The 56,843-nt window shown below is 69.3% G+C and carries 47 protein-coding genes, 2 tRNA genes and 1 other RNA gene (2 of these 50 only partly in view); 30 read left to right on the plus strand and 20 right to left on the minus strand.

Annotated elements, in window-relative coordinates:
• The 3 genes in view from CKO33_RS00825 to CKO33_RS00835 are tightly spaced (at most 28 nt apart) and all read left to right on the plus strand, a layout consistent with a single transcriptional unit that may run on beyond the window.
• Window positions 1-144, plus strand: the 3' end of a protein-coding gene (locus CKO33_RS00825) for a chemotaxis protein CheW (protein ID WP_200178283.1). The gene continues 333 nt to the left of window position 1, outside the view; the window shows 144 of its 477 coding nt (coding positions 334-477); the start codon falls outside the window, past its left edge; its stop codon occupies window positions 142-144.
• A 28-nt stretch (window positions 145-172) separates the two neighbouring features.
• A complete protein-coding gene (locus CKO33_RS00830) occupies window positions 173-415 on the plus strand; it encodes a hypothetical protein (RefSeq protein WP_200178285.1) in 243 nt (80 codons plus the stop codon).
• Between the two features lie 14 nt (window positions 416-429).
• Window positions 430-807: a DUF2802 domain-containing protein gene (locus tag CKO33_RS00835; RefSeq protein ID WP_242472395.1), complete on the plus strand. Its 378-nt coding sequence runs from the start codon at window positions 430-432 to the stop codon at window positions 805-807.
• A gap of 16 nt (window positions 808-823) precedes the next feature.
• On the opposite strand, the gene CKO33_RS00840 is transcribed toward CKO33_RS00835, so the two are convergent.
• Together CKO33_RS00840 and fliK are read right to left on the minus strand one after the other, a co-directional pair.
• On the minus strand, window positions 824-1,153 hold the full coding sequence (locus CKO33_RS00840) for an EscU/YscU/HrcU family type III secretion system export apparatus switch protein (RefSeq protein ID WP_200178293.1): 330 nt from the start codon (window positions 1,151-1,153) through the stop codon (window positions 824-826).
• The gene (gene fliK / locus CKO33_RS00845; RefSeq protein ID WP_200178305.1) at window positions 1,150-2,472 is read right to left on the minus strand and encodes a flagellar hook-length control protein FliK; all 1,323 of its coding nucleotides are present in this window, start codon (window positions 2,470-2,472) and stop codon (window positions 1,150-1,152) included. Before fliK ends, CKO33_RS00840 begins: the two co-directional genes overlap by 4 nt.
• A gap of 116 nt (window positions 2,473-2,588) precedes the next feature.
• On the opposite strand from fliK, the gene CKO33_RS00850 reads away from it, so the two are divergent.
• Window positions 2,589-3,119 carry a low molecular weight protein-tyrosine-phosphatase gene (locus tag CKO33_RS00850; RefSeq protein ID WP_242472396.1) on the plus strand — a complete coding sequence of 177 codons (531 nt, stop codon included), beginning with the start codon at window positions 2,589-2,591 and terminating at the stop codon, window positions 3,117-3,119.
• Window positions 3,120-3,194: 75 nt separating this feature from the next.
• Here the strand turns inward: CKO33_RS00850 and CKO33_RS00855 are convergent, their stop codons facing one another.
• Complete coding sequence (locus CKO33_RS00855; protein WP_200178306.1) at window positions 3,195-6,152, minus strand: ribonuclease E/G; 2,958 nt, start codon at window positions 6,150-6,152, stop codon at window positions 3,195-3,197.
• A 420-nt stretch (window positions 6,153-6,572) separates the two neighbouring features.
• On the opposite strand from CKO33_RS00855, the gene CKO33_RS00860 reads away from it, so the two are divergent.
• From CKO33_RS00860 to CKO33_RS00870, 3 genes are read left to right on the plus strand one after another with little or no spacing between them, the layout of a single operon-like run.
• A complete protein-coding gene (locus CKO33_RS00860) occupies window positions 6,573-7,547 on the plus strand; it encodes an RluA family pseudouridine synthase (protein ID WP_200178307.1) in 975 nt (324 codons plus the stop codon).
• 19 nt (window positions 7,548-7,566) lie between these two features.
• A complete protein-coding gene (locus CKO33_RS00865) occupies window positions 7,567-8,256 on the plus strand; it encodes an HAD family hydrolase (RefSeq protein ID WP_200178308.1) in 690 nt (229 codons plus the stop codon).
• A 36-nt stretch (window positions 8,257-8,292) separates the two neighbouring features.
• Window positions 8,293-9,267, plus strand: a complete 975-nt coding sequence (locus CKO33_RS00870; RefSeq protein WP_200178309.1) for a S49 family peptidase — start codon at window positions 8,293-8,295, stop codon at window positions 9,265-9,267.
• 13 nt (window positions 9,268-9,280) lie between these two features.
• Here CKO33_RS00870 and CKO33_RS00875 read toward each other — a convergent pair whose 3' ends face one another.
• A complete protein-coding gene (locus CKO33_RS00875; RefSeq protein WP_439099406.1) occupies window positions 9,281-9,847 on the minus strand; it encodes a DUF502 domain-containing protein in 567 nt (188 codons plus the stop codon).
• 251 nt (window positions 9,848-10,098) lie between these two features.
• On the opposite strand from CKO33_RS00875, the gene CKO33_RS00880 reads away from it, so the two are divergent.
• Window positions 10,099-13,881 (plus strand): magnesium chelatase subunit H, encoded by a 3,783-nt coding sequence (locus CKO33_RS00880; RefSeq protein ID WP_200178315.1) that lies wholly within the window; start codon window positions 10,099-10,101, stop codon window positions 13,879-13,881.
• Window positions 13,882-13,944: 63 nt separating this feature from the next.
• Here CKO33_RS00880 and nspC read toward each other — a convergent pair whose 3' ends face one another.
• The 3 genes from nspC to CKO33_RS00895 all read right to left on the minus strand — a co-directional run bounded on the left by nspC (window position 13,945) and on the right by CKO33_RS00895 (window position 17,155).
• Window positions 13,945-15,105: a carboxynorspermidine decarboxylase gene (gene nspC, locus CKO33_RS00885; RefSeq protein WP_200178317.1), complete on the minus strand. Its 1,161-nt coding sequence runs from the start codon at window positions 15,103-15,105 to the stop codon at window positions 13,945-13,947.
• Between the two features lie 7 nt (window positions 15,106-15,112).
• Window positions 15,113-16,312 (minus strand): saccharopine dehydrogenase family protein, encoded by a 1,200-nt coding sequence (locus tag CKO33_RS00890; protein ID WP_200178318.1) that lies wholly within the window; start codon window positions 16,310-16,312, stop codon window positions 15,113-15,115.
• Window positions 16,313-16,462: 150 nt separating this feature from the next.
• A complete protein-coding gene (locus tag CKO33_RS00895; RefSeq protein ID WP_200178320.1) occupies window positions 16,463-17,155 on the minus strand; it encodes a hypothetical protein in 693 nt (230 codons plus the stop codon).
• A gap of 231 nt (window positions 17,156-17,386) precedes the next feature.
• On the opposite strand from CKO33_RS00895, the gene CKO33_RS00900 reads away from it, so the two are divergent.
• From CKO33_RS00900 to CKO33_RS00910, 3 genes are all read left to right on the plus strand, one after another.
• The gene (locus CKO33_RS00900) at window positions 17,387-18,226 is read left to right on the plus strand and encodes an HDOD domain-containing protein (RefSeq protein WP_200178322.1); all 840 of its coding nucleotides are present in this window, start codon (window positions 17,387-17,389) and stop codon (window positions 18,224-18,226) included.
• Window positions 18,227-18,363: 137 nt separating this feature from the next.
• Window positions 18,364-20,889 (plus strand): PAS domain-containing hybrid sensor histidine kinase/response regulator, encoded by a 2,526-nt coding sequence (locus tag CKO33_RS00905; protein ID WP_200178324.1) that lies wholly within the window; start codon window positions 18,364-18,366, stop codon window positions 20,887-20,889.
• Window positions 20,889-22,112, plus strand: coding sequence for an EAL domain-containing response regulator (locus CKO33_RS00910; RefSeq protein WP_200178325.1), 1,224 nt, complete (start codon window positions 20,889-20,891; stop codon window positions 22,110-22,112). The genes CKO33_RS00905 and CKO33_RS00910 overlap by 1 nt, the downstream gene beginning before the upstream one ends.
• 15 nt (window positions 22,113-22,127) lie before the next feature.
• On the opposite strand, the gene CKO33_RS00915 is transcribed toward CKO33_RS00910, so the two are convergent.
• On the minus strand, window positions 22,128-23,066 hold the full coding sequence (locus CKO33_RS00915; protein ID WP_200178326.1) for a 1-phosphofructokinase family hexose kinase: 939 nt from the start codon (window positions 23,064-23,066) through the stop codon (window positions 22,128-22,130).
• An 89-nt stretch (window positions 23,067-23,155) separates the two neighbouring features.
• Window positions 23,156-24,730: an alpha/beta hydrolase gene (locus tag CKO33_RS00920; protein WP_200178328.1), complete on the minus strand. Its 1,575-nt coding sequence runs from the start codon at window positions 24,728-24,730 to the stop codon at window positions 23,156-23,158.
• A 68-nt stretch (window positions 24,731-24,798) separates the two neighbouring features.
• Between CKO33_RS00920 and thpR the strand changes: the two genes are divergently transcribed.
• Window positions 24,799-25,383 (plus strand): RNA 2',3'-cyclic phosphodiesterase, encoded by a 585-nt coding sequence (gene thpR, locus CKO33_RS00925; protein ID WP_200178331.1) that lies wholly within the window; start codon window positions 24,799-24,801, stop codon window positions 25,381-25,383.
• On the opposite strand, the gene putP is transcribed toward thpR, so the two are convergent.
• The 3 genes from putP to CKO33_RS00940 all read right to left on the minus strand — a co-directional run bounded on the left by putP (window position 25,378) and on the right by CKO33_RS00940 (window position 30,520).
• On the minus strand, window positions 25,378-26,850 hold the full coding sequence (putP, locus tag CKO33_RS00930) for a sodium/proline symporter PutP (RefSeq protein WP_338081714.1): 1,473 nt from the start codon (window positions 26,848-26,850) through the stop codon (window positions 25,378-25,380). The two genes, thpR and putP, sit on opposite strands and share 6 nt — an antisense overlap.
• A 548-nt stretch (window positions 26,851-27,398) precedes the next feature.
• Window positions 27,399-28,970, minus strand: a complete 1,572-nt coding sequence (locus CKO33_RS00935; protein WP_200178333.1) for an ATP-binding protein — start codon at window positions 28,968-28,970, stop codon at window positions 27,399-27,401.
• An 86-nt stretch (window positions 28,971-29,056) separates the two neighbouring features.
• A complete protein-coding gene (locus tag CKO33_RS00940) occupies window positions 29,057-30,520 on the minus strand; it encodes a penicillin-binding protein activator (protein WP_200178335.1) in 1,464 nt (487 codons plus the stop codon).
• Between the two features lie 167 nt (window positions 30,521-30,687).
• Between CKO33_RS00940 and CKO33_RS00945 the strand changes: the two genes are divergently transcribed.
• The 10 genes from CKO33_RS00945 to CKO33_RS00990 all read left to right on the plus strand — a co-directional run bounded on the left by CKO33_RS00945 (window position 30,688) and on the right by CKO33_RS00990 (window position 38,629).
• On the plus strand, window positions 30,688-31,428 hold the full coding sequence (locus CKO33_RS00945; protein WP_200178337.1) for an LPP20 family lipoprotein: 741 nt from the start codon (window positions 30,688-30,690) through the stop codon (window positions 31,426-31,428).
• Window positions 31,429-31,443: 15 nt separating this feature from the next.
• The gene (locus CKO33_RS00950) at window positions 31,444-32,340 is read left to right on the plus strand and encodes a flagella assembly protein FlgT middle domain-containing protein (RefSeq protein ID WP_200178339.1); all 897 of its coding nucleotides are present in this window, start codon (window positions 31,444-31,446) and stop codon (window positions 32,338-32,340) included.
• A 146-nt stretch (window positions 32,341-32,486) separates the two neighbouring features.
• The gene (locus tag CKO33_RS00955) at window positions 32,487-32,738 is read left to right on the plus strand and encodes a WGR domain-containing protein (protein ID WP_200178341.1); all 252 of its coding nucleotides are present in this window, start codon (window positions 32,487-32,489) and stop codon (window positions 32,736-32,738) included.
• Entirely contained in the window at window positions 32,732-33,481 is a 750-nt protein-coding gene (locus CKO33_RS00960; RefSeq protein WP_200178342.1) for a DUF429 domain-containing protein, read from the plus strand. Before CKO33_RS00955 ends, CKO33_RS00960 begins: the two co-directional genes overlap by 7 nt.
• 806 nt (window positions 33,482-34,287) lie before the next feature.
• Complete coding sequence (hcp, locus tag CKO33_RS00965; protein WP_200178343.1) at window positions 34,288-35,583, plus strand: hydroxylamine reductase; 1,296 nt, start codon at window positions 34,288-34,290, stop codon at window positions 35,581-35,583.
• 349 nt (window positions 35,584-35,932) lie between these two features.
• Window positions 35,933-36,598 (plus strand): Crp/Fnr family transcriptional regulator, encoded by a 666-nt coding sequence (locus CKO33_RS00970; RefSeq protein ID WP_200178344.1) that lies wholly within the window; start codon window positions 35,933-35,935, stop codon window positions 36,596-36,598.
• Window positions 36,599-36,671: 73 nt separating this feature from the next.
• The gene (locus tag CKO33_RS00975; RefSeq protein ID WP_200178345.1) at window positions 36,672-37,226 is read left to right on the plus strand and encodes a hypothetical protein; all 555 of its coding nucleotides are present in this window, start codon (window positions 36,672-36,674) and stop codon (window positions 37,224-37,226) included.
• A 73-nt stretch (window positions 37,227-37,299) separates the two neighbouring features.
• On the plus strand, window positions 37,300-37,647 hold the full coding sequence (locus tag CKO33_RS00980; protein ID WP_200178346.1) for a carboxymuconolactone decarboxylase family protein: 348 nt from the start codon (window positions 37,300-37,302) through the stop codon (window positions 37,645-37,647).
• Between the two features lie 33 nt (window positions 37,648-37,680).
• Window positions 37,681-37,947, plus strand: coding sequence for a PIN domain-containing protein (locus tag CKO33_RS00985; RefSeq protein WP_200178347.1), 267 nt, complete (start codon window positions 37,681-37,683; stop codon window positions 37,945-37,947).
• A 94-nt stretch (window positions 37,948-38,041) separates the two neighbouring features.
• Entirely contained in the window at window positions 38,042-38,629 is a 588-nt protein-coding gene (locus CKO33_RS00990) for a class I SAM-dependent methyltransferase (RefSeq protein ID WP_338081712.1), read from the plus strand.
• A gap of 155 nt (window positions 38,630-38,784) precedes the next feature.
• Here CKO33_RS00990 and CKO33_RS00995 read toward each other — a convergent pair.
• Both CKO33_RS00995 and CKO33_RS01000 read right to left on the minus strand, forming a co-directional pair.
• A tRNA-Asn gene (locus tag CKO33_RS00995) sits at window positions 38,785-38,860 on the minus strand.
• A 55-nt stretch (window positions 38,861-38,915) separates the two neighbouring features.
• Window positions 38,916-40,100, minus strand: a complete 1,185-nt coding sequence (locus tag CKO33_RS01000) for a pyridoxal phosphate-dependent aminotransferase (RefSeq protein WP_200178348.1) — start codon at window positions 40,098-40,100, stop codon at window positions 38,916-38,918.
• 126 nt (window positions 40,101-40,226) lie between these two features.
• On the opposite strand from CKO33_RS01000, the gene uvrB reads away from it, so the two are divergent.
• Together uvrB and CKO33_RS01010 are read left to right on the plus strand one after the other, a co-directional pair.
• Window positions 40,227-42,245: an excinuclease ABC subunit UvrB gene (gene uvrB, locus CKO33_RS01005; protein ID WP_200178349.1), complete on the plus strand. Its 2,019-nt coding sequence runs from the start codon at window positions 40,227-40,229 to the stop codon at window positions 42,243-42,245.
• A 2-nt stretch (window positions 42,246-42,247) separates the two neighbouring features.
• Window positions 42,248-43,576: a L,D-transpeptidase family protein gene (locus CKO33_RS01010; RefSeq protein WP_338081713.1), complete on the plus strand. Its 1,329-nt coding sequence runs from the start codon at window positions 42,248-42,250 to the stop codon at window positions 43,574-43,576.
• A 13-nt stretch (window positions 43,577-43,589) separates the two neighbouring features.
• Here the strand turns inward: CKO33_RS01010 and CKO33_RS01015 are convergent, their stop codons facing one another.
• Window positions 43,590-44,306 carry a superoxide dismutase gene (locus CKO33_RS01015; protein ID WP_200178353.1) on the minus strand — a complete coding sequence of 239 codons (717 nt, stop codon included), beginning with the start codon at window positions 44,304-44,306 and terminating at the stop codon, window positions 43,590-43,592.
• 278 nt (window positions 44,307-44,584) lie between these two features.
• Here CKO33_RS01015 and CKO33_RS01020 point away from each other — a divergent pair, with 278 nt between their 5' ends.
• Window positions 44,585-45,988: an esterase/lipase family protein gene (locus tag CKO33_RS01020; protein WP_200178355.1), complete on the plus strand. Its 1,404-nt coding sequence runs from the start codon at window positions 44,585-44,587 to the stop codon at window positions 45,986-45,988.
• Window positions 45,989-46,031: 43 nt separating this feature from the next.
• Here the strand turns inward: CKO33_RS01020 and CKO33_RS01025 are convergent.
• The 4 genes from CKO33_RS01025 to motA form a co-directional block, all read right to left on the minus strand.
• Window positions 46,032-46,106, minus strand: a tRNA-Val gene (locus CKO33_RS01025).
• A gap of 42 nt (window positions 46,107-46,148) precedes the next feature.
• The gene (locus CKO33_RS01030; protein ID WP_200178357.1) at window positions 46,149-47,066 is read right to left on the minus strand and encodes a LysR family transcriptional regulator; all 918 of its coding nucleotides are present in this window, start codon (window positions 47,064-47,066) and stop codon (window positions 46,149-46,151) included.
• On the minus strand, window positions 47,063-47,929 hold the full coding sequence (motB, locus tag CKO33_RS01035; RefSeq protein ID WP_200178359.1) for a flagellar motor protein MotB: 867 nt from the start codon (window positions 47,927-47,929) through the stop codon (window positions 47,063-47,065). The genes CKO33_RS01030 and motB overlap by 4 nt, the downstream gene beginning before the upstream one ends.
• A gap of 6 nt (window positions 47,930-47,935) precedes the next feature.
• On the minus strand, window positions 47,936-48,793 hold the full coding sequence (gene motA, locus CKO33_RS01040) for a flagellar motor stator protein MotA (protein WP_200178365.1): 858 nt from the start codon (window positions 48,791-48,793) through the stop codon (window positions 47,936-47,938).
• A gap of 123 nt (window positions 48,794-48,916) precedes the next feature.
• Between motA and CKO33_RS01045 the strand changes: the two genes are divergently transcribed.
• Complete coding sequence (locus CKO33_RS01045; protein ID WP_200178366.1) at window positions 48,917-50,341, plus strand: HDOD domain-containing protein; 1,425 nt, start codon at window positions 48,917-48,919, stop codon at window positions 50,339-50,341.
• A gap of 13 nt (window positions 50,342-50,354) precedes the next feature.
• Here the strand turns inward: CKO33_RS01045 and ispG are convergent, their stop codons facing one another.
• Window positions 50,355-51,590 carry a flavodoxin-dependent (E)-4-hydroxy-3-methylbut-2-enyl-diphosphate synthase gene (gene ispG, locus CKO33_RS01050; RefSeq protein WP_200178367.1) on the minus strand — a complete coding sequence of 412 codons (1,236 nt, stop codon included), beginning with the start codon at window positions 51,588-51,590 and terminating at the stop codon, window positions 50,355-50,357.
• Window positions 51,591-51,701: 111 nt separating this feature from the next.
• Here ispG and CKO33_RS13785 point away from each other — a divergent pair, with 111 nt between their 5' ends.
• The 4 genes from CKO33_RS13785 to dnaX form a co-directional block, all read left to right on the plus strand.
• A complete protein-coding gene (locus CKO33_RS13785; RefSeq protein WP_200178369.1) occupies window positions 51,702-52,967 on the plus strand; it encodes a metallophosphoesterase family protein in 1,266 nt (421 codons plus the stop codon).
• Window positions 52,964-56,485, plus strand: coding sequence for an ATP-binding protein (locus tag CKO33_RS13790; protein WP_200178371.1), 3,522 nt, complete (start codon window positions 52,964-52,966; stop codon window positions 56,483-56,485). Before CKO33_RS13785 ends, CKO33_RS13790 begins: the two co-directional genes overlap by 4 nt.
• 78 nt (window positions 56,486-56,563) lie before the next feature.
• Window positions 56,564-56,660: signal recognition particle sRNA small type (ffs, locus tag CKO33_RS01065), an RNA gene on the plus strand.
• A 61-nt stretch (window positions 56,661-56,721) separates the two neighbouring features.
• Window positions 56,722-56,843, plus strand: the 5' end (the start) of a protein-coding gene (gene dnaX / locus CKO33_RS01070; protein ID WP_200178372.1) for a DNA polymerase III subunit gamma/tau. It continues 1,582 nt past the right edge of the window; 122 of the gene's 1,704 nt are visible here — the first part of the coding sequence; the start codon lies at window positions 56,722-56,724; the stop codon falls past the right edge of the window.

Genomic DNA, 56,843 nt, shown 5'->3' on the forward strand with positions numbered 1-56,843 from the left:
GTGGATCCGGCCCCCAACGTAGGCAACGACGAGAGTTCCAAGTACATTCAGGGTGTGGCCAGCCGCGACGGCGAACTGACCATCGTCGTGGACCTGAACAAGCTTCTCACGGATGAGGAATGGGCCGAGGTGGCCAATCTCTAGGCCAGGGCCCGGAGACAGGAGGATGAAGATGGCGGCCGATCTTCCCATCCCACCGACCCACCCTTCCATCCCCGGCCGCCCCGTGCCCGAGGAGGGCGATGACGCGCGACGTTTCCCCCGGGGGCCACGGCGCCGCGAGGAGCGGAAACCGGAGAAGGACCGGGAGGAGGGGGAGAACGGGCCCGCCTCCGGGGACTCGCCCCAGGACCAGGGCCCCGGAGAGCGGCCGGGTCCGACGGACGACCCGGATCACATCGACGAGTACGCATGATCATTGATATCGGCTTGGCAATCGCATCGGTGGCGGGGCTGGTGGCCCTGGCCGCCTGCATCGGGCTGCTGCGCCAGGTGCGGCGGCTGCGGGCGACGCTGCAGGAACAGGAGGCGGAGCTGCTGTCCCTGCGTGGTGCACTGAGCGCCCTGCACGCCCAGGCCCAGCAGGCGGAGGAGGAGCGGGAGCAGTTGCAGCGCCAGCTGCGCCGCCTGACGGAGCAGCAGGAGCGCATGGCCCTGCAAGCGCCGGAGGAGGGCGCCTACAACCACGCCATGCGCATGCTGCAACAAGGGGCGGGCCGGGAAGAGCTCATGGAGCACTGTGGTCTCTCCCGGGGGGAGGCGGATCTGCTTCTGGCCATGCACCGGCGCAACCCCCCGGCCAATTGAGGCCGTACCCCGGTTTTCATTCCCCCGGCCGCGCTGCTCCTCCCGGTTCATCCTCACGCCCTGGATCTCTCTCGTCCCCGGGGTGGCGTCCGCCGAGCCAGTAGACGAAGGCCAGCACCTCCGCCACGGCCACGTACAGATTCTCGGGGATCTCCTCCCCCAGGGGGACCTGGGAGAGGGCCTGGGTCAGGGCCGCGTCCTCGTGGATGGCCACCCCGTGGGTCCGGGCCAGGGCCTCGATCTGTTCGGCCACCTCACCGCGGCCCTTGGCGGTGAGCCGTGGCGCGCCGCGGCCCGTGTACTGCAGGGCGATGGCGCTGCGCGGTGGTCTTCGGTCCTCACTCATGCCCGCCCGTCCACGATGGGGCCATCCTCCCGTGTGGGGGGTTCCGGCGGGGGCGGGGCGTTGCGGCACTGCAGGTTCACCACCTCCAGGTTGCGGGATTGCAGGCGCTCCCGTAGCCGGGGCAGGGCCTGCTGCAGGCGCTCACTTCCCGTCGCCTCCTCTGCCCAGAACTGGCTGGTCACCTGATCTCCACGCACCACCACCCGCACATGGAGGGGCCCGAGTCCCGGCAGATCCAGGGCCAGGTCCGCACGCCAGGGACAATCCGGGTCCTCCCGCCTCCCACGATGCCCCCCCTCCCGTTCCAGACACATGTGTACCACGTCCACTCCGTCCTCCCCCTTCAAAGGGAGTTCCAGGAACCAGCGCGGCGACTGCCCCGGTTCCTCCGGCTGGTCCGCACTGGCCAGCTGGTGCATCACCAGACGCGCCAGGCTGCCCTCCACCTGGCGCTGCAGGGTGGCGAGCCACTGGTCCGCCTGCAGCGGAGCACTCTGGGGGCGTCCCTGGGGCACGGGCTGCGCCTCCCGGAAGGGGGGTGGCGGTTCCTGCCGTGCCGGAGGGGGGGCATCCGCATCCCCGCGGGCGGTCGGGGGCAGGCTGCGCAGCTGCTGCGCCAGGGAAAGGAGCCGCCCCTTCAGGTCCCGGCTCACGGGGGAGGCATCCCCGCCCTGGGCGGCCCGCGCCAGGCGCGCCTCCAGAAAGAGGCCCGAATCCAGCAGGGCACGGCGCAGTCCCGGCCCCGTGGTGACGCCCTCCGCCCGGGGCAGGTCCCTCCACAGGGCCTCCATTGCCTGGCGCACCGCCGGGGGCAGCCCCTGGCGCACCGGGGCCGCCTCCTGGCTCTGGAGCCGGGTCAGGCTGGCCATGAGCGGGGCCTGGGAGGCCTGGGCCGGGGCCCACTGACGCAACAGGGGGGCCCGGGCCGCACTGGGACCGCCTGCCGGGCCGGCGGGGGGGAGGGAAGCGCTCCCGGGAGCCTGTGTGCTGGGGGAGGGAGGAGGTGTCGTGGCTGCGGTCCCGGCCTGAGCACCGCCCGTGCGGACCTGGCCCGTGGAGGCGGGCAGGAGGGTCAACTGGAGTCGGGGCTGGACGGCGGTCACCTGCAGGGTGAGGGATTGTCCGGCCTGCACGGGCACCGGCAGGCGCGCCTCCACCCCCGTACCTCCCAGGCGCAGCAAGGTATTGCCGCCGGGCTGGGCGCTGGTCAGCACCCGGGCCTGGAGGATCTGCCCCGGCTGCAGGTCCCGCAGGGCACTCTGACCGCCTCGGGTCAACTGGATGTGCAGATCACCACTGCGCAGGGGGGGGAGACTCATGGGGCGCCCGTCTTGGATCGGTTTCTGCCGATGGTACCCGCTCATGCCCGCCCGGGGACATGCCTGTCAGGCACTGTGGGCTCGTGTATCATGCCACGGCACCGGGGGCCCCCGGGATGTCCAACCCAGAATGCGATGGTCGTTTCATGATGCAGGAAGACAAGGTCTCGGTCCTCATGGTCTGCCTGGGGAACATCTGCCGTTCCCCCACGGCCCAGGGCGTGCTGCAATGGCTATTGGCCAATGAAGGTCTCGGGCAGCGGGTCCTGGTGGATTCCGCCGGCACCCATGCCTACCACGTGGGCGAGCCGCCGGATCCCCGTGCCCGCCGGGCCGCGCTGCAGCGGGGCATCGATCTCAGTGGGCAGCGGGCCCGGCGGGTGGAACGGCAGGACCTGGAGCATTTCGACTATGTCCTGGCCATGGACCGGGAGAACCTGGCCCATCTGCAGGCCCTGGCCCCGGGGCAAGCCATGCAGGGGCATCTGGGGCTGTTCATGGCCTTTGCCCACAACTGGGAGGAGCAGGAGGTGCCGGATCCGTATTATGGCGGGGACCGGGGGTTCGAACGCGTGCTGGATATGGTGGAGGATGCCTCCCGGGGGCTCTTGCAGCACATCCGCGAACGCCAGGGCGTCCGCGGGTAGGGGATTCCCAAAGAAAAGGCCCCCGTCCGTCTCCCGATCGGGGGCCTTGGCTTTCAGGTGCGGCGGCCGCGGGGGTCAATCCCCGCCGCGCTGATCCGTTTTGTCGCCGCCGGCCGGTTCCGTCGTCTCTTCAGCCGTATCCTGGGCCTTTGCAGGACCCGGCGTCTTCGCCGTTGCGTCCGCCGTGTCCGGCTCCTCTCGTGCCTGGCGGGTGACCGCCTGCAGTTTCTCCATCTCTTCCCGGGAGAGGCTGCGGCTGCCCGCGGCGGGGGCCCCGCCGGAGCGTCGGCGGGCGCCTCCCCCGGACTTCGCTCCGGAGGAGGTGCGAGCCTCGGATGCCGGGGTTGCATTCCCCGGAGCGTCCTCCGGGGGCTGCCCTGTCTTTTCCGCGGCGGGCTTTTCAGGGGCGGCCTGCTCATCCTGGCCCGCGGGGGAGGGGGCCGGTGCCTGTGATTTCTGATCCGCCTGCCGGTCTTCCCGGGGTCCACGGCGGGCGCTCTGCTGCGGGCCGTCGCCGGCATCGCCCCCTGCATCCCCCCCCTGGTCACGCGGGGTGTTTGCCTGGCCTTCCTCCCTGGAGTCGGCGGAGGGGCCGCCGCCGCGTTTGCGGGAACCCCCACGGGTTTCCGGTTCCTTGGCGGGGGCCTTGGCCCCGTCCCGGCTGGAGGAGTCTGCGTCCGATCCGGGGGCGGTCTCTTCCCTGGGAGCGGGACGGGACGGTGCCCTGGCCGCCTTGTCCTGGTCGGCGGCCTCCTGGGATGGCCCGCCCTCCGGGGTTTCGGGTTGAGTCTCAGCGGAACGGCCCTCACCGCCGTTGCTGGAGGGGGTACGCCGGCGGCGGCGTCCGCCCCGGCGTCCCCGGCTGCGGCCGGTGGTCTTGCCGTTGCCACCCTCGGGCTTGCCGCCACCGTTGCCACTGCCCTCGCTGGCCGCGGCTTCCCCGCCTTCCTCGCCGGGAGTGCTGTCCTTTGCGGCTGTGCCCGGGGCAGGGGAGGCCTTGCCGGCCCTGGTGCGTTCCTCGGGGGCCTTCTGGCCGGTATCGGTGTTCTCGCCGCGTGCGGTGGAGGAGCGCTCCCGGGTCTCCTGCTTCTCGGCGCCGCCATCGCCGTTTTGCGTGCCGCGGCCACTGCCCCGCCGGCCACGGCTGCTGCTGCGGCGGGAACGGCTGCGGCCATTCCCCTTGTCCTTGTCCTCCTGTTCCTCGCCACCGGGGCGGGTGTTACCGCCCCTGCGGGTCGGGGCGCGCCCCTTCGAAGTCTCCGTGCGGTCCTCTCCCTGCCGGGTGCCGCCATCCCCGCCCTGGGCCGTGGCCGGGTGGGGGAAGAGGCTGTTCCAGATGCGGCTGAACAGGCCGGGCAGGGACACGGGCGAGGCGGTGCGCACGGAGGCATGGTCGTTGCGGGCCGTCTGTTCCGGCTCGCGGGATGCGCCGGGGGCCGGGGTGGCCGGGGTGATGGTCTGCACCAGGGCCTTTTCCAGGCGCATCTTGCGGGGCTGGTCCACCAGCTCCGGCTCTTCCTCGCTGAGCAGCTGGTAGCTGCTGCGTTCGCCGATCTCCTCCTCGGTCTCGTCGCTGCGCAGCCGCCGCACGGTGAAGTGGGGGGTGAGCAGGGACGGGCTGGGTACCAGGGTGATCTCCACGCCATAGCGGGATTCGATGCTGGCGATCACCGGGCGCTTTTCGTTGAGCAGGAAGGTGGAGACGTCCACCGGCAGGTGGGCCAGCACGCGCCCAGTCTTGTCCTTCATGGCCTCTTCTTCCAGCAGGCGCAGGACGGAAAGGGACAGGGATTCCACGCTGCGGATGTGGCCGCTGCCGTTGCAACGGGGGCAGACGATCTGGCTGGATTCCCCCAGGGAGGGGCGCAGGCGCTGGCGGGACATCTCCAGCAGGCCGAAGCGGGAGATGCGTCCCACCTGGACCCGCGCCCGGTCCATCTCCAGGGCGGTGCGCAGGCGGTTCTCCACTTCGCGCTGGTTGCGGTTGGGGGCCATGTCGATGAAGTCGATGACGATCAGGCCCCCCAGGTCCCGCAGGCGCAGCTGGCGGGCGATCTCGTCGGCGGCCTCCAGGTTGGTGTTGAGGGCCGTCTCCTCGATGTCACTGCCCTTGGTGGCGCGGGCGGAGTTGACGTCGATGGAGATCAGGGCCTCGGTGTGGTCGATGACGATGGCCCCGCCGGAGGGCAGGGTCACCTCCCGCTGGAAGGCCGCCTCGATCTGGCTCTCGATCTGATAGCGGTTGAACAGGGGGACGGGGTCCTCATACCGCTTGAGCTTGCGCAGGTTGTTGGGCATCACCTGCTGCATGAAGTCCTGGGCCTGCTGGAAGACCTTGGCATCGTCGATGAGGATCTCGGCGATGTCGTTGCGCATGTGATCCCGCAGGGTGCGGATGATCACATTGCTCTCCTGGTAGATGAGGAAGGGGGCCTTGTGGGTCTCGGCGGCGTCGGCGATGGCCTGCCACAGGGTCTTGAGGTATTCCAGGTCCCACTGCAGCTCCTCCACGCTGCGGCCCACCCCGGCGGTGCGGGCGATCAGGCCCATGCCCTGGGGCACCTCCAGCTGGGCCAGGGCCTCGCGGATCTCGCTGCGCTCCTCCCCCTCGATGCGCCGGGAGACGCCGCCGGCGCGGGGATTATTGGGCATGAGCACCAGATAGCGCCCCGCCAGGCTGACGAAGGTGGTGAGGGCGGCCCCCTTGGTGCCGCGTTCCTCCTTCTCCACCTGGACGATGAGCTCCATGCCCTCCTTCAGCCCGGTCTTGGGGGAGAGATCGCCGTTTTCGTCGGGTGTGAGATAGCTGCGGGCGATCTCCTTGAAGGGCAGGAACCCGTGGCGGTCGGCGCCATAGTTGATAAAGGCCGCCTCGAGGCTGGGTTCAACCCGGGTGACCACCCCCTTGTAGACGTTGGCCTTCTTCTGTTCGCGGGAGGGCAGCTCGATGTCGAGATCGTAGAGCTTCTGGCCATCGACCATGGCCACGCGCAGCTCTTCGGGCTGCGTCGCGTTGATGAGGATGCGTTTCATGAATGCGGTCTCGAATGCAGGGCCCAGCCACGCCCGGGCGTTTCACGGGCGTCTGCGGTGTCGCAGGCCAGGGGCGCGCGGCGCTCAGGAGCAGCGCACAGGCGCACAGCCATGGAAGCACGACGCCCTCGGTTTCCGCTTGCCGGAGCGTGGGGGCGGGGTTGGGCAGTAATCCGCTCAGAATCATCAAAACCGGTGTGGTGCTTCTGGAGCGAGGGTCCATGACGGGGAACGGACGCTGCCCTGAGGCAGGCATTCCCCGGTGGTGTTCGTTTCGGTCGCGGGGTCCGGGCGCTGGGGTGGGCCGGAACGGGTGGTTCCGGTTTTCACCGGCGGCCCGCTTCTACCGAGCGCGACACGTCATCATAGCAATGTTGTAAAAGCCCATCAAATACTTGAATGAACTGGTATGATGCGGCCATGTCGCAGAGCCCTTCCACATCCAAGGCCGGCGTCGAACATCGGGAAATCGCCTCTGGCGAGGCCGGACAGCGCCTGGATAACTACCTGATGCGCCAGCTCAAGGGGGTGCCCCGCAGCCGCATCTACCGCCTGCTGCGCAAGGGGGAGGTGCGGGTGAACGGGCGGCGCAGCAAGCCGGACCAACGCCTGGAGCCGGGGGACCGCGTGCGTCTCCCCCCCGTGGCCCGGGGGACCCCCCGGCCGCTGGAGGAGCAGCCCCTGCCCCAGGGCCTGGCGCAGACGCTGTCCGGGGCCGTGCTCCTGGAGGATCAGGACCTGCTGGTGCTGAACAAGCCTGCAGGCCTGCCGGTCCATGGCGGCAGCGGCGTGGCGGTGGGGGTCATCGAGGCCATGCGCCGCCTGCGCCCGCAGGAGCCCTTCCTGGAGCTGGCCCATCGCCTGGACCGGGAGACCAGTGGCTGCCTGGTGCTGGCCCGCAATCGTCCGGCCCTGAAGGCCTTTCATGCCTGCCTGCGCGAGGGTGGGGTGGACAAGACCTACCTGGCCCTGGTGGCCGGGGCATGGCGCGGCGGCCCCCGCCGGGTGCAGCAGGGGCTGACCCGCAATGCCCGCTGCGGCCAGATGCGTCTGGTACAGGTGGACGAGGAGGGGCGGGACGCGGACAGCCTGTTCACGCCCCTGGCCCACTACGGCGGGGCCACCTGGATGGAGGTGAAGATCGGCACCGGCCGCACCCACCAGATCCGGGTGCACGCCGCCCATGAGGGCCATCCGGTGGCAGGGGACCGGCACTATGGCGATTTTGCCTTCAACCGGCGCCTGCGGCGGCTGGGGCTGCGGCGGCTCTTCCTGCATGCCCGTTCCCTGTCCTTCACCCTGCCGTCCAGCGGCCGCAGCTACGATGTGGAGGCCCCCCTGGACCCTGATCTCGCCCGGGTGCTGGAGCGCCTGGACGGCCCCGAACACCCGTGATCCCCGCTTTGCCCACGACATGAAACAGACCCGGAATTATCAACTCCTCGTATTCGATTGGGACGGCACGCTGATGGATTCCATCGGCCGCATCGTCCACTGCCTGCAGGGGGCCATCCGTGCCCTTGAACTGGAGGAACGCCCGCGGCAGGCCCTGCAGGATGTCATCGGCCTGGGACTGCGGGATGCCATCCTGCAGCTCTATCCCGAGGCCGATGAGACCCTGTGCGAGGCCTTCACCCAGGCCTACCGGCAACGGTACCTGGGGGATGATCCCACCCCTTCACCCCTGTTTCCGGGGGTACCCCGGGTGCTGGCGGAACTGGAGGCGGCGGGCTACTGGCTGGGGGTGGCCACGGGCATGTCCCGCAAGGGGCTGGATCGCAAGCTGTCCTCTACGGGCCTGGGTTCCCGGTTTCTGGTCACCCGCTGCGCCGAGGAGGCCTTCTCCAAGCCGCATCCTGCCCTGCTGGAGGCGGTGATGGAGTATGCCGGGGTGCCCCCGGAGGAGACCCTCATGATCGGCGACAGTGTCCTGGACCTGCAGATGGCCGCCAACGCCAGCACCGACGGCGTGGGGGTCACCACCGGGGTGCATGATGCCGGCCGGTTGGCCCCCCATGCCCCCCGGATCCTGCTGGACGACCTGCGTCAACTGCCCCACTGGCTGGCCACGGGCGGCGTCCGCGCCCTGTCCGACGCCTCCTGATCCCGTTATCCGCCCCGCCAAGGAGAACGACAGACCATGACCGACACACCTGATCCGCAATCCGAATCCGGCAACGCCCGCACCCCGGAGCCCTGGGAGCGCGAGGCCCTGCGGGACATCGCCCTGGCGGGGCTCCGGGAGCGCCGCACGGCCCGGCGCTGGGGGATCTTCTTCAAGCTCCTGGGCTTTGGTTATCTGGTGTTCCTGCTGCTGGTGCTCATAGACGCCCTGCCCACGGGGAAAGGCCAGGCCCCGGGTCCCCATACCGCCCTGGTGGATCTCAGGGGCATGATCGCCGATGAGACCCCGGCCAGCGCCGACCGGGTGGTGGCCGGGCTGGAGGCGGCCTTCGAGGACGACAACACACGGGCCGTCCTTTTGCGCATCAACAGCCCCGGGGGCAGCCCGGTGCAGGCCGCCTACATCCACGATGCCGTGCAGCGCCTGCGTGAGGCACACCCGGAGGTGCCGCTGTATGCCGTCATCTCGGACATGGGGGCCTCCGGCGGCTACTACGCCGCCGTGGCCGCCGACCGCATCTACGCCAGTCCCGCCAGCATCGTCGGCTCCATCGGCGTGCGCATGGACAGTTTCGGCTTCACCGAGGCCATGGAACGCCTGGGCATCGAGCGGCGCCTGCTCACCGCCGGGGAGCACAAGGGGCTGCTGGATCCCTTCCAGCCGGTGGATCCCGTGGAGCAGGGCCATATCCAGCGCATGCTGGATGGCATCCACCGCCAGTTCGTGGAGGCGGTGCGCGCGGGGCGTGGTGAACGTCTGAAGGAGGATCCGGAGCTGTTCACCGGCCTGGTATGGACCGGTGAGGCGGCCCTGGAACTGGGGCTGGTGGATGGCCTGGCCAGCGTCGGTGAGGTGGCCCGGGAGGTGGTGGGCGAGCCGGAGGTGGTGGACTTCACCCCCCGGCAGGACCTGCTCTCCCGCCTGACCCGCGGGGTGGGGGCCGCTGTAGCCACGACCCTGGAGGCCCTGGAACAGGGCCGGGTGCGCTGATCGCGGCCCCGCCTCAGGGGCGCTGTGCGGAATCGTCCCGGTCTTCCTTGCGCGCCGAGACCCCGGCGGTGAGGGTGTAGCGCATGGCGTCCTCCAGGGACAGGTCCAGGGGCTGCACCCGCTCCCGGGGCAGCATCAGGGTGTAGCCCCCGATCTGGTAGCTCATGGGCAGGTAGACGGCGATGGTGTCGCGGTCGCCGAGGGCAGCGGGCAGCCCGGCAAAGTCCTCCCGGGTGACAAAGCCCACCACGCGGGCGTCCAGACCGGGGAGGGTGACCAGTACCGCCTCGCCGAAACGCTCGTGGATCTCGCCGGAGAAGAGCCGGGTCACGTCCCGCACCGTGCCGTGGATGGTCTTGACCACCGGGATGCGCTGCATCCAGCCCTCCACCCATTGCAGCAGACCCTGGACCACATAGGCCCGCATGAGCAGGCCCAGGGCGAAGATCAGGCCCACGCCCGTCACCAGCCCCAGCCCCGGCAGGTAGAGGGCGTCCGGGAGCAGGAGCTTGAGCAGGCCCCCGAGCCCAGCCTCCAGGGTGTTGCCCAGCCAGAGGACAAGGGCTAGGGTGACCACCATCGGCAGGATGGCCGCGAGACCGGTAAGAAATGTGCGCGTCAATCCTTTCAATCCCACCTCCAGAGGGGTGTGCGTGATTTTCCGGGCCCATGGCCAGGAGGTCCTGCGCCGGGATGCGCGGGGGGTTCCGTTGCCCCCGGCGGGGCCTGTCCAGCTTGGTTGACACCCGGCCCGGGCCGAACTAATTTGACACGGATCCCGGGGAGGCGCCAGCCGGCCGTTCCGGAAACCCCATCACAGGCACGAATCCTATGGCATCCAAGCCCACGTCTGCAGTCGATACAACCCCCATCCGGGTGGTCATCGTCACCATGGACACCCATCTGGCCAGTGCCACGGAGCGGGCTCGGGCCACGCTCCAGCGCCAGCTGCCGGGGCTGGAGCTCTCGCTCCACGCCGCATCGGAATGGGCCGGGGACGCCGAGGCCCTGGAGCGATGCCGCGCCGACGTGGCGGCCGCCGACATCCTCGTGGTCACCATGCTCTTCCTGGAGGACCAGTATCAGCAGATCCTCGAGGACCTGAAGGCGCGCCGGGACGACTGCGACGCCCTCATCTGCGCCATGTCCGCCGGCGACGTCACCAAGCTGACGCGCATGGGCCAGTTCGACATGTCCAAGCCCAGCAGCGGTCCCATGGCCCTGCTCAAGAAGCTTCGTGGCCAGCAGAAGGAGGGGGACAGCCCCGCCAGCGCCGGCGCCCAGCAGATGAAGATGCTGCGCCGCATCCCCCAGCTGCTGCGCTTCATCCCGGGTACCGCCCAGGACGTGCGCGCCTACTTCCTCACCCTCCAGTACTGGCTCGGCGGGTCCGAGGAGAACATGACCAACATGATCCGCTTCCTGGTGGACCGCTATGCCGACGGCCCCCGCCGCGGCCTGCGGGGAAGTCTGGAGGTGGCCCCGCCGGTGGAGTATCCCGAGGTGGGGGTCTACCACCCGGACATGACGCCGCGGCTCTCGGCGGATCTGCAGGATCTGCCGCGCCGTGGCAAGGGGGGGCAGGGACGCGTCGGCCTGCTGCTGCTGCGCTCCTACGTCCTTGCGGGCAACGCCGGTCACTACGATCCGGTGATCCGCGGCCTGGAGGAGGCCGGGCTTGAGGTGATCCCCGCCTTCGCCGCCGGCCTGGACGCCCGCCCCGCCATCGAGGCCTTCTTCATGGAGGACGGTCGCCCCACGGTGGACGCCGTGGTCTCCCTCACCGGCTTCTCCCTGGTGGGCGGACCGGCCTATAACGACGCCCGCGCCGCCGAGGAGATCCTGACCCGCCTCGATGTGCCCTATATCGCGGCCCACCCGGTGGAATTCCAGACCCTGGACCAGTGGGGGCGGTCCGAGCGGGGTCTGTTGCCGGTGGAGAGCACCATCATGGTGGCCATCCCGGAACTGGACGGCAGCATCGCCCCCATGGTCTTCGGTGGACGCCCGGGGCCGGCCGGCAGCGTCTGCGAGGGCTGCGAACTGGGCTGTACCTTCAGCGGCAGCGACAACACCCAGGACATGTTCACCTGCCGCGAGCGGGCGCGGATGCTGGTCTCCCGGGTGCGCCGTCTGGTGGAACTGCGCCGGGCCGAGCGGGCCGAGCGCAAGGTGGCGGTGGTGCTGTTCAACTACCCGCCCAATGCCGGCAACACCGGTACGGCCGCCTATCTGGGGGTCTTCGAGTCCCTGTACAACACCCTGCGGGAGATGCAGGCCGCGGGCTACCATGTGGAGCTGCCCGAAAGCGCCGATGCCCTGCGGGAGGAGATCATCAACGGTAACCGGGAGCAGTACGGCGCCGATGCCAACGTGCATACCCTCATCCCCGCCGAGGACCACGTGCGCCGCGAGAAGCACCTCAAGGAGATCGAGGCCCAGTGGGGCCCGGCCCCGGGCAAGGTGCTCACCAACGGCAGTTCCCTCTTCGTCATGGGGCGGCAGTACGGCAATGTCCTGGTGGCGGTGCAGCCCTCCTTCGGCTATGAGGGCGATCCCATGCGCCTGCTCTTCGAGCACGGCTTTGCCCCCACCCATGCCTTCTCCGCCTTCTACCGCTATCTGCGGGAGGACTTCGCCGCCCATGCCGTGCTCCATTTCGGCACCCATGGGGCCCTGGAGTTCATGCCGGGCAAGCAGGTGGGCATGTCCGGCGCCTGCTGGCCCGACCGCCTCATCGGCGATCTGCCCAACCTGTACCTCTATGCCTCCAACAACCCCTCGGAGGGGGCCCTGGCCAAGCGCCGTTCCGCCGCCACGCTCGTCAGCTACCTGACCCCGCCGGTGGCCCATGCCGGGCTCTATCGCGGCCTGGTGGATCTCAAGAGCTCCATCGACCGCTGGCGCGGGCTGGAACCGGATCGCGAGCACGAGCGCGCCGAACTGGCGGAGCTGATCCAGTCCCAGGCGGCGGAGCTGGAACTGGCCCCCGCCGAACCCCTATGGGACGTGGACAGCGGCGAGGCCGAGGAGCAGGTGCGCCGCCTGGGTGAGTCCGTGCTGGAGCTGGAATACACCCTCATCCCCCATGGCCTGCATGTGGTGGGCACCCCGCCGGACGAGGAGGAGCGCGTCGACATGCTGGTGGCCATGGCCGATGCCGGCCAGTCCATGCGTCTGGAGCGGGAGGTGGTGCAGACCCTGGTGCAGACCGGAGAGCTGGAACCGGCCCTGGAACAGGCAGGGCTGGAGGACACCGAGGAGAACCGGGAGCGCCTGCAGCAACTGCTGCGGGCCAACGAACTCATGTCCCGGGACCACGAGATCGACGGCGTCCTGCGGGCCCTGGACGGGCGCTTCATCCGTCCCGCGCCGGGGGGGGATGTCATGCGCCAGCCGGACGTGCTGCCCACCGGGCGCAACCTGCACGGCTTCGATCCCTTCCGCATCCCCAGCGCCTTCGCCCTCAAGGATGGCGCGCAGCAGGCGGAGCGGCTCATCGCCCGCCATCAGCAGGAGGGCAACGGCCTGCCCGAGTCGGTGGCCATGGTCCTCTGGGGCAGTGACAACCTCAAGACCGAGGGCAGCCAGATCGGCCAGGCCCTGGCCCTGGTGGGGGCCCGCCCGCGGTTTGACAACTACGGCCGTCTGGCCGGCGCGGAGCTCATCCCCCTGGAGGAGCTGGGCCGCCCCCGCATCGACGTGGTGCTCACCCTCTCGGGCATCTTCCGCGACCTGCTGCCGCTGCAGATCAAGCTCCTGGCGGAGGCCACCTACCTGGCGGCGGCCGCCGAGGACGAGCCCCTGGAGCAGAACTTCGTGCGCGCCCACGCCCTGGCCTATCAGAAGGCCCACGGCTGCGACCTGGAAACGGCGGCGCTGCGGGTCTATGGCAATGCCGACGGGGCCTACGGCTCCAACGTCAACAGCCTGGTGGAGAACGGGCGCTGGGACGACGAGGACGAACTGGGCAACACCTACACCCAGCGCAAGGGGTTTGCCTACGGCCGCAACGGCCGGCCCAGCAAACAGGATGCCCTGCTCAAGACCATGCTGGCGGACGTGCAGCTCACCTACCAGAACCTGGACTCCGTGGAGCTGGGGGTGACCACCATCGACAACTACTTCGACACCCTCGGGGGCATCAGCCGCGCCGTGCGCCAGGCCCGGGGCGGCAAGGACACCCCGGTGTACATCGGCGACCAGACCAAGGGCGACGGCACCGTGCGCACCCTGTCGGAACAGGTGTCCCTGGAGACCCGCACCCGCATGCTCAACCCCAAGTGGTACGAGGGGGCCCTGAAGCACGGCTACGAGGGGGTGCGGCAGATCGAGGTGCACATCACCAACACCATGGGCTGGTCCGCCACCACCGGCCAGGTGCAGCCCTGGGTCTACCAGAAGCTCTCCGAGACCTTCGTGCTGGACCCGGAGATGCGCGAGCGGCTGGCCAAGCTCAACCCCACGGCCTCGGCCAAGATGGCCAACCGCCTGCTGGAGGCCTCCGACCGCAACTACTGGCATCCGGACGAGGAGACCCTGGAGGCCCTGCGCCGGGCCGGCGAGGAGCTGGAGGACCGTCTGGAGGGTATCGAGGAGTCCCCGGCGGCCTGAGGGCCGCCCCGGGGAAAGGGAGAGGTATCCGGCGGGTGGACCCGGGCGAGGCGCCCGGGTGCCCTAGCTCAGCCGGTGCATGTAGTCCTCGTAGCCGAAGGTCTTCACCACCCGTACCCGCCGCTCTTCGGCGTCCACCCGGCAGAGGGCCGGCAGGGGCATGCCGTTGAAGGTGGTGGTCTTCACCATGGTGTAGTGGGCCATGTCGGTGAACACCAGCCGTTGCCCGATGGAGAGGGGCTCGTCGAAGGCATAGGCCCCGATCATGTCCCCCGCCAGACAGGTCTGTCCCCCCAGGCGGTAGGTGTGGGGCTTCTCCCCGGGCCGGCCCGCGCCCACCACCTCCGGCCGGTAGGGCATCTCCAGCACGTCCGGCATGTGGGCGGTGGCCGAGGTGTCCAGGATGGCGATGGGCCCCTCGTTGTCCACGATGTCCAGCACCGTGCACACGAGAAAGCCCGCGTTCAGGGCGATGGCCTCCCCGGGCTCCAGGTAGACCGTCAGGTGCGGGTGGCGGGCGCGGAACCCGCGCACGATGCGCACCAGACGGTCCACGTCGTAGTCCTCCCGCGTGATGTGGTGCCCGCCGCCGAAGTTCACCCAGCCCATGGCCGGAAGCAGGTGGCCGAACCGGGTCTCGAAGGCCGCCAGGGTGCGTTCCAGGGCGTCGCTGTTCTGCTCACACAGGGTGTGGAAATGCAGCCCCTCCAGTCCCGTGAGGTCCACCCCCTCCAGGTCCCGGATGCGGGTGCCCAGGCGCGAACCCGGGGTGCAGGGGTCATAGAGGGGCACCGCCCCTTCGGAATGCTCCGGGTTCACCCGCAGCCCCGGGGAGACCCGGCGGGCCGCCCCGGCCACCCGCTCGCGAAAGCGCAGCCACTGCCCGGGGGAGTTGAAACTGATGTGGTCGGCGTGGCGCAGCACCTCCGTCATCTCCGCGTCGGAGAAGGCGGGGTTGAAGCAGTGCACCTCGCCGCCGAACTGCTCGGCCCCCAGCCGGGCCTCGTGCTGGCCGCTGGCGGTGGTGCCGTCCAGATAGCGGCGCAGCAGCGGGAAGGTGTCCCACATGGCGAACCCCTTCAGGGCCAGCAGGATGCGCGCCCCGCTGTCCTGGCGCACCCGGGCGAGGCGCTCCAGGTTGCGGATCAGCAGGGCATCATCCACCACGAAGGCGGGGGAGGGGCAGTCCTGGATCGCGAAATCCGGTGTGGCGGGCATGGCCATGATGGCTTTAGCCCAGGGGATCGCTGTCCGGGTCCAGCTCCTTCACCTGCCAGGGCAGGCCCAGGTCGCCGATGCGCTCCATGAACGGGTCCGGATCCAGCTGCTCCACGTTGAACACCCCTTCCCCCTTCCAGAGCCCCTGAGCCATGAGCATGGCCCCCAGGGTGGCGGGCACGCCGGTGGTGTAGGACACCGCCTGGGACTGCACCTCGCGGTAGCAGGCCTGGTGGTCGCACATGTTGTAGATGTGCACCTTGCGCCGCCGGCCGTCCTTGATGCCGTCCAGGATCACGCCGATATTGGTCCTGCCCTTGGTGCGCGGCCCCAGGGTGGCCGGGTCCGGCAGCAGCTTGCGCAAAAACTGCAGGGGGATGATCTCCCTGCCCTCGTATTCCACCGGCTCGATGCCGGTCATGCCCACGTTCTCCAGCACCTTCAGGTGGGTGAGGTACTGCTCCGAGAAGGTCATCCAGAAACGGATGCGCTTGAGCCCGCGGATGTTCTGCACCAGGGACTCCAGCTCCTCGTGATACAGCAGGTAGATGTCCTTGGGGCCGATGCCGTCGAAGTCGAACACCCGCTTCTCCCCCAGGGGCGGGGTCTCTTTCCATTGGCCGTTCTCCCAGTAGCGGCCGTTGGCGGTCACCTCGCGGATGTTGATCTCGGGATTGAAGTTGGTGGCGAAGGGGTAGCCGTGGTCCCCGCCGTTGGCATCCAGGATGTCGATCTGGTGGATCTCGTCGAACAGGTGCTTCTGCCCCCAGGCGCAGTAGATGTTGGTCATGCCCGGGTCAAAACCGCAGCCCAGGGTGGCCATGAGGCCCGCATCGCGGTAGCGGTCCTGGAAGGCCCACTGCTCCCGGTATTCGAATTTGGCCTCGTCCGGGTGCTCGTAGTTGGCGGTGTCCAGGTAGGGGGTGCCGGTGCGCAGGCAGGCCTCCATGATGGTCAGGTCCTGGTAGGGCAGGGCCACGTGCACCAGCACGTCGGGCCGCTCCGCCTCGATGAGGCGCACCAGCTCCTCCACGTTGTCCGCGTCCACCCGGGCCGTGCGGATGGGCCGGTCCAGCTGGGCGGCGATGGCCCGGCACTTGTCCTCGTTGCGGCTGGCCAGGCAGATCTCGGAGAAGACCTCCGGATGCTGGGCGCACTTGTGGGTGACGACTCCGCCGACGCCGCCGGCGCCGATGATCAGGACTTTGCTCATAGGCCTCGATACTGGGGTTTGGGGTCAGTGATGATCCGTGGGCGGCTCCGGGGATGCCCCATTGTGCGCATCAGGGTGCACCCGGGAGATGAAAAAATCATGAAACAGGGCTGCCCGCGGCGGGGATGATGCCCCCTGAGAGGTCCGGTATCAAGCCCTCTCCACACTGAAGGTGATGGCGTAGCGCCGGCTCTTGCCAAAGACCAGGGCCATGCGGCCCTGGCCGCCGGTATCCAGGCCCAGGTCCGCGGCCCGGTGCAGGCCCCGGGCCCGGTGCAGCCGCCTCAGGGAGGTCTCGATGCTGCCCTTGTGGCGGCGGATGTACAGGGCCAGGTCCGGGCGGACCACGGCCTGGATGTCGTGCTCCTGCTGGCGTACCGCCAGCTGCGTGCAGGCCGGTCCCAGTTCCTTCTGCGGAAGTCCGAACAGGCGCTCCAGGATGCGCTGCATGCCGTCCTCCGGGGGTTCCCCCAGATAGAGGTTCCACAGGAAGCGGCCGATGCCGTAGTCATCGCTCCACCACCCGGTCTCCGGGTTGCGCACATGCAATCCCACGGGCACCAGACGGTAGGCGCCCAGTCCCGGATCGTCGGTCAGGATGTCAAAGCTCACCTGTCGACATCCCAGGTGCCTTCGGGCACCCTTCACCATGAGCGCCGCGTTCCTGGGGGTGAGCAGTTTGAGGGCCATGCGGTCCCGGGGCTGCATGGCCCGCCCGCGCTGGTGCTGGATGTCCTGGATCACCTCCAGGGCGCAGCGGGTGATGAGACGCTGATCGCGCACCACCCGATCCCGGGCGGTGCCGTGCGGCGGGTGTTCGTCCTCGGTGTCGTGGGGATGCATGCTGTCCATCATGACTCAAGGGGGTGCGGGCGGTCCAAAGGGCATGCCGGGGAAAGGTCCCGCGATGCAGTTCCGGGGACATACAAGCAGGAACCGGGCCATCGATCCCTTGGGCGTCCCCCCCGGTGCCGCGCGGGCAGGACGGGATGGTAGTGACGGATCCTTGACGCCCCCGGGGAGGTTTCCCCCGGTTTTCCGGCACTGCCCGTCCACGGCCCGAGAGGAAGGCCCATGCACGCAACGCAGCCCACACCACAGGAGAGCGCCGTTCTTGAGCGGCTCGCCATCCCGCCGCAACCGGAAGTGCTGCGCCGTATCGCACAGGAGGCCCGCCGCGAGGAGGTGGATCTGTCCCGGGTGGCGGAGTGGATCGCCGCTGATGCCGGCCTGGCGGGCGGTCTGCTGTGGGTGGTCAATTCCCCGCTGTTCCGCCGCCGCCGGGAGATCAGTGCCATACGGGACGCGGTCCTGCTCCTGGGGTTTGAGCGTACCCGGGCGGTGGTGCGCACCGTGGCCCTGCGCAATGCCCTGTCCCATCTCCCGGAGATGGGGGGCTTCTGGAAGACCGGCGTGCGCGTGGGGGAGACCTGCGCCAGGGCCGTGCGCAGCCTGCGCCGCCCGGAGCTGGTGGACGATGCCTATCTGCTGGGGCTCTTCCATCTGGTGGGGGTGCCGGCCCTGCGGGGGGTCTTCGGGGAGGCCTACGGGCCCCTGCTGCGGGAGGCGGCGGTACACGGCTGGTCCGGTGTACTGCAAAAGGAGCAGGCGGCCTTCGGGGTTCACCATGCCCGCATCGCCGCCCTGGTGACGCGGCAATGGCATGTCCCGGCGGCGGTGAGTACGGCCATCGAGGGACAGTACCGGGTGGCTCACCTGGAGACCCTGGGCCATACCGATGCCCCCGATCTGGTGGTGGCCCTGAAGCTGGCCCTGCGGGCCCTGGCGGCGGAGGACAATACCCGCCTCACCTGTAGCGAGTGGGAACGGCTCACCGAACCCCTGGCGGATTACCTGGGCCTGGCGGATGCATCGGCCCTGGAGGCCCAGGTGGACGGGATCGCCGTGGATTGATCCGGCTCCCGGCGGATGGTGGATCCGTGCGGGGGGTTGTCTCCCGGGGGTGGCTTTGATCATGATCAAGGCGCGGGGTGGTTGCCGCCAATGGATACATGCCGTCCCGGGTCCTGGGTCCCGGGGCAGGGGATGAGATGGAAAGCTCGCGCACAGCGCAATTGTGGGAGGAGCTCCGGGACCGCTTCCCGGACCTGGCCGCCCACCTGGCCCGGACGGGGGGGCTGGATACTGGGCAGGTCCTGTCCCTGTGGGAGGCAGTGCGTCATCAGCGGGAGGGCCTGGAGCCGCTGCTGGCCCATATGCCCGGGGTCACCTACCGCTGTGTCCTGGACCCCCACTGGACCATGCGCCTGATGACGGCCAACGCCAGGGAGCTCACCGGCCATCCGGCGAAGGACTTCATCGACAACCGCGTGCTCAGCTACGCCAGTATCATCCACGAGGCGGATCGGACCCGGGTGCAGGAGGCGATTCAGGCGGCGGTGGCATCGGGACAGGGCTGGGATCTGGAATACCGCATCCGCCACCGGGATGGCGGCATCCGCTGGGTTCAGGAACGGGGTACCGCTGCGGGCATGGAGGAGGACGGCCTGCCCCTCCTGGACGGTTACGTGCTGGACATCACCCGCCACAAGGAGGCGGAGGCACAACTGGAACAGGCCCGCGCCGGGGCGGAGTCGGCGGACCGGGCTAAGAGCGCCTTCCTGGCCACCATGAGCCACGAGATCCGCACCCCCATGAACGGGGTCATCGGCATGCTGGACGTGCTGGCGGCGGACCGCCTGGACGAGGACCAGCGGGAGGTGGTGGCCACCGCCCGGGAATCCGCCTTTTCCCTGTTGCGTCTCATCGACGACATCCTGGATTTCTCCCGGGTGGAGTCCGGTCGCCTGGAACTGGAACACGTTCCGGTGGCGGTGGTGGAACTGACCGAAGGGGTCTGCGTCTCCATGGCCGCGGTGGCGGCCAAGCAGGCCGTGGATCTGGAACTGACGGTGGCCCCGGAGGTGCCCGACCGGATCTGGTCCGATCCCGTGCGTCTGCGCCAGGTCCTGTACAACCTAGTGGGCAATGCCGTGAAGTTCAGTGCCCGCCGGGAAGGGGAACGGGGGCGGGTGAAGGTGACCCTGGAAACGGACCAGGGCGGGGACGGCGGGCCCCGGCTGGTGCTCTCGGTGCGGGATGACGGCATCGGCATGGACCCCGAGGGGGTGCGCCGCCTGTTCTCCATGTTCACCCAGGCCGATGCCTCCACCACCCGCCGCTATGGGGGCTCGGGTCTGGGGCTGGCCATCTGCGAACGGCTGGTGCGGCTCATGGACGGGGAGATCCAGGTGAAGACCGCCCCGGGGGCGGGGGCCGAGTTCCGGGTGGGGCTGCCCCTGGAGGTGGTGACCCGGGATGGCGACGCCCATGGCAGCGCACCGCTGCAGGGCGTGGAATGCCTGCTCCATTTCCCCGGCGAAACCGCCCTGGCGGAGAAGCGTGCGGTCCTGGCCCGGGCCGGGGCGACGGTGCGGGTGATCCCCGATCTGGCCGCCCTGGAGACCCTGCCGCCTCCGGGCGGGGTGCGTGTCCTGGTGCAGCACCTGGATCCGGGCGGGTCCTGTGCACCCCATCCCCCCATGCCCGCAGCGGGGGGGATCGGGGGGCGGGTCCTGATCGTGCCCGGCAGGGGCCTGTACGTGCAGGGTGTGGGGGTGAGGCTGACCCTGAAGGAGGGGGCCATCCCACGGCGCAGGACCCTGCTGCGGGCGGTGACCCTGCTGGCGGGGCGCTCGGCGGAGGGTCAGGGTTTCAGCGATGCCCTGGAGATGCGCCGGCCGGTGATCCCCGACCGGGCCCAGGCCCGCCGCGAGGGACGCCTGGTGCTGGTGGTGGAGGACGACCGCATCAACCAGAGCGTGCTCCTGCGGCAACTGGCCATGCTGGGCTATGCCGCCGAGGTGGCGGCGGACGGGGAGGCGGCCCTGCGGCTCTGGTCCCCGGACCGCTTCGCCGCGGTCCTGTCCGACCTGCACATGCCGGGCATGGAGGGCTGGGCCCTGGTGAACGCCATCCGCGAACGCGAGGCCAGGGGGGGGCATGCCCGCACCCCGATCCTCATGACCACCGCCGATGCCCGTGTCCCCAGTCTCTGGACCAGCGGCGAGCACGATATCGACGGCTATCTGCGCAAGCCCATCACCCTGCGTCAGCTGCACGATGCACTGAAACGGCATGTCGCTCCTGTGGGGGATGAACATCCCCCGGAATTGCCTTCGGCGGGGCCGGAGCCGCCCGCCCCCCGCGGGGCGGGTCTGGATCTGGAGGTGCTGCGTGCGGTGGTGGGCAGCGATCCGGACGCCCTGCAGGAATTCATCCAACTGTTCAGGGGCACCTGCCGCGAGCGCCTGGAGCGGCTCCGCGCGGCCCTGGAGCAGGGGGATACCCGCACCCTCACCGCCACTGCCCACCAGTTCAAATCGGCGGCCCGTTCCGTGGGGGCGGCGCGCATCGCCGATCTGTGCGCACGCATGGAGTCCCTGGAGGAGGGGAGCGATGGCACTGTCCTGGAACGGCAGCTCCGGGAACTGGGCCGGGCCGTGCGCGATCTGGAGCAGTGGATCGATGATCATCCCCATGGAACCGGCCCCCGAGGCCAGAAGGAGTCCCCCTGATGCAGGTGTTTATTGTCGATGATGATCCCTTTGTGCTCCGGCTCCTGAGCCATCAGTTGGGGGAGCTGGGTTATACCCGGGTGCGCGCCTTCGGCCACCCCCACGAGCTCCTCCTGGCCCTGGACGCCCGGGAGGACTGGCCGGAACTCATCCTGCTGGACCTGCAGATGCCGGAGATGGACGGGGTGGAGCTGGTGCGCAACCTGGCCTGCATCGGCTTCACCGGTTCGGTGATTCTCGTGAGCGGTACGGAGGAGCGCATCCTGCGCACGGCCCAGAACGTGGCCGCCGCCCGGGGGCTGAACCTGCTGCCGCCGCTGACCAAACCCGTGCATCTGGAACAACTGCAGGAGGTGCTGGCCTCCACCCGGGGCGGTGCCGCGGGTGCGGACGACGACCCCCGGATCTCACCCCAGGCGGAGGCCCTGTGGCAGGCGGTGTACGAGGACGAACTGGTGCTGCACTTCCAGCCCAAGGTGCGCATGGACACCGGGGCCCTGGTGGGGACGGAGGCCCTGGTACGCTGGGATCACCCCTGCCACGGCCTGCTCATGCCCGACCGTTTCCTGGACCTGATGGAGGCCCATGGTCTCATGGATGAGCTCACCATGCGGGTGCTGCGGGGGGCCCTGGCCACCTGCCGCGACTGGCTGGAGCAGGGCCTGGATCTGCACATGGCGGTGAACATCTCCGCCACCAACCTGCACGTCCTGGGGCTGCCGGATGTGGTGCAGCACACCGCGCGGGAGGCGGGCGTGCCCATCAACTGCCTCTGCCTGGAGCTGACCGAGCGCATGCTGGCCCGGGACCGCCTGCTCTCCCTGGACATCCTCACCCGGTTGCGGCTCAAGGGGGCGAGCCTGTCCATCGACGATTTCGGCACCGGGCATTCCTCCCTGGCCCAGCTGCTGCAGGCCCCCTTCGACGAACTCAAGCTGGACCGCAGTTTCGTCCACGGGGCCACCCGCGATCCCGCCCGACGCACCATCGCCGAGGCCAGCCTGCGCATGGCCCGCAAGCTGGGGATGCAGACCACCGCCGAGGGGATCGAGCGGGCGGAGGACTGGAACCTGATGCGGGATCTGGGCTGCGACCGGGCCCAGGGGCATTTCATCGCCCCGGCCATGCCGGCCGATGCCTTCCCCGCCTGGATGGAGGAATGGGACCGACGCCGGCAGGCCCTGACCCGTACCGACCCCAGGGTGGGGTACGGGGGTGGATGAGGGGAGAGGCGGACCTCAGTCCCCGCATTCCTCGCACAGCATGCGCCAGAAGTGATCGATGTCCGACTTGTGGCACAGATCCGTGCCGGAGGTGAGGACGGTGGCCGTGCCCGCCGCCACCCCCAGGGCGAAGGCGCGGCGGATGGATTCGTCCCGGGAGAGACCGAAGGTCATGCCCGCCACGAAACTGTCCCCGGCGCCCACGGCGCTGCGCGCCGTGACCCTGGGGGTGGCAAGGCGCAGGAAGGCATCCGGAGTGGCCAGGACAGCCCCGTCGTGCCCCAGGGTGATGGCCAGGATCTCCGTGCCGCCGCCGGCCACACAGTCGCGTGCCGCCGCCTCCAGTTCCCCGGGATCCTCCAGGCTGCGCCCCATGAGGGTGGCGAACTCACCGCGGCTGGGCTTGACCATGTACACCCCTTCCTCCAGGGCCGCCTCCAGGGCCGGTCCGGAGGTGTCCAGCACCATGCGTGCACCGCGGCGCTTCACCAGGGCCGCCAGGCGCGCGTAGACATCCACCGGCGTGCCCCGGGGCAGGCTGCCGCTGGCCACCACGTAGTCGAAGTCCAGCATCTCGATGAACTCCAGGGCCGCCTGCCATTCCCGGGTCTGCACGGTGGGCCCCTCCGGGGTGAAGCGGAATTCCTGGCCGGAACTGGACTCGTAGACCACATGGCTCACCCGGGTGTCCTCGCGGGTGTGTACCCGGTGGGCCATGACCCCGGCGTCCGCCACCAGCTCGTCCAGTACATCCCCGGGGCTGCCCCCGGCCAGGTAGACGGCAAAGCTCCCCGCCCCCAGCTCATTCAGCACCCGGGCCACGTTGATGCCGCCGCCACCGGGGTCATAGCGCTCGTTGGTGGTGCGCACCTTGTGCACGGCCCGCACCTTGTCCGTGGTGCAGGAGGCGTCCACGGCCGGATTGAGGGTGAGGGTCACGATTCGCTTGTGCATCGGGGGCTCCGGATTCGACGGAAACGGATTCGGTTTTCTGATCAGAAGCTAACCCAACCCGGCCTGCGGGAAAAGTCCGCCGCCGCGTCTCACCCCGACACCAGGGGGAAGGTCACCCCCATGCCCCAGGCCAGGGCCAGGGCCACGGCGAAGGCCCCCGCCAGCGGATGCCCCGTGGCCCGCCAGGTCCAGCGGTCGATGAGGCCGTATACCAGCAGGAACACCGCCATGGCCGGGAGGATGATCACCAGGAAGAACAGATCCTCCAGGCGCAGGGCCACCGCCACCATGAGGGAGAGCAGCAGCAGGACCTTGGTGCCGGCATAGCCCCAGGGGGCGGCCCCGGTACCACGGGTGAGCCAGGCATCGGCGCTGAAGAACAGCAGGGAGCCCACCAGGATCAGGGGCATGACCGCCAGGCGTTCCACCCCCGGGAGGTAGCCGGTGACAAAGACATGGATGGGCAGCCCGAAGGCGAGGGTGGCATAGAGGCCGGCCGCCGCCGCCGCGATCAGCAGCCGCGCGGAGTCGCGCCGCGGTCCCCGGAAGGGGAACACCGCCCCGGTACGGCGCTGCAGCGCCAGCAGCAGGAGCCAGGTGATGCCGCCGTAGACGGCAAAATGCAGGGCCAGATAGTCCGAAAGCAGCAGCGGCAGGCCCCCCAGGGGCACCGGCCACAGCAGCAGCGGGGTGAGCACCGCCGGGATCAGCGCCAGGGGCAGGAGCCGCCGCCAGGACAGGCCCGCCCCCGCCGGTGGGGCGGCGACACGGGGCAGCAGGGCGGACAGGGGGCGGGCCAGCAGCAGGATGCCGCCAAACAGCAGCCCCAGCCAGGGGCCCCAGTGGGTGACGCCGCCGGTGTTCTCCGGTGCGGCCGACACCGGCAGGGCGGCCTGCAGCCAGGCCAGGGCCTCCGCCTGCATGGCCCCGGCATAGAGCACGCCGATGTGCTCCACGTCCGGGGCCACGGCCAGACGGCGGCCATCCCCCCGGGCCGGATCGCCGTAGGTGACCCCCGGGCGCACCGCCTCCGGGGCCACCGGGAAGGCGGCCAGGGCCGGTTTGCGCAGGGCGGCGGGCTCCCATTCCCCGAAAACGAACAGCAGGTTCGACAGCCCCTCCAGCCGGGTATCCTCTGAGATGTACGGCGACACCAGCACACTGGCCGCCACCTGCCTGGGATGGTCCCCGGCATAGTCCAGCAGGATGTCCCCGGCCATGGAATGCCCCAGCAGGGCCAGCTCCCCGCCGGCCTGGGGCAGGCCCCGGGCGTGGGCCAACGCCGCATCCAGGGCCCGCCGCAGGCGCGCCCGCCGCTCCGCCTCGTCACTGAGGTCCGGCACGAAGGGCCGGGCGTTGCCGCCATGGCCGGGGAAATCGAAGGTCACCGCCAGGTAGCCGTGCCGGGCCAGGGTGATGGCCAGGGGCTGCATCATCTGCCGCGATCCGGCAAAGCCATGACCGATGACCGCCACGGGGGCGGCGTCCGCCCCCGGTGGCGCGAACACCGTCAGCGGTACCCCCTCGGCCCGGGTGTGGTGGATCTCCAGGGGCCGGGTATCGGCGGTGAGCATCCACAGGGAGAGGCCGATGGCCGCCAGGGCGACCAGGGCAGTGACGGCGCCGGCCAGGCGACTCAGGGTGGGGGGATGGGTCCGGATCATCTATGCTGGTCCTCCTGGAGGATGCGTGGGGCCGGAGGGAACCGGCGAACATCACGGGAGACGAGTCCATGGCAGGAGACGCAAGCCGTCCCCCAGGGGATAGCGCACCATCCACCGGAGGACGCGGCCGGGGGGTCTTCTTCGCCCTCTGGCCCGATGACGCCCTGCGCCGGGAGATCCTGGCCCGGACCCCGGAGCGGGGGGTGCACGGCGGCCGCCCCGTACCCGCGGCCAACCTGCACCTGACCCTGGTCTTCGTGGGCCGGGTCGATGGGACGCAACTCCGCTGCCTGGAGACGTCCGCCCGCCGGGTGGTCTTCACACCGTTTTCGTTTCAACTCCGGGCCCTTGGGATGTTCCCGGGGCCCAGGGTCCTGTGGCTGGGGGCGGCCGAACCGGCGCAACCCCTGGCCCGTCTGGCCGGGGCCCTGGCCGGGGTCCTGGCGACGGACTGCGGCCATCGTCCGGAGACGCGGCCCTACCGCCCCCATGTCACCCTGGCCCGCCGCCTGCGCCACCCCGTGCCGCCGACGCCGGTGGCGCCAGTCACCTGGCGGGTACAGCGCTTCTGCCTGGTGGAGTCGGTGGACACTCCCGCCGGCCCCCGCTATCGCCCCCTGGCCTGGTATCCGGCCCAGGGTGCGGACCTATGAGGCCCGCATGTCCCTGCGCACCCCGTCGAACTCCTGCAGCATCTCCGGCGAGGGTCCGCGGCCCACGAAGCTGAAGGCGATCATGGCCAGGGTGGCCAGCAGGAAACCGGGCAGGATCTCGTACATGTCGAAGATCCCCCCCTCCAGGGGTTTCCACACGAGTACCGTCAGGGCACCGGTGAGGATCCCCGCCAGGGCGCCGTTGCGCGTGGCCCGGCGCCAGAACACCGACAGCAGGATCACCGGACCGAAGGCGGCCCCGAAGCCGGCCCAGGCATAGGCCACCAGATCCAGCACCGCCGCCTCCGGGTCCAGGGCCAGCAGGGTGGCCACCACGCCGATGCCCAGTACCGTGGCGCGTCCGATCCACACCAGTTCGGTATCGCTTGCCCCGGGCCGCAGGAAGCGCTTGTAGAAGTCCTCCGACAGGGCCGAGGAGGACACCAGCAGCTGGGAGTCGATGGTGCTCATGATGGCTGCCAGCACCGCGGCGATGAGGGCGCCCGCCACCCAGGGGTTGAACAGGGACTGGATCAGCAGGATGAACACCGTCTCGGGGTTGTCCAGACCCGCCTCGCCGAAGTAGGCCATGCCCACAAAGCCCGTGAAGATGGCCCCGAACAGGGCCACCACCATCCAGGTGATGCCGATGAAGCGGGCCAGGGGGATATCCCCGGGGCTGCGGATGGCCATGAAGCGGGTAAGGATATGGGGCTGGCCGAAATAGCCCAGCCCCCAGGCCATGAGGGAGACGATGCCGAAGGCCCCCATGCCGTGGAGGGCGTCCAGGGCGCCGGGGTCCAGGGCACCCACCTGCTGCGTGGCCCCGGACCAGCCGCCCACATGGCTCAGGGTGACCAGGGGCACCACGATGAGGGCGATGAACATGAGCACGCCCTGGATGAAGTCGGTCCAGCTCACCGCCAAAAACCCCCCCAGCAGGGTGTAGACCAGGATCACCGCCGCCCCCACCGCCAGGGCGATGCGGTAGTCGATGCCGAAGGTGCCTTCAAAGAGGGTGCCGGCCGCCACCAGCCCGGCGGAGGTATAGAAGGTGAAGAACACCAGGATCACCAGGGCCGCCACCACCCGCAGGGCGGAGGTCCTGTCCCGGAAGCGGTTCTCGAAATAGGCGGGGATGGTGATGGAATCCCGGGCCGCGAAGGTCAGGCGCCGCAGCCGGTCGGCCACGAACTGCCAGTTGAGGTAGGCGCCGATGGTCAGCCCCACGGCGATCCAGATCTGGTTCATGCCCGAGGCGAAGACCGCGCCCGGCAGCCCCAGGAGCAGCCAGCCGCTCATGTCCGAGGCACCGGCGGAGAGGGCGGCGGTGCCCGCCCCCAGGCGGCGGCCCCCGAGGATGTAGTCCGCCAGGCTGTGGGTGAAGCGGTAGGCCGCCAGGCCCACCAGCACCATGAGGATCAGGTAGGCCACCAGGGTGGCCAGCAGCGCGAAGTTCACGTCCACCCCTGCATTCATGTCCGCGTCCCCCGCAGGCCGTGGAGGAGGAGGCTGATCAGGGAGAGCAGCACCAGTGCCGGCATGGGCACCAGCAGCCAGAACCAGGTGGCGGGGGTGAGGCTGTATTCCATGCGGTGATCCTTATGGGATGGGTCGGTTCGCGCCGGGAGTATAGGCCAACCGCCACCGGCCGCCCAAACCCGGCGGGTACCGGCCTTGGTCACCATGTTGCGCGAGAAGCCCCCACTTTAGTCTTGGGGAAGGTGTCAAGGATCTTTGCTGCCTGTGTGGGATTGACCATTCGTATCCCATGGGTGGCCTGGTTTCGGCGCAGCTCCGCTGCCTTTCCTGCCCCCACGCGCTCGGCGGGCCCCAATCCGCCCCCAGGGAGCGCCGAGCCCCAGCTCTGCAGAACAGAGCCAAGCTAGGACTTGGCGCTCCCAGCGACCCCCATGGCAACGTCGGACGCCGGCCCGGCAGCCGGGAACACCGGGCGTTGGGTCGGCATGCACTGGGCCAAGCTGGGGCTTGGCGCTCCCAGGGGTCCAGGGCCGTCACGCGGGAGGTTGTTGCGTTTCCACGTCGAACGCCACGATCTGCCGCTGCTCACGGGAGAACTCCACCCCGATCAGGTGCATGGGCTTGCCGCTGGCGCGGTACTTGTCGGCATAGCCCCTGGCCTGGATCTGCGCCAGGGCCTTGCCCTCGGGCAATTGCTCCACCACCTTGAATTCGAACAGGTAGAGATGGCCGCCAAAATCCACGGTCATGTCCACCTTGCCGTGATGGCTGGCGTCCTCCACCGTCACCTGGACCCCCAGGGCGGCGAAGTGGCTGTAGAAGACGCTGGCGTAATGGCCCTCGTACTGGGCGATGGGGTTGTTGCGATACCAGTCATGGGGGAGGCCGGCGTAGAGTGCCTTGAGGTGGGCCTCCAGGCCCGCCAGGTCATGCTGCTGCAAGTGTTTGAGCAGGGTGCGCCGCTCACGGGGTGCATTCTCCATTCCCAATGACGGCAGCAGGGCGTGGTTCAGGCTGGTCTCCACCTCACGGTTGGGGAAGCCCAGGGTGTATTGGCGGTAGCCGATCAGGGGCTCCTCGATCTGCTGGATGGTGAGATAGCCGGTCTGGAACAGCAGGGCGTCGGTGCTGATGTCGTCCACATCGAACTGGCTGAGCAGTTCGTATTCGGTCTCCCACTGATCCAGCCGAGGCGTGAAGACCCCGCGCTGTTTGAGGATGTCCACCAGGAAGGTGGGGGTGGCGCTCTCGAACCAGTAGGGGCCGAATTGGCGATTTTGCAGGAGCAACAGCACATCGAAGGGATTGTAGACGGAGGTCACCTCCTGTCCCCCCCAGCGGTAGCCGTTGTACCACTGGCGGATGGCTTCCCGATCCAGGCCGGGCAGCTCCGGGGCGAACACCGTGTCGATATCGACATCGGTATAGCCGCAGATCGTCGTGTACTCGGGCAGCAGGGTGATGTCGCGCAGGTTGTTCAGTCCCGAGAACAGACTGACCTTGCTGAACTTGGAGACCCCGGTGATCAGCACCAGGTGCAGGTGGGGGTCGGCATCCTTGATCACGCTGTAGAGGTTCTTCAGCCCCTCGCGCAGCTCCCCCGCACGGTCCGGATCCAGGATGTTGTCCAGGATGGGCTTGTCGTACTCGTCGATGAGGACCACCACCCGTTGACCGTGATGCTGGTGAGTTTGGTGGATCAACTCACGAAAGCGGCCGGCAATGGAAGTGTTGCGCAAGGAAACGCCGAACGACTCTGCCTGGGCGTTGAGCAGTTCATGGATGTGAATATCCAGGGACTTGCGGCGGGTCAGCACCCCATCGCCAAAGCTGAGGCGAATCACCGGGTGCGTGGTCTGCCACTCCCAGCGGTCGTGGATATACAGCCCCTGGAACAGGGCCTGGCGACCTTCGAACAGGCAGCGCAGGGTGTCCAGCAGCAGGCTCTTGCCAAAGCGCCGGGGGCGGGAGAGGAAGTAGTATTTGTTCTGCTGGACCAGGCGCTCGATGTGGGGCGTCTTGTCCACGTAGTAGTAGCCCCCCTCGCGGATCTCGGAGAAGGTCTGAATGCCGATGGGGAGTCTGCGGGGTGGAGCAGTGGCCATGGAGCCTCCGGCAGGCAAGAGATTCAATCCCATCGGTAATGTATCACGGGGTATCCAAGGCGGGTCGAACCGCCACCAAGGGCTGTTCAGCGTGTCCCAGGGGCGGCGGCGGGCACGGCCTGTCCCGCGTGGAAACGGGCCCAGGTGAGTCGGGGATCCAGCCGCCCGTGGGGGCCCGGGGACCAGTGTCCGGCCTGTCCTTGCAGGACGGTCTCCCCGGTGCCGGCCCCGGGATGCAGGATCAGGGCAAGGGCGTCCATGCCCAGGGCCGTGAGCCGCGGCCAGGGGGAGCGGCCGATGGCGGCGGGGGGGGACCGCCGCCCGGCCAGGGCCGGGATGTCGGTGAAGCGGATGCCGTCCAGGTCCCCATCCCGCTGCGGGTCGGGAGACCGGGGGCGGATGCGGGAGGTGGCCAGCACCGGGGGATGCCGGGGGCGCACATAGTGCAGTTGCGGGCGGATCATGCGGGCCGCCGCGGCATCGGCCCCGAGAAAGAGGACATCCGTGCCATGCCCCAGACCCCGGCGCAGGAGATGCTGAAAGTCGGTGCGGTCCTCGTCATAGCGTTGGCTGGAGATGATGCGCCCACCCAGGGCCTGGAAACGGGAGGTGAAGGCCGCTTCCATGCGCCGACCCAGGGGGGTGTCGGGTACCAACACGAAGGCCCTGCGATGGCCGGCGGCGAAGGCGTGCCGCGCCACTTGGTCCGCCTCCCCCTCGGGGGGCAGGCCCAGCTGCAGCAGCGCCTCCGGGAATGGGGGCGCGGTTTCGGCGCGGTTCAGGGCCACCATCGGCAACGGCAGCTGCCCCTGTTGTGCAAAGGCCTGGACGCAGGGCCGCAGCAGGGGACCGATGACCGCCTGCACCCCCTCCTGCATCGCCGCGCGATACTGCTCCAGGGCCCGCTGGGGGGATCCACCGGTGTCCAGAAAGCGTAACCGCGGCGCCCGGTGAGGCCCCAAGTCGTCCCGGGCGGCCTCGACCCCGTTTCGCACCGCCTGTCCCAGGCTTCGGTAACGCCCGCTCAGGGGCAGGAGCACCGCCACCTCCTGGGGCCGCGTTCCCCATACAGGCCCTGGACCAGGGCGCGGGGCAAAGGGGTTGGCCTGCGACGGGGAGGGCATCACGGCACTGGGCCGCTGGCCTTCTTCCAGTACCCACAGGAGCCAGCGACGGGTCTCGGGATCCCCGGCAAATTCCAGCGCCACCTCCAGGATCTTTCGGGGCAGGGCATCCAGATGCCGGTGCATCTCGGCTTCCACCTGTCCGTGGTATTCCGGGATCTCCTGCCACAGGGTGTTCCAGCTGGACACCGCATCCAGGATGCGGCCCAGACGCAGTTCCGCGCGGGCGCGCAGGGAAAGGGTGCGCGCCCGCTGCGCCGGGGGCAGGGCGGCGGTATCCAGGGGGAGATGCCTCAGGGCCTGCAGGGGGGCATCCCGTGCCAGGGCCCGGCCCGCCGCCTCCAGGGCCGGGTCCACGTCCTCCTCCGGGGCGGCCAGGGCCGGCGGGGTCCCCCACAGGATCAGTAGCAGCAAGGCGATGAACATGATGTGGCTCAGTCTCCAGCGGGGTATATCGCGGGTCAATCCATGGGCGCGCTCAAGTCCCCGGGGGGGTGGCCGATACGGCCCGTGACGCGCTGCGCACCGCCCGGGAAGGGGCTCATCCGTGCGGGTCGCTGGAACACAAACCAAAAATACCAAGGACAACGATCATGAAGATGCGCTCCTTTCTCCTGGTGCCGTTGGGGTTGATGATGCTGACCACGGCCTGTGCCCATCAACATCACGGCCACGGCCACGGCCACGGCCATCATGGCCAACGCCATCATCACCCCGTGCAACCGAGGGTCGTGCAGCCCAGGCCCGTGCAACAGATCCACTACGAAGAAGAACACCTCCGGGTCAGCGGCCGGGGGGCCGTGGTACCGGACGTGACCCAGACCCAGGCCCAGCACAAGCTCATGGCCATGCGGGCCAGCCGCATGGACGCCTACCGGAATCTGGCCGAGCGGCTCTACGGCATCGAGCTGGAGGGCAGCACCACCGTGCGCCAGATGGCGGCCCGGCACGACACTGTGCGTTCCTTCATCAACCGTCATGTGGCGGGTGCCCGGGTGGTGGAGACGGTGCTCATGGATGACAATATCTACCAGACCACCCTGGAGCTGACGGTGGGACGGCGTTTTTACACCTGCGTCACCTATCCCTCCACCTGCAGCACCGTGCATGTGCCGGCCCCGACCCCGGTGCGGGCACCGGTCCCGGTCTCCCCGGTCTGTGAACAGACCCCCTGCCAGCAGCCCGTATCCGTGCCCCGGCCCGCCCCCCGGAACTGCGGCTCCAGCCCCTGCGAACGGCAGCCGGTCTACACCCGCTATCCGGAGCGCGCACCGCGCCAGGGCGCCTGTCCCTCCACGGACTGCGTCCACGCCCCCTACGAAACCTATCGCTGATCGGGGACGAACACCATGCGGGCCCTGCTGCTGCTGATCCTCCTGTGTCTGCCCGCGCTGGCGTCGGGCCAGTCCCTCTTTGCCGAGGGGCTGGCCCCGCTGGAGGGGCGGCCTCTGGGCCAGGCCCGCCGGGAGGCCGTCGAGGATGCCCTGTGGCACGCCTCGGCGCAGCTGGGGGTGACCATCCACGCCCATTCGGAGTCCCTGGATGGGCGGATCACCGCCGATGAGCCCCGCCTGGAGACCGGCGCCGAGATCTCCCGCTACGAGATCGTGGACGAATGGGAGGAGGGTGACCTCTACCGGGTGCAGATCCGGGTGGACGAGGCCCGGGCCCTGTGTGGTGAGGACATCCGCATCGGCGCCGTGCAGTTTCCCCTGGTGCGCCCCGCGCAGCAGCGGGCCGACGGGCTTCATGGCCTGGAGCGGGGCGTGCCCGATGCCCTGCTGCATCGCCTGTCCCTGATCCAGCGGGTGGAACCCCACCGGGCCCTGCAGGCCTTCTGGTTCGAACCCGGGGTGGCCGGACTGCCCCGTCCCCGCGCCGCCGAGGTGCGTCGCCGCGTGCAGGTCATCGCCCGGGAGATGGACGTGGACTACCTGCTGGCCGGCACCATCGTGGACGTGGGCCACGAGAATCTGTCCCGTTGGGGGGGCTGGTTCCAGCGCCACCGGCGCCGCGCCGAGGTGGAGATCTATCTCTTCAAGGGGGAGACGGGCGAATTGGTGCTGCAACGGCGCGTCTCCCGCCCCGTGGAGGGGGAGGTGCTGTTCGACGCACGGGTGGTGTTCGACAGCCACCGTTTCCGGGCCTCCGATTACGGCCAGGGCTTTGAATGGGTGCTGGACCGGCTGGCCTGGCACGTGGCCACGCATCTTTCCTGTCTGGCCGGGGCCGACCGCCGTCCCTGAATCCCCGGCCCGCCCTTGCCGCCCGTTGTAACGGCGTCCCGCGGATGAGGATGGCATAATGTGCGTCACCCGCGGCGTCTTCGGGGGCCTCCCCGATGCCGTCGGGTCCTTGCGCCAAACCCCCGGACCCCCTCTGGAGACGCCCCTTGAGTCCCGTCCCCCAGGAAAGCATCGAACTCGTCAAGACGGATCCGTCCCGCAACCAGCGCCGGGTCTACCGGGTGGCCCTGCGGGGCGATTTCTTCGATGCCGTGGTGCTGGTGCGGGAATGGGGGCGTCTGGACCAGCGGGGTGGACAGCAGCGCTGCGAGCCCTTCCCCGATCTCGCCACGGCCCGGGCCGCCATGGAACGCCTGGTACGGGAGAAGATGCGCCGCGGCTACCAGCCCCGATGGTGACCGTCTCCCGGATCCCGGAGGCGACCGGCGCGGGAGGGTCGGTGGTGGCCGGGGTGGACGGTTGCCGCGGGCGCTGGTTGTGTGTCTGGGGGGACCCCGCCCGCCCGTCCGGGATGCGTGCGGCCCTGCTGGATACCCCCCATGCCCTGGAGCGCCTGCGGCCCCTGCCTGCGGTGGTGGGGGTGGATATCCCCATCGGCCTGCCCGGGGACGCACCCCGGGAGGCGGATCGGGCCGCCCGGCGCCTGCTGGGGCGGCCCCGGGGCAGCAGCGTCTTTCCCGCCCCGTTGCGCTGCATGCTGCAGGCCCCGGATTATGCCACCGCCTGCCAGTTGGGCCGGGACCGTTGTGGACGGGCCCTCTCCCGCCAGAGCTGGAACATCCTGCCCCTGATCCGGGCCATGGATGCCTACCTGCTGGAGTGCCCGGCCCGGCCCGGCTGGGTGCAGGAGGTGCATCCGGAGCTGGGGTTTATGGTGTGGAACGACGGGGTCCCCATGGCCCGGGGCAAGAAGACTCCGCAGGGGCGTGCCGCCCGCCTTGGCCTGGTGGAGGCGGCCCTGCCAGGGGCCCTCTCCGCTGCCCGGGCCAGCCTGGGGGCGATGCACTGTCCCGGGGACGATCTTCTGGATGCCCTGGCCGCCTTTGGCATCGCGGCACGCATCGCCATGGGTCGGGCGCTGCGGTTACCCGATCCCCCAGAGCGGGATGCCCTGGGCCTGCCCATGTGCATCACCTGCTGAGTGGGGGCACTTTCCACAGAATCTGTGGATAAGGTTGTGTGCAAAATGTCCGAAACGCGCCGCAGACCCGACGGGACGCCGTTTCAAGACAAAATGATCATTTTTTGTCCAATCCCTTCCAAGTGATTGATTTTGGATTGATCCATCGGGGTGTGAATCCCTTTGGGCATCAACTATTGACAGCCAGGGGCGGGTCCGTTCCGGCCCGGATGGGTCGATGGCGGCCTGGGGACATCTCGCGGCATCAGGCCTGGGTGGGCCGCAGCCTGGACGCAGTCAGGGACCCCGTTTCCAGCAACCGGCACATCGAGACTGATCCCCGGCCCCGGCGGCAGTGGTGGGGCAGGTCCGCCCCCCTGTTGCAGACCCATGTGGGGCGCGTGGCCTCGTCCCGGGGAATACGGCCCGCATCCGTGTTCCGGGCGTGGGCCTTTCCACAGAAACTGTGGATAAGTCTGTGGGCAACGTGTCTGCACACGGCGCAAGGCCGCGTCCTTCATGCACTTGAAACAGATTGATTAAAGAATAACCATCCCCTCCTAAGTCCTTGTTTTGATGAAAAAGGATCCAGGGGGAATGGGCCCTGCATGTCAAGTCTTGACAGATGGGGGCGTGTCATCGCCCCCATGTCCGGACCCGTGGAGACCTGGGGAAATCCTTCTGTGCACGGCGGGTTGCCGGGGGATCTGGCCCGTGTACAGAACCCGGATACGGGGGGGAGGGGACGCCTTGATCCGGATCAAGGCCACCCGGGGCCGCTCCCGGGAGACTGCGCCCCACAGTCAACGGCCCCCAGGAGTGCCCCCATGTTCTGCAATCAATGTGAACAGACCTTCCGCCAGACCGCCTGTGTCACCGCCCCCGGCACCTGTGGCAAGGACGCGGACGTGCAGTCCCTGCAGGAACTGCTGCTCTACGGTCTCAAGGGCATGGCCGCCTATGCCCATCACGCCCGCCGCCTGGGGGAGTCCGATGCCGGTGTGGCCGCCTTCATGGAGGAGGCCCTGTTCGCCACCATGACCAATGTCAACTTCGATCCGGACACCCTGCTGGAGCTGTGCATGGACTGCGGCCGGCAGAACCTGAAGGTGATGGAGATGCTGGACCGGGGCCATGTGAACCGCTTCGGCCGGCCCGAGCCGGCCACCGTCACCGAGGGCACCCGCGCCGGTCCGGGCATTTTGGTGACGGGCCATGACCTGCTGGACCTTTGGGACCTGCTGCAGCAGGTGGAGGGCACGGACATCCAGGTCTACACCCACGGTGAGATGCTGCCGGCCCACATGTATCCCCGACTGCACCAGCACCCCAACCTGGCCGGCCACTTCGGCGGCGCCTGGCAGAACCAGAAGCGGGAGTTCGACCGTTTCCCCGGTGCGGTGCTGGGGACCACCAACTGCGTCCTCATCCCCCCCGAGAGCTACCGCGACCGCCTGTTCACCACCCGGGCCACCGCCGTGCCCCAGGGCCAGCGCATCACCGACGGGGACTTTACCCCGCTCATTGAGGCGGCCCGCCGCTGTGCCCCCTGCCAGGAGCAGGTGACGGGGGAATCCACCGTGGGCTTTCACCACAGCGTGATCCTGGACCAGGCCCAGACCCTGCTGGATGCGGTCCACGCCGGCCGGATCCGCCGGTTCTTCGTCATCGGTGGCTGCGACGGCGCCGCGAAGGGGCGCAACTACTTCAGCGAGTACGCCCGGGCCACGCCCCAGGACAGCTTCATCCTCACCCTGGGCTGCGGCAAATACCGCATCCGTGACCACGAGTACGGCAGCCACCTGGGCCTGCCGCGGCTGCTGGACATGGGCCAGTGCAACGATGCCTATGGGGCCATCCGCGTGGCCACCGCCCTGGCCGAGGCCCTGGACTGCAGCGTGAACGAACTGCCCCTGAGCCTGGTGATCAGCTGGTTCGAACAGAAGGCGGTGGCGGTGCTGCTCACCCTCCTGAGCCTGGACGTGAAGGGGATCACCCTGGGGCCCACCCCGCCGGCCTTCATCACCCCCAATGTCTTCGCCCTGCTGCAGGAGCGTTTTGATCTGCGCCTCACCGGTGACGACCCGGTGGGGGATGCCGCCCGGGCCGTGGGCGCGGCCTGAGGGGATGGCCCCGGGGATCTGTCCCGGGGCCATCCACAGAACCTGTGGAAAAGTCTGTGGGCAAAATGTAGGAAGCAGCCATAAACCCTGATCCTGCCGGGGCTCGTGACAGATTGGCCAAAAAATAATCAGTGCTCGTAACTTGCTGTTTTGACGAATATTAAATGCGGTCTGAAAAATCCGTATGTCAAGTCTTGACAGCGCCATGCCGCACGCATCCGGCGTGTGGACACCGCCGGGAAGCTGGGGAAATCCCGGTGGCGGTCCCCGGCCCGAAAGGCCACTGGATCTTGCGCATCCCGCGGAGAAAGACCAGCATCGTGAGCGATCGTGCAAACCGGCTCCCACCATGACCCTGGAAGAACTGCAACGCCTGCACCTGTTCGAGCCCCTGTCCCGGGAACAACTGGCCCGGGTGCGGGACAGCCTGCGGGTGCGCCATTGCCGGGCCGGGGAGGCCCTGTTTGCCCAGGGGGACCCGGCCCCCCATTTCTTCTTCGTCAAGCGGGGCGCGGTGAAGCTCTATCTCCTCTCCCGGGATGGGGACGAGAAGGTGGTGGAGGTGATCCACGCGGATCAGCTCTTCGCCGAGGCGGTCATGTTCATGGACGAACGCCGCTATCCGGTGAACGCCACCCCACTGGTGGAGACGGAACTGGTGATTTTCGACAACGCCTGCTTTCTGCGGCTGCTGGAGGAGTCCCCCGGCCTGGCCTTCCAGCTCCTGGGGGCCCTGAGCCGGCGCATCCACGGCCTGCTCAGCCACATCGACGAGCTCACCCTGCACAATGCCACGCACCGCCTCGTGGCCTATCTCCTGGCCCATGGCGGCGGTGCCCCCGGGCGCGTCCAGCTCAGCGCCCCCAAACAGGTGATCGCGTCGCGTCTCTCCATGAAGCCCGAGACCCTGTCGCGCATCCTGGCCCGCCTGCGGGACCGGGGGCTGGTGCGTGTGAAAGGGGACACCCTGCACCTCCTGGACGAAGCGGGGCTGCGGGAGATGCTGCTCACCTGATGCGGTGATCCGGTCGCACCGGGACCTCTTCCCCCAGTAGAATACCGGGGAAACGGTTCTTCTGGAGGACACCATGTCCATCCCGACGCCCACGCCGCAACCGGACGCGGATGGATCCCACAGTCAAGGCCAGGTGTGGCCCTCGCCGCGCTACCACCACCTGGTGGAGGACCTGCGCCGCTGCATCGGCCGGGAGGTCTATCTCTCCATCGTCTCCTTCAACGGGGCCTTCCGCAAGGAAGGGCAGCCCTACCGCCTGCTGGACGTGATCCCCTTCCCCAGGCCCCGGGCGCATCCCCATCCCCCCAAGCGGGCCTATCCCCACATGCTGGTGCTGGAGTCGGTGCAATCCCCGGAGCAGGACGATTCGCACTGGCACAGCGGCCTGCTCCACGGCGGCGCCATCAACCTGGCCCATGTGGGCAGCGTCACCACCCGGGCCTACCCGCGGCAACCGGAGGAATACCTCTACGCCAACCTGGATCTCCTCTCCGCCTACTACGCCTGCCCGGCCCGCCAGTTGCTGGAACAGCGGGTGGTCCCGGCCCGCATCTGCGTCGAGGCCACCGCCGGGGACATGGAGCGCCTCACCACTGCGCAAGGGCAGGGCGGCGCGGCGAAGGCCTGATACAGACCTCCCCGGTTCCCATACCGATTCACCCAAACCACGCACGGGCACATCCCGTGCACAGGAGCCTTTCATGTACAAAGACTGGAAACAGACCGCCGACAATCTGGCCGGCCTCATGCAGCAGGTGGGCAAGGGCGTCCCGGACGTGGCCAAGCAGTTCGCCGGACTGGACCGGGCCGTCTCCGTGGACGGTGCCGTCTCCTGCAAGCAGAAGGAACTGATGGCCCTGGCCATCGGCATCGCCATCCGCTGCGAAGGCTGCATCGCCTTCCATGCCAAGGCCGCGGTGAAGTACGGCGCCACCCGGGACGAGATCCTGGAGACCATCGGCCTGGCCATCTACATGGGCGGCGGCCCCTCCTACGTCTACGGCGCCCAGGCCCTGGAGGCCTTCGACACCTTCAGTCAGGACGCATAGGACGGACCGGGGGCGGGGATCCGCCCCCGGGATTTGGAAGTCCGCGAACCCGCACCGGTGGTCGCGCACAAGCCCAAGCCGGTGGTCCATGTCAGCGTCCGTCAGGTGCTGAGCCGCATCCTTGAAGGATTCTCCCTCTCCATCGTCAGCTACATGGAACTGGTACAGGGCCTGCGCAACAAGCATGAGCAGCAACAGCTGCGTCAGGCGTTGCGCTATTGGCAGGCCGAAATGGCCTGGAGATCGAGGTCTTTCGTCCGAAGTGATCCAGCTTGCGCTGGCGGCGCAAGCGCTCGCTGATCCAGGCACGTCGAGTGCCTTGACCCACTGCTCCGTTCCCTTGCCGTGCTGTCCCGGGATAATTAGCCTTTCGATCCACGGGCCTGAACAGCACGTGCAGACCATCGACTACTACAACCAAAACGCCGGGCAGTTCATCGCCGATACCCTGGCGGTGGATATGGCCTCCCTGCGGGGGCGCTTCCTGCGGCATCTGCCGCCGGAGGGGCGGATCCTGGATGCCGGTTGCGGGCCGGGGCGGGATGCCCTGGCCTTTGCCCGCCAGGGCTACCGGGTGAGTGCCTTCGATGCCAGCGCGGCCCTGGCCGCCCATGCCACGGACCTGCTGGGCCGGGAGGTACCCGTGCGCCGCTTCGAGGAGCTGGACGAGGTGAATTGCTACGACGGCATCTGGGCCTGTGCCAGCCTGCTGCACGTGCCCGAGGCCCGGCTCCCCGATGCATTCCAGCGCTTGTGGCGGGCCCTGGTGCCCGGCGGCGTGCTCTACTGCAGCTTCAAGCAGGGCAGGGGGGAGCGCTGGCACCGGGGGCGCCGCTTCACCGACGCCGACACGTCCCGTATCCGCGCCTGGACCCGGGACCTGCCCGGCCTGGCCGGGCTGGAGACCTGGACCACCCAGGACCCCCGCCCCGGCCGCGAGGGGGAGGCCTGGGTCAATGCCCTGCTGCACAAGGCAGGCTGAACGAGGGTGTGGCCGCTCCCGGGGGTAGGTGCGGAGTAGGGCGGACCGCTCGCAGGGGTGCGGCGGCAGGCCCGGGCCATCCGGGCGGGGATCCGGTGCACCCGGCCATGAAAACAAAAAGGGCCCGGATCGCGTGGATCCGGGCCCTTTGCTTCTGGCTCCCCGGGACGGGCTCGAACCGCCGACCTAGTGATTAACAGTCACCCGCTCTACCGACTGAGCTACCGGGGAATCTCGTGTTGAGGCCCGGAATATTACGGCGATCTCCGGGCCTCGTCAAGGGGGATTAACCGGCCACGGCGCGGCCGATGCGCTCCACCGCCTGCTTGAGGTTGTCCATGCCGGTGGCGAAGGAGATGCGCACGTAACCGTCCGCCCCGAAGGCGGAACCGGGCACCAGGGCCACGCCCACCTGGTCCAGCAGGTACTCGGCGAATTTCACGTCGCTGTCGATGCCCAGCCTGTCCATGGCCCCCTGTACGCTGGGGAAGGAGTAGAAGGTGCCGTCGGAGGGCAGGCACTCCACGCCGGGGATGGCATTCAGGGCCTCCACCAGGTAGTCGTGGCGCTCCTGGAAGGCGCGGCACATCTCGCCCACGCAGCTCTGGTCCCCGTTCAGGGCCGCCTCGGCCGCCTCCTGGGACACGGAGGTGGGGTTGGAGGTGCTCTGGGACTGGATCTTCTTCATGGCGGCGATCAGGGCCTTGGGGCCGCCGGCATAGCCGATGCGCCAGCCGGTCATGGCATAGGCCTTGGACACGCCGTTGAGGACGATGGTGCGGTCCTCCAGGTCCGGGCAGGCCATGAGGATGTTGCAGAAGGGGGCGCCCCTGAACATCATGTGTTCGTACATGTCGTCGGTGGCCACCAGGACATGGGGGTGGCGCAGCAGCACCTGGCCCAGGGCCGCCAGTTCCTCGCGGCTGTAGGCCACGCCGGTGGGGTTGGAGGGGCTGTTGAGCACCACCAGACGGGTGCGCGGGGTGATGGCCCCCTCCAGCTGCGCGGGGGTCATCTTGAAGCCCTGGTCCTTGCCGGTGGGCACGATCACGGGGTTGCCGTCCGCCAGCAGCACCATGTCCGGATAGGAGACCCAGTAGGGGGCCGGGATGATCACCTCGTCCCCGGCGTCCAGCAGGGCCTGGCAGAGGTTGAAGAAGCTCTGCTTGCCGCCACAGGAGACCAGGATCTGGTCCGGCTCGAAGTGGTGGCCGTTGTCCCGCTTGAACTTTTCGATGATGGCCTGCTTCAGTCCCGGGGTGCCGTCCACGGCGGTATACTTGGTCTTGCCCTCGCGGATGGCGGTGATGCCCGCTTCCTTGATGGCGTCCGGGGTGTTGAAGTCGGGCTCACCGGCTCCCAGGCCGATGACGTCGCGCCCCTGGGCCTTCAACTGGGCGGCGAGGGCGCTCACGGCCAGGGTGGGGGAGGGCTTGATGCGCTGAACGCGGGAGGAGAGCTTGATGTCCAAGGCGGTATCCGGGCGTGGTGGTGAATGGAAGGGGTGTCGTGCGCCGCGGCGGGCGCACGGGCGCCCGCTGCGCGGGAATGCTTCTCATACCAAATGATACTGAAACTGACCGAACAAGATAAGCCCATGGGACAGCCTTTCCAACTCGTTACCGACTACCAGCCCGCCGGGGACCAGCCGGGGGCCATCCAGGCCCTGGAGGAGGGCCTGGAGTCGGGTCTGGCCCACCAGATCCTGCTGGGGGTCACCGGCTCGGGCAAGACCTTCACCATCGCCAATCTGATCCAGCGGGTGCAGCGGCCCACCCTGGTCATGGCCCCCAATAAGACCCTGGCGGCCCAGCTCTACGGCGAGATGAAGGCCTTCTTCCCCCACAACGCCGTGGAGTACTTCGTCTCCTACTACGACTACTACCAGCCGGAGGCCTATGTCCCCTCGTCGGACACCTTCATCGAGAAGGACGCCTCCATCAACGACCACATCGAACAGATGCGCCTGTCCGCCACCCGCGCCCTGCTGGAACGGCGCGACGCCATCATCGTCGCCAGTGTCTCCGCCATCTACGGCCTGGGGGATCCGCGGGCCTACCTGCAGATGGTGCTGCATCTGAAGCGGGGGGATGTCATCGACCAGCGCACGGTGCTGCGCCGCCTGGCGGAGTTGCAGTACACGCGCAACGACATGGAGCTCAAGCGCGGCACCTACCGGGTGCGGGGCGAGGTGATCGATATCCATCCGGCGGAATCCGAGCGGGAGGCGGTGCGTATCGAGCTCTTCGATGACGAGATCGAGCAGCTTTCCTACTTTGACCCCCTCACCGGTGAGGTGCTGCGCAAGGTGCCGCGCCTCACCGTCTACCCCAAGACCCACTACGCCACGCCCCGGGAGACCCTGCTGGCGGCCATCGAGCAGATCAAGGCGGAACTGACCCGGCGCCTGCAGGAGCTGCGGGAGGCGGACCGGCTGGTGGAGGCCCAGCGGCTGGAGCAGCGCACCCGTTTCGACCTGGAGATGATGCTGGAACTGGGCTACTGCTCCGGCATCGAGAACTACTCCCGTTATCTCTCGGGCCGCGGCCCCGGGGAGCCGCCGCCGTGCTTTCTGGACTACCTGCCCGAGGACGCCCTGCTGGTGATCGACGAGAGCCACGTCACCGTGCCCCAGCTGGGGGCCATGTACAAGGGGGATCGTTCCCGCAAGGAGACCCTGGTGCAATACGGTTTCCGCCTGCCCTCGGCCATGGACAACCGGCCGCTGCGCTTCGAGGAGTTCGAGGCCCTGGCGCCCCAGACGGTCTACGTCTCCGCCACCCCCGGCCCGTACGAGACCGAGCGGGCCGGGCAGGTGGTGGAGCAGGTGGTGCGCCCCACCGGACTGGTGGACCCGGAGGTGGAGGTGCGCCCGGCCACCACCCAGGTGGACGACGTGCTCTCGGAGATCCGCCTGCGGGTGGAGGCCGACGAGCGGGTGCTGGTGACCACCCTCACCAAGCGCATGGCCGAGGATCTGACGGAATACCTCTCGGAGCACGACATCCGCGTGCGCTATCTGCACTCGGACATCGACACCGTGGAGCGGGTGGAGATCATCCGCGACCTGCGCCTGGGGACCTTCGACGTGCTGGTGGGCATCAACCTGCTGCGCGAGGGCCTGGACATGCCCGAGGTCTCCCTGGTGGCCGTGCTGGACGCCGACAAGGAGGGTTTCCTGCGCTCCGACCGCTCCCTCATCCAGACCATCGGCCGGGCCGCCCGCAACCTTCACGGCAAGGCCATCCTCTACGCCGATACCGTCACCGGCTCCATGCAGCGGGCCATGGACGAGACCCAGCGCCGCCGGGAGAAACAGCTGGCCCACAACGAGGCCCATGGCATCACCCCCAAGGGGGTGCAGCGGCGCATCGCCGATATCATGGAGGGGGCCCATGCCGGCGACACCATGGCCGAGCCCCGGCGCTTTGCCAAGGTGGCGGAGAAGGAGGCCGAATACGCCCGCCGCTCCCCCAAGGACACGGCCCGGGAGATCCAGCGCCTGGAGGAGCGCATGTACACCTGCGCCCGCAACCTGGAGTTCGAGGAGGCGGCGCGCCTGCGGGACGAGATCGAGCGGCTGCGGGAAGGCCTGCTGGGGGTGGTGGAGGAATGATCGTGCCGCACAAGCTGCCCCGTTCCGTGCCCCTGCTGACGGGCCTCCTGGCCGCGCTCTGGTGTACCTGTGCCGCCGCCCAGACCCGCGTGGTCTTCCCCCTGCAGGAGGACACCGCGGTGGTGGGGGGGCTGCGCCATGTGGAGGCCCGCCACGAGGACACCCTCATCGATGTGGCCCGCCGCCACCGGGTGGGGTTCCAGGCCATCCGCCTGGCCAATCCCGAACTCAACACCTGGATCCCCGGGGAGGGGGCCCGGGTGCTGCTGCCGCTGCTGTTCGTGCTGCCGGACACCCCCAAGCGGGGCATCGTCATCAATCTGCCGGAGATGCGCCTGTATCACTTCCACGCCGCCCCCTCCGGGGAGGGGCGGCGTGTCGCCACCTACCCGGTGAGCATCGGCCGCCGGGAATGGGGGACGCCCCAGGGGACCCTGGAGGTGATCCAGAAACGGGAGGATCCCACCTGGACCCCCCCCGATTCGGTACGCCAGGCCTACGCCGCCCAAGGCAAGTCCCTGCCGGATGTGGTGCCTGCGGGGCCGGACAACCCCCTGGGGGCCTATGCCCTGCGCCTGAGCCGGCCCACCTACCTGATCCACGGCACCAACTGGTCCACGGGGATCGGCCTGCGCTCCACCCACGGCTGCATCCGCATGGACAACGACGACATCGGTGTGCTCTTCCCCCATGTGGACGTGGGCACCCCGGTGCATATCGTGCATCAGGCGGTGAAGGCGGGCTGGCGCGACGGTGTGCTCTACCTGGAGGTGCACCCCCCCCTGGAGGAACGGGCCACAGAGTCCTCCCCGCTGGAGACCGCCATGGAGCGGGTGATGGCCGCCGTGGCCGGGCGGGAGGCCCGTGTCGACTGGAACCGGGTGCGGGCGACGGTGACCCAGGCCAGCGGCGTGCCCCGGGCGGTGGGCTGGACGGCGGGTCATGCTGCCGCGCCGTTGCTGGCCACCCCCGCTGCCCCAAAATCCCCGGATGCCGCAGGGGAGGGCGCGGGGCAGCCCCCTTCCGGGGACTCACTCAGCCCGGTTTCCCTCATCCCGGTGCCCGCCGGGGAACAGGCGCAGGACTGGTTCGTGCGCATGGGCCGGTTCCGGGACGAGGAACGGGCCCTGGTGCTCAGCGCCCACCTGGAGGCGGACGGTTTCGCCTCCCGGGTGGTGGGGGGTGCCCGGGGTACGGGGGCCTGGACCTACCACGTCCTGCTGGGGCCGGCCGTGGGCCGGGAAGAGGCCGTGTCCCTGGCCCAGCGGGCTCGCCAGCGCACGGCCCTGGAGGGGGAGGTGATGCGCTGGCCGCCGCCGCAGGGGAGGTGAATGCCGCCTGGGTTCAGCCGCCGGTGGCCTGGGCATAGCGCCGGCTGACCCGTTCCCAGTCCACCACTTCCCACCAGGCCTGCAGGTACGCGCCCCGGCCGTTGCGGTAGTTCAGGTAGTAGGCGTGTTCCCAGAGGTCATTGCCCAGCAGGGGCGTGCCCCGGGGATCGGCCACGTCCATGCGCGGATTGTCCTGATTGGGGGTGGTGGTGATCGCCAGATCGCCGTTCTCCTCCACGATGAGCCAGACCCACCCCGAGCCGAAGCGGTCCAGGCCCGCGGCCTCAAAGGCCTCGCGAAAGCCCTGCAGGGAGCCGAAGGCCTCCTCCAGGGCCCGGCGCAGGGCCGGATCGGGGGTGCCTCCTTCCCCGGGAGCGGTCATGGAGCGCCAGAAGAAGGTGTGGTTCCAGTGCCCGCCGGCGTTGTTGCGCACCGCCGCGGGCCATGCCGAGACGTTTTCCAGCAGCGCCTCCAGGGACATCCCCCGGGCCTCGGGGACTTCCTCCAGGGCGCTGTTGAGCTTGTCCACATAGCCCTGGTGATGGCGTGAATGGTGGATCTCCATGGTCTCGGCGTCGATCACCGGGGCCAGTGCGTCATAGGCATAGGGCAGATCCGGCAGGGTGAAGGGATGGGTCTTCCCAGCAGGCTCCCCCTGGGCCTGGACCGGGGCCAGCGGTGCCAGCCCCAGCAGGAGCAGGAGCAGGATTCTGTGCAGGGAGATGGGCATCGGACTTTCCTCCTTGACCCTTCAGGGTCTGATCTGGAATGAGTCCATCCGAGTATAGCGGCCCCATGGGATTTGCACCCTGACCGGCCCAGTGCCGTCCTGCCGACCGGGATCCCCAGGGGGGGAATCCGGGGCCGGGGGCGGCGTGCGTTCAGGGTACCCCCTCCATCGGAAGACTCCGTGCATCCTGAAGATAGGGAGACGGTCGGCTATAAGGAGCGGATGGGGATCCTCTTTCGCCTGGGCAGGCAGTGGTTTCGGGATGCGGGGGGTGGGTGATGGCTTCAAGACCCTTGGTGATCCTTCACGGCTGGAGTGATGATGGCGCCTCCTTCGACCGTCTGGCGCGCCACCTGGCGGAGGATCCCGGCGCCGCCGTGATCCACCGGATCGCCGTCGGCGACTACCTCACCCTGAGCGACGAGTTACGCTTCGACGACCTGCAGGCGGCCCTGGAACGGGCCTGGAACGAGCGGGGGCTGCCCCGCACCTGCGGCAGCGTGGATGTGATCGTGCATTCCACCGGTGGGCTCGTCATCCGCGATTGGCTGCTGCGGCACTTTGACCCTGGCTCTGCCCCCGTCAGGCACTTAGTGATGCTGGCCCCGGCCAATTTCGGCTCCCACCTGGCCCATGTGGGGCAGTCCATCCTGGGGCGCATCGCCAAGGGATTCATCGGTTCCCGTCAGGAAGGACAGGGCCTGTTGGAGACCGGGGCGGGCATTCTCCGGGGCCTGGAACTGGCCAGCCCCTATACCTGGGCATTGGCGGAGCGGGACCGCTTCGGTCCCTGGGCGGAGGCCTACGGACCCGGTGGCATCCTGTGCACCGTGCTGGCAGGCAATACCGGCTATCGCGGGATCCGGGGGGTGGTGAACGAACCCGGAGGAGACGGGGTGGTGCGTCTCTCCTGCGCCCATCTGGAGTGTGCCCGCATGGCACTGGATCTCATGCCCGGGGCCGCGGCCCCGGGGGAGGGGAATCCCCCCATCGTCCCCCGCATCGTGGAGCAGCGCGCCTCCGGCGGGCGCACCGCCTTCTGTATCCAGGATCGCATCGATCACGGCAGCATCAAACTGGATGCCCCAGCCAGCCGCCTCAGCCGTGCCCAGCGCGAAACCCTGGCCCGGATCCGCCGTGCCCTCACCGTGGAGGACGATGATTTCCTTAGCTTCTGTGATGAATGTGACCGCAACAATCACGCCCTGACCCGCGGCCCCGGGCATCCCCGAGCCGAACCGGGCTTCCAGAACACCGTCTTTCGGGTCCGCGATGACTTTGGCGTCCCGGTCACCGACTATCTTGTGGAGTTCTACCATCCGGATCGCCCCGACGGCGGCGGCCTGGCAGGACAGCTGCACCAACAGGCCCTGAGGGACGTGCATTGCTACAGCGAGGATGCCTCCCATCGCAGCCTCTACCTGGACACCCATCGCTTCCTGAGCCTGGTGGAGCGGGGCGGGGGCCGCCTGGGGTTTTCCCTGACCGCTTATCCCATCCTGGGCTCGGGCGGTGCCGTGGCCGGTTTCCGCACCTTCGCCGATGACGAGATCCGGGACCTGGTCCTGGAGATCGATCGACTCAAGGATTGGCTCGTGCCGCACCGTACCCTGCTGGTGGACATCCGCGTGCACCGACAGCAATCACCCTCGGTGTTCCGTTTGCGGGATGCCCGGGAGTAAAACAAAAAAAGCCCGCTTGAAGCGGGCTTTTCGGAGTTTCGTTTGGTGGGCGGTGCTGGGATCGAACCAGCGACCCCTGCCGTGTGAAGGCAGTGCTCTACCGCTGAGCTAACCGCCCCAACCGAAGAAGGGCGTATTCTATGGGCTTCATGCGGGCCTGTCAACTCCGGGGCAGGGTGGGCAGCCGCAGGACATGACGGGCCTCCTCCAGGGTGAAGTTCAAAAAGGCCTCGCCCACCCTGGAGAAGCGCTTGCCCCGGGGGTGCACCAGGTACCAGTGGCGGCGGATGGGGAAGCCCTCCACGTCCAGGATCACCAGGCGGTTCAGGGCCAGCTCCATCTCCAGGGTGTGCAGGGACAGCACCCCCAGGCCGAGACCGGCCTCCACGGCCTGCTTGATGGCCTCGCTGCTGTGCATCTGCTGGGTGGCGCGGATGGCCACGCCGTGTTCGGCGAAGAAGCGCTCCGTGGAGGCGCGGGTGCCGGAGCCCTTCTCCCGCACCACAAAACCCTCGCCGGCCAGGCGCTGCAGGGGGATGCGCTTCTCCCGGGCGAGGGGATGATCCGGCGGGGCGATGATGACCAGGGGGTTTTCCATGAAGGGGTGGGCCACCGGATCGGAACTGGCGGGCTGGCCCATGATGGCCAGGTCCATGGCATTGATGGCCAGCAGGTTGAGCAGGGCCTCCCGGTTGGTGACCTCCAGGGTGACGGAGACCCCCTGATGGCGCTGGCAGAAGGCGGCGATGAGCCGGGGGACGAAGTAGTTGGCGGTGCTGGCCACGGCGATGGTGAGATGGCCGCGCCGCAGGCCCTTCATCTCCTCCAGCACCATCTCCAGTTCCGACACCTGGGCGGCGATGGCGCAGCTGTAGTGGTAGAGCTCGCGGCCGGCATCGGTGAGGTGGATGCGCTTGCCGATCTGCTCGAACAGCGGCAGGCCCACGTGTTCCTCCAGCTGGCGGATCTGCATGGAGACGGCGGGCTGGGTGAGGTGCAGTTCCTCCGCGGCGCGGGTGTAGCTCAGGTGGCGGGCCACCGCCTCGAAGGCCTTGAGCTGCCGGAAGGTGAAGTTCATGGGGTTGTGGGGGGCGGGGACGTCCGCGATCCGCTGTACTCCACGCCGCTCTGTTCCCGCATCGCCTCCTCCGCCTGCCGGTTCAGCACGATGATGCTGATGCGGCGGTTGATGGGGTTCTGCGGATCGGTCTTGTCAAACAGGACCGTGGACCCCAGCCCCACCACACGGGCCACCTTGTCCTCCGCCATGCCGCCTGCGATGAGGGCACGGCGGGCGGCATTGGCCCGGTCCGTGGACAGCTCCCAGTTGGTGTAGTCCTCCCGCGGGAAACGGCGGGTATCCGTGTGTCCGGTGATGCTGATGCGGTTGGGCACACGATTGATGATCCCCCCCAGCTCCTCAAGGATGTCCCGGGAGTAGTCCTTCAACTGCCCGCTACCCAGGTCGAACATGGGCCGGTTCTCCCGGTCCACGATCTGGATGCGCAGGCCCTCGGGGGTGATATCCAGCAGCAACTGGTCCTTGAAGGGTTCCAGGGCCTGGCTCTTCTCCAGGGCCTCCTCCAGCACCTCCATGAGGGATTCCAGGCGTGCCTCGTCCCGGTGTTCCTGGGCGGATTCGGGATCCTGCGGCTCCACGGCCCCCTCGAAGTCGATGATGGACGGGGAGGTGCCGCTGCCCTCGGTGGGATGGGGCGGGGTGGGACTGATGCCCATGGCGGCCGAGGGGTTCTGGAAGTACTCGGAGATGGCCGCCTTCTGGATCTCGTCGGTGAAGGCCAGGATCCACAGCAGCAGGAAGAAGGCCATCATGGCGATGGCAAAATCGGCGAAGGCGATCTTCCAGGCCCCGCCATGGTGCCCGTCCTTCTTGACGATGCGCTTGATGACGATGGGTTGTTTCTTTTCCTCACCCGCCACGGCGCATCATCCCTTGTTGTTCCGCAGGTATTCCTCCAGTTCGGTGAAACTGGGGCGCAGGGTGGAGGGCATGGCCTTGCGGCCGAATTCCACGGCCACCTGGGGGCTGTAGCCCTGGACGTTGGCCAGGATGCAGGCCTTGAGGCAGGACAGGAACTTGGTCTGTTCCTCGGCCCGGCGTTCCATGGCCGAGGCGACAGGGCCCACGAAACCGTAGGCCAGCAGGATGCCCGTGAAGGTGCCGATGAGGGCCGCGGCCACGAGCCCGCCGATCTGATCGATGGGCCCGTCCAGGGCCTTCATGGTGTTCACGATCCCCAGCACGGCGGCGACAATACCGAAGGCGGGGAGACCGTCGGCCACCCGCATCACGGCATGGCCGGGGCCGGCCACCTCCTCGTGATGGGTCTCCAGGTCGATGTCCATGAGGTTGTCCAGCTCGAAGGGGTTCATCGCGCCGCTCACCACCAGGCGCATGTAGTCGGAGATGAATTCCACCGCGTGATGATTCTTGCGGACCCGGGGATACTTCTCGAACAGGGGGCTGTTCTCCGGTTCCTCGATGTCCTCCTCGATCCCCATCAGGCCCTCCTTGCGGGCCTTGGTGAACAGATCGTTCATCAGGCTGAGCAGGTCCAGGTAGTCCTGCTTCTTGTAGGGCGCCCCCCCCAGCAGCTTGGGGACGGTCTTGAAGGCCTCCAGTACCGTCTTCATGGGGTTGGCGATGAGAAAGGCCCCCAGCGCCGCCCCAATGATGATGATGAATTCGTAGGGCTGCCAGACGAGGATCAATTGCCCGCCGTGCAGCATCCAGCCTCCGAAGACGGAGACGATGACCACAATGGCGCCGATAATGAGATTCACGAGCGGATTTTCCCGATTGTTCCCGTTGTCCGGGCTGGCTTGAGATGGACGGACACGGCCATAATAACCGAATCATGGCAAATCATGAATTGCGTCACACATCAGACTGCGGGAGACCCCTGCATGGACAATGAACGCCTGGAGGCCTGGGTACGGGAACTGGAAGGGGTGGACCTGCCCCTCCTGTCCAGTACGCCGTCCCTGCTCACCGCGGTGGCGGAGGACGAGACCCTGAGCATGCGCGCCGTGGGCCGGTTGGTGCAGCGGGATCCAGGCCTTTCCCTACGGCTCATCCGTGCGGCCAACCAGATCCCCCACCGGCATTTCCGCAACCCGGTGGTATCCCTGGACGAGGCGGTCATGATGCTGGGTCTGCGGCGTGTGATGGAACGGGTCCGGGAACAGCCCCGGGTGGACCAGGTCCTGCCACCGGCGGCGGCGGAACGCTACCGCTTCCTCGCCGCCCGCTGCGCCTTCGCCGGTCTCCTGGCGGAGGGGTGGGGGGAACTGCGCCACGACATGATCCCCCCGGAGGTGGGCCTGGCCGGGTTGCTCTACGGCCTCGGGGAACTCCTGTTCGCGGTGCACGACGAACGCCGCATCGCCCGCTATCTGGATCTGGTGCGCCGCAGCGACGTCTACCCCAACGAGGCGGAATACGTCGCCCTGGACGTGAGCCTGGAGGCGGTGGGGCACCGCCTGGCGCTGCGCTGGGAACTGCCCGCCATGGTGCAGGAGTGTACCTGCCCTGCCAATGCCCGCCATCCCCGGGCCCTGGGGGTGATGCTGGCGGCGGAACTGGCCCGCGATGCCCTGGAGGGCTGGACCCGTGCCGAGGCCGGGATACGGCTGCAGCAGGCGGCGGCGTATCTGGAATGCGGTCCGGAGGAGCTGATCGGGCAGATCAACGTCGCCACGGAGGACTTCAACCGCTATGCCGAGCTCTACGCCATGGATCCCCTGGGCGGCCTGGATCCGGAATCCCCGCCGGCATCGGTATGCGCCGTGCTCCCCCCCGGCCTCTGCCTGGCGCCGAGGCGGGACTGCCTGGAGCGGGCCCGGCAACGGCTGGCCGCCGGGACCCTGGAGGACCGGGACGCGGTGCTGGATACCCTCCTGGATGGTCTGCACCGCGGGTTGGGGCTGAACCGGGTGGTCTTCGCCCGCCTCGACGAAAACGGCGAGCGCCTGGAGGCGGAACGGGTGGAAGGGGCGGACCATGAACCGGAGTTCGACCGCTTTCAGGTGGATCTGAACGGGGGGCACCTGGTGTCGGTGGTGATGCAGCGGCCCTCGGCCTTCTGGTTACACGACGGCAACCGCGAGGACATCTGGCCACGGGTGCCGGAGGGGCTGCGGCATCTGATCCGGGTGCGGGGCTTTCTCATGCACTCGGTGTTCGCCGGGGAGCGGGCCGAGGGCCTGGTCTATGCCGACCGGCGTTCCCTGGACTGCGCCCTGGATGCCCCCACAGCGGGCGAGTTCAAGGCCCTGGTGGCCCTGGCGGCGCGGGAGCTGACCCGCCTGGCGGGGCGGGCCGCCGGGTGAACGGGGAGGGGGGTCACCCCCCCTGCCCGTAGCGGCGCTGCACGTAGCGGTCCACCAGTTGCTGGAACTCCCGGGCGATGTCCTCCCCCTTGAGGGTGACGGTCTTCTCGCCGTCCTCGTAGACGGGGGCCACGGGGGTTTCGCCGGTGCCCGGCAGGCTGATGCCGATGTCGGCGTGCTTGCTCTCCCCCGGGCCGTTGACCACGCAGCCCATGACGGCCACGGTCATGTCCTCCACCCCGGGATAGCGGCCGCGCCACTCGGGCATGCGCTCACGGATGTAGTCCTGGATGTCCCGGGCCAGGTGCTGGAAGTAGTCGCTGGCGGTGCGGCCGCAGCCGGGGCAGGCCACCACCGCCGGGGTGAAGCGGCGCAGCTCCAGGCTCTGCAGGATCTCCTGGGCCACCTGCACCTCCTTGCTGCGGGAGGCGCCGGGCTCCGGGGTGAGGGAGACCCGGATGGTGTCGCCGATGCCCTCCTGCAGCAGGACCGCCAGGCCCGCCGTGGAGGCGACGATGCCCTTGACCCCCATGCCGGCCTCGGTCAGACCCAGATGCAAGGGGTAGTCGCAGCGGGCCGCCAGGTCCCGGTAGACCCGGATCAGGGGCTGCACGCCGCTCACCTTGCAGGAGAGGAGGATGCGGTCGTGCCCCAGGCCGATCTCCTCGGCCCGGGCGGCGCTGCCCAGGGCCGATTCGATCAGGGCCTCCCGCTGCACGGCGTCCGGGTCCAGGGGCTGCCCGCGGCGGTTGTTCTCGTCCATCATGCGCGCCAGCAGTTCCTGGTCCAGGCTGCCCCAGTTGACGCCGATGCGCACCGGCTTGTCATGGCGGCAGGCCATCTCGATCATCTCGGCGTACTGGCTGTCCCGCTTGGCGCCGCGGCCCACGTTGCCCGGGTTGATGCGCAGTTTGGCCAGGGCCTCGGCGCAGGCGGGATGGCGGCTCAGCAGGCGGTGGCCGTTGAAGTGGAAGTCGCCGATGAGGGGGGCGTCCACCCCCATGGCATCCAGACGCTCGCGGATGCGGGGGATGGCCGCCGCCGCCTCCTCGGTGTTGACCGTGAGGCGCACCAGTTCCGAGCCGGCGCGGGCCAGTTCCGCCACCTGGGCCACCGTGGCCTCCACGTCGGCGGTGTCGGTGTTGGTCATGGACTGGATGACCACCGGGGCGTCCCCGCCGACCACGACGTGGCCGACGCGGACCGGGACGGTGGGATGGCGACGATCATCGGGACGGGATGCAATCATGATGCGGGGGATACCGGGTTGTTCGAAGGGGTTCATGGTACCAGTTCGGCAAACGCGGCACAGGTCCGCGAGGGCGGGGGGATGACACGACGCAAGGAACGGGGGTAGGCCATGGAGTTCCTGCACGCTGCGGATCTGCACATCGACAGCCCCCTGCGGGGCCTGGACCGCTACGAGGGGGCGCCGGTGGAACGGCTGCGCAACGCCACCCGTGCGGCCCTGGAACGGCTGGTGGACGCCGCCCTGGCCCGGCGCGTGGATTTCGTGCTCCTGGCCGGGGATATCTTCGACCGGGACTGGCAGGATTTCCACACCGGCCTCTTCTTCCGGGAGCAGATGGTGCGCCTGCACCGGGGCGGGATCCCGGTGTTCATGATCCTGGGCAACCACGACGCCCAGGGGGTGATCACCCGCCAGCTGCCCTGGCCGGAGAATGTCACCGTCTTCTCCAGCCGCCGGCCGGAGACCCACCGCCTGGATCCCCTGCAGGTGGCCCTTCACGGCCGCAGTTTTCCGGACCGGGCGGTGGAGGAGGACTGGGTGCCCGCCTATCCGGATCCCGTGCCGGGGTATTTCAACATCGGCCTGCTGCACACCAGCCTGGGCGGCCGCCCCGGACACGACCGCTACGCCCCCACCGACGCGGCGACCCTGGCCGCGCGGGGCTATGACTACTGGGCCCTGGGGCATGTCCACACCCGGGAGGTGGTGAGCGAGACCCCCTGGATCGTCTTTCCGGGCAACCTCCAGGGGCGGCACGCCAACGAGACCGGACCCAAGGGCTGCGAACGGGTGCGGGTGACCCCGGCCGGGGTGGAGGTGGAGCCCCTGGAACTGGACGAGGTGCGCTGGCACCGCCTGCGGGTGGATCTGCACGGGGTGGAGGACCTCGTCCCCCTGGGCCGGACGGTGACCCGAAGCCTGGGGTCGGCCCTGCCCCCGGGGGACGAGCGCCTGCATGCCGTGCGCGTGACCCTGGCCGGGGCCGGGGAGGGGCTGCACCACCTGGAGGCCCGGGTGCCGGGCACCCTGGAGGCCCAGGTGCGGGCCGCAGCCCAGGACCTGGACGGCATCGATGTCTGGATCGAGCGGGTGGACTGGCTGCGGGCGTCCCCCGTGGACCGGGCCGTGGCGGCGGCGCGGGACGATGCCGTGGGGGAACTGGTGCGCCAGGTGGATGCCCTGCTGGCGGATCCCGGGGCGGCCCGGACCCTGGTGGAGGCGCAGCTCGCAGAACTGCGCCAGCGCCTGCCCGCCGAGGTGGACCCCGGTCTGCTGGACACCCTGCAGGACCCCGAAGGACTGCGCGCGCTGCTGCTGGACGCGGAGGCCACCGTGCGGGCGCGCCTGGAGGACGGGGAGGGGGAAACGGAATGAAACTGATCCGCCTGAGACTGGAGGCCTTCGGACCGTTCACGGACACGGAACTGGTGTTCGGCGAGGCGGGACAGGTGGACGGCCTGCATCTGATCCACGGCCCCAACGAGGCGGGCAAGTCCTCGCTGCTGCGGGCCATGGCCGACCTGCGCTTCGGCATCCCGGCGAAGACGCCGGATGCCTTCCTGCACACCTATGACCGCCTGCGCATCAGCGCGCTCCTCCAGGACGAGCAAGGCCGTCCCGTGGCCCTGTCCCGGCGCAAGGGCAACCGCAACACCCTGCAGCAGGTGCCGCAGGATCTGGTCTGTCCCAAGACCCCGGAAGCGGCCACACCGGAGCAGGAGCGGGCCCTCACCGGAGGCCTCGGAAGACGCGAGTTCGAGCAGATGTTCGGGCTGGATCACGCCCGCCTGCGGGAGGGGGGGCAACAACTGCTGGAGGGCCGTGGGGAACTGGGGGCGGCCCTGTTCGAGGCCAGTGCCGGCACCCGGGGGATCCCCGGGGTGCTGTCGCGTCTGGAGGCGGATGCCAAGGCCTATTTCAATCCCCACGGGCGCAGCACGCAACCGGTCATCAACCGGGCGTGGAACGAGATGGAGTCGCAGCGCCGCCTGCTGCGTTCGGCCCAGACCCGCCCGGCCCAGTGGCAGCAGCTGCAGCGGGAGCACCGCAGTGCGGCGGAGGCCCTGCAGGCCCTGGAGGAGGAGTTGGAGGCCGGGCGCCGCCGGGAACGGGAACTGGCGGAATTGCGCACCGTGGCCCCGCTGTTGCAGGACCTGGACGGCCTGCGCCGTCAACTGGACGGGCTCGCCCGGGTCCCCGATCTGCCCGAGGATGCCCGGGATCGCCGCCTGGCGGCGCAGCAGGCCCTGGAGCGGGCCGCCAGCGATGTACAGGAGGCCCGGGACCGGGAGGTCCAATGTGCCCGGCGCCTTGCCGCACTGACCGTGGAGAACCGTCTACTGCAGCACGCGGACGCCATCGAGCGTCTGGCGGCGCGTCTGGATACCGTGGCCGAGGCGCACACGGAACTGCGCCGGCAGCGGGCCCGCAGCCGGGATCTGGAACAGCGTCTGGAACAACGGGCAGAGCGCATCGCCCCCGGGGCCGGGGCCCCGGACCTGCTCCAGGCACGGCCCTCGGAGGCGGACCGGGTGGCCCTGGACGCGGCCCTGGAGGCCCTTCCCGGATTGGTGCAGCGTCTGCAGGACCGGCGCCAACGTCTGCAACAGCTGGAACAGGAGGAGCGGGACGCCGAAACGGACCGGACGCAGGCGGACACCGCCGCCCGGGAGGCCCTGGTGCAGGCCCTGCAGCGGGCCCGGGCCCTGGGGGACGTGGATGCCCGCCTGCAGGAGCAGGATGCGGCCATCGATACCCTGGCGCAGGCGCAGATCCGGGCCCTGGAGGAGCTGGGCTCGGGCGACTGCGGGGCCCTGCGCGGGGCGCGCCCCCTGCTGGCGGCCGAGATGGACGCCGCCGGGCGCAGCGTGGACGGCCATGAAGCAGAGCAGGAACGTCTGGATCGGGAGGAACGGTCGTTACGCAGCGAACTGGAGGAACAGCGCCTGCGCCGACAACAACTGACCGCCGGGGGGGAGGTGGTGACAGCGCAGACCCTGCGCACCGCCCGTGCCCGCCGCGATGCCCTCTGGGCGGGCATCCGCCGGGTCTGGGTGGAGCGCTCGGCGGATCCCGGCGAGGCCTTCCAGGGACACGAGACCGGCGGCGATCCGGTGCGCGCCTTCGAACAGGCCGTGGACCAGGCCGATCACCAGGCAGACCTGCTGCGGGTCGACGCCACCCGCGCCGCCGGCATTGAGGAATGCGGGGCGCGCATCGCCCGCATGGAGGCCCGGCTCGGGGAGATCGAGGCGGAGCGCCGGCAACTGCAGGCGGCCCGGGAGGCGCACCGGGAACGCTGGCGGGCGATCCTCAAAGAACGCGGTCTCCCCTCCCTGGAGCCCGCAGCCCTGCGCCAGTGGCAACAGCGCCGGGAGACGGTGCTGGAGGCCCAGGATCGTCTGGAGCGCCAGCGTGTGCAGCGCAACCGGGAGGCCGCCGCCCGGGAGGCGGCGGTGCGGGAGCTCAAGACCGCCCTCGAGACCCTGGGACAACCCCCTTCCACGACGGAACTGGGGGCCCTGATCGAGGCGGCGGCGACCTGGGAGCAACAGGCCACCGCCTTCGAGGCCCGCCACGAGGAACGCCGCCGCGCCGCCCGGCAACGGCAGCGGGAACGGGAATCCCTGCAGGCGGAGATGGAGGAACTGCAGGCCCGCCGTGACGGGTATGCCCGCACCCTGGCCGCCTGGCACGGCCGCCTGCATCTGCCAGCGGATGCCGACCCGGCAGCGGTGCGGGCCCGTCTGGAGGAGCTGGATGAACTGGGACGGCTGCAGGCGGATCTGGAGGCCCTGCGGGAAGGGCAGGACCGCCAGCAGGCCCTGGTGGATGCGTTCTCGGACCGGGCCCGGGACCTGGCCCGGCTGCTGCAGGAGCCCGAGCCCGGGGACCCCGAGGACCTGGCGGCCCGACTCCGGGACCGGCTGCGCACCGCCAGGGAGCGGGAGCAGCAGCGCCGCAACCTGGAGCAGGAACAGGTCCGGGCGCGGGCGGATGCGGCCCGCGCCGAGGAGATCCGCCAGCGCCAGGAGGCGGTGCTGGAATCCCTGGCGGCCGCCGCCGGGGTCCCCCGTGCGCAGCTGCCGGAGATGGAGGCCCGCGCCGCCCAGAAGCGCGGCGCCCGTGAGGAACTGCGCCGGCTGGAGGCACGGCTCTCCCGCAGTTCGGCGCGCCCCGAGGCGGATCTGCGAACGAGCCTGGAGGGGCTGGACCTGGCGGCCATCGAGTCGGAACAGGCCCGCTGCCGCGCCGGCATCGAGGGCCTGGAGGCGGACGTAAAGGCGGCCCGGCAGCGGGAGGAGGCGGCCCGGCGTGCCCTGGAGGCGGTGGACACCTCCGGCGAGGCCGCCCGTGCCCGCGAGGCCATGGAGTCGGCGGCGGCGGGCATGGCGGCCGCCGTGCATCCCTGGGTCCGCCTGCGCCTCGCCCACGCCCTGTTGCAACAGGCCCGGGAACGTTTCCGGGAGCGCTCCCAGGGTCCCATGGTGGAGGCCGCCTCCCGCCATTTCCATCTCATGACCCACGGCCGTTACCCGCGCCTGGAGACCGACGACACCCGGGAACCGCCGGTGCTGCGGGCGGTGCGCCGGGATGACCGGCGGGTGGAGGTGGACGCCCTGAGCGAGGGCACCCGCGACCAGCTCTACCTGGCCCTGCGCCTGGCGGCCCTGGAGCTGCACGGGGCGGGGCGAGGGGCGATGCCCCTGGTACTGGACGATGTCCTGGTGACCACGGACGACCACCGTGCCGCCCGTGTCCTGCGGGCCCTGGCGGCGTTTGCCGAAGGGGGGCAGGTCCTGCTCTTCACCCACCATCGTCACCTGCTGGACGTGGCCCGGGGGGCGGTGGACGATGCCCGGCTGCGCATCCATGAACTGGGGCATGCTTGACGCTCCTCTGGCCGCACGCCCATAATCCGACCCCTTGCAGCGCAAGCGTGCCTGTAAGACCCTGTCCATGGTGACCCGCATCGGTCCCCCCGCGACAATAAGCTGCGAACCCCGCCAGGCCCGGAAGGGAGCAACGGTAGCAGTGGACTTGGGCGCCGGGGTGTGGCTGGTGCGGGTTGCCGCCCTTTCGAGGCCGTGACGGGCCTGCCTCCCTCCGCCATTCCCCGAAGACGCCCATGAGCTATCAGGTCCTGGCCCGCAAATGGCGCCCCCGCACCTTCGACGAGCTGGTGGGGCAGCCCCACGTGGTCCGTGCCCTGGTGAATGCCCTAAGGGAGCAGCGCCTGCACCATGCCTA

This window comes from Ectothiorhodospira mobilis (assembly GCF_016584115.1).
Lineage (GTDB): Bacteria > Pseudomonadota > Gammaproteobacteria > Ectothiorhodospirales > Ectothiorhodospiraceae > Ectothiorhodospira > Ectothiorhodospira mobilis.

Excerpts from the sequence above, each read along its gene's own strand:
- CKO33_RS00830 (WP_200178285.1), top strand. The coding sequence starts at position 173 with ATGGCGGCCGATCTTCCCATCCCACCGACCCACCCTTCCATCCCCGGC.
- CKO33_RS00840 (WP_200178293.1), bottom strand. The coding sequence starts at position 1,153 with ATGAGTGAGGACCGAAGACCACCGCGCAGCGCCATCGCCCTGCAGTAC.
- fliK (WP_200178305.1), bottom strand. The coding sequence starts at position 2,472 with ATGAGTCTCCCCCCCCTGCGCAGTGGTGATCTGCACATCCAGTTGACC.
- CKO33_RS00850 (WP_242472396.1), top strand. The coding sequence starts at position 2,589 with ATGTCCAACCCAGAATGCGATGGTCGTTTCATGATGCAGGAAGACAAG.
- CKO33_RS00855 (WP_200178306.1), bottom strand. The coding sequence starts at position 6,152 with ATGAAACGCATCCTCATCAACGCGACGCAGCCCGAAGAGCTGCGCGTG.
- CKO33_RS00860 (WP_200178307.1), top strand. The coding sequence starts at position 6,573 with ATGTCGCAGAGCCCTTCCACATCCAAGGCCGGCGTCGAACATCGGGAA.
- CKO33_RS00865 (WP_200178308.1), top strand. The coding sequence starts at position 7,567 with ATGAAACAGACCCGGAATTATCAACTCCTCGTATTCGATTGGGACGGC.
- CKO33_RS00870 (WP_200178309.1), top strand. The coding sequence starts at position 8,293 with ATGACCGACACACCTGATCCGCAATCCGAATCCGGCAACGCCCGCACC.
- CKO33_RS00875 (WP_439099406.1), bottom strand. The coding sequence starts at position 9,847 with ATGGTGGTCACCCTAGCCCTTGTCCTCTGGCTGGGCAACACCCTGGAG.
- CKO33_RS00880 (WP_200178315.1), top strand. The coding sequence starts at position 10,099 with ATGGCATCCAAGCCCACGTCTGCAGTCGATACAACCCCCATCCGGGTG.
- nspC (WP_200178317.1), bottom strand. The coding sequence starts at position 15,105 with ATGGCCATGCCCGCCACACCGGATTTCGCGATCCAGGACTGCCCCTCC.
- CKO33_RS00890 (WP_200178318.1), bottom strand. The coding sequence starts at position 16,312 with ATGAGCAAAGTCCTGATCATCGGCGCCGGCGGCGTCGGCGGAGTCGTC.
- CKO33_RS00895 (WP_200178320.1), bottom strand. The coding sequence starts at position 17,155 with ATGCATCCCCACGACACCGAGGACGAACACCCGCCGCACGGCACCGCC.
- CKO33_RS00900 (WP_200178322.1), top strand. The coding sequence starts at position 17,387 with ATGCACGCAACGCAGCCCACACCACAGGAGAGCGCCGTTCTTGAGCGG.
- CKO33_RS00905 (WP_200178324.1), top strand. The coding sequence starts at position 18,364 with ATGGAAAGCTCGCGCACAGCGCAATTGTGGGAGGAGCTCCGGGACCGC.
- CKO33_RS00910 (WP_200178325.1), top strand. The coding sequence starts at position 20,889 with ATGCAGGTGTTTATTGTCGATGATGATCCCTTTGTGCTCCGGCTCCTG.
- CKO33_RS00915 (WP_200178326.1), bottom strand. The coding sequence starts at position 23,066 with ATGCACAAGCGAATCGTGACCCTCACCCTCAATCCGGCCGTGGACGCC.
- CKO33_RS00920 (WP_200178328.1), bottom strand. The coding sequence starts at position 24,730 with ATGATCCGGACCCATCCCCCCACCCTGAGTCGCCTGGCCGGCGCCGTC.
- thpR (WP_200178331.1), top strand. The coding sequence starts at position 24,799 with ATGGCAGGAGACGCAAGCCGTCCCCCAGGGGATAGCGCACCATCCACC.
- CKO33_RS00935 (WP_200178333.1), bottom strand. The coding sequence starts at position 28,970 with ATGGCCACTGCTCCACCCCGCAGACTCCCCATCGGCATTCAGACCTTC.
- CKO33_RS00940 (WP_200178335.1), bottom strand. The coding sequence starts at position 30,520 with ATGTTCATCGCCTTGCTGCTACTGATCCTGTGGGGGACCCCGCCGGCC.
- CKO33_RS00945 (WP_200178337.1), top strand. The coding sequence starts at position 30,688 with ATGAAGATGCGCTCCTTTCTCCTGGTGCCGTTGGGGTTGATGATGCTG.
- CKO33_RS00950 (WP_200178339.1), top strand. The coding sequence starts at position 31,444 with ATGCGGGCCCTGCTGCTGCTGATCCTCCTGTGTCTGCCCGCGCTGGCG.
- CKO33_RS00960 (WP_200178342.1), top strand. The coding sequence starts at position 32,732 with ATGGTGACCGTCTCCCGGATCCCGGAGGCGACCGGCGCGGGAGGGTCG.
- hcp (WP_200178343.1), top strand. The coding sequence starts at position 34,288 with ATGTTCTGCAATCAATGTGAACAGACCTTCCGCCAGACCGCCTGTGTC.
- CKO33_RS00970 (WP_200178344.1), top strand. The coding sequence starts at position 35,933 with ATGACCCTGGAAGAACTGCAACGCCTGCACCTGTTCGAGCCCCTGTCC.
- CKO33_RS00975 (WP_200178345.1), top strand. The coding sequence starts at position 36,672 with ATGTCCATCCCGACGCCCACGCCGCAACCGGACGCGGATGGATCCCAC.
- CKO33_RS00980 (WP_200178346.1), top strand. The coding sequence starts at position 37,300 with ATGTACAAAGACTGGAAACAGACCGCCGACAATCTGGCCGGCCTCATG.
- uvrB (WP_200178349.1), top strand. The coding sequence starts at position 40,227 with ATGGGACAGCCTTTCCAACTCGTTACCGACTACCAGCCCGCCGGGGAC.
- CKO33_RS01015 (WP_200178353.1), bottom strand. The coding sequence starts at position 44,306 with ATGCCCATCTCCCTGCACAGAATCCTGCTCCTGCTCCTGCTGGGGCTG.
- CKO33_RS01020 (WP_200178355.1), top strand. The coding sequence starts at position 44,585 with ATGGCTTCAAGACCCTTGGTGATCCTTCACGGCTGGAGTGATGATGGC.
- CKO33_RS01030 (WP_200178357.1), bottom strand. The coding sequence starts at position 47,066 with ATGAACTTCACCTTCCGGCAGCTCAAGGCCTTCGAGGCGGTGGCCCGC.
- CKO33_RS01045 (WP_200178366.1), top strand. The coding sequence starts at position 48,917 with ATGGACAATGAACGCCTGGAGGCCTGGGTACGGGAACTGGAAGGGGTG.
- ispG (WP_200178367.1), bottom strand. The coding sequence starts at position 51,590 with ATGATTGCATCCCGTCCCGATGATCGTCGCCATCCCACCGTCCCGGTC.
- CKO33_RS13785 (WP_200178369.1), top strand. The coding sequence starts at position 51,702 with ATGGAGTTCCTGCACGCTGCGGATCTGCACATCGACAGCCCCCTGCGG.
- CKO33_RS13790 (WP_200178371.1), top strand. The coding sequence starts at position 52,964 with ATGAAACTGATCCGCCTGAGACTGGAGGCCTTCGGACCGTTCACGGAC.